General features: G+C 39.1%; 71 protein-coding genes and 2 other annotated features (1 of these 73 running past the window's edge). Of the genes, 70 read left to right on the forward strand and 1 reads right to left on the reverse strand.

Features of this window, described 5'->3' with window-relative positions:
* Positions 1 to 282: 282 nt before the first annotated feature.
* From ctsR to tuf, 31 genes are all read left to right on the forward strand, one after another.
* Positions 283 to 744, forward strand: coding sequence for a transcriptional regulator CtsR (gene ctsR / locus AC1Q8N_RS27355; RefSeq protein WP_001244556.1), 462 nt, complete (start codon positions 283 to 285; stop codon positions 742 to 744).
* A gap of 173 nt (positions 745 to 917) precedes the next feature.
* A complete protein-coding gene (gene mcsA / locus AC1Q8N_RS27360; RefSeq protein ID WP_000128404.1) occupies positions 918 to 1466 on the forward strand; it encodes a protein-arginine kinase activator protein McsA in 549 nt (182 codons plus the stop codon).
* Positions 1467 to 1470: 4 nt separating this feature from the next.
* Entirely contained in the window at positions 1471 to 2535 is a 1065-nt protein-coding gene (gene mcsB, locus AC1Q8N_RS27365) for a protein-arginine kinase McsB (RefSeq protein WP_048543022.1), read from the forward strand.
* Positions 2536 to 2557: 22 nt separating this feature from the next.
* A complete protein-coding gene (gene clpC / locus AC1Q8N_RS27370; RefSeq protein ID WP_000971181.1) occupies positions 2558 to 4993 on the forward strand; it encodes an ATP-dependent protease ATP-binding subunit ClpC in 2436 nt (811 codons plus the stop codon).
* A gap of 96 nt (positions 4994 to 5089) precedes the next feature.
* Positions 5090 to 6466 carry a DNA repair protein RadA gene (radA, locus tag AC1Q8N_RS27375; RefSeq protein ID WP_048543024.1) on the forward strand — a complete coding sequence of 459 codons (1377 nt, stop codon included), beginning with the start codon at positions 5090 to 5092 and terminating at the stop codon, positions 6464 to 6466.
* A 3-nt stretch (positions 6467 to 6469) separates the two neighbouring features.
* Positions 6470 to 7543, forward strand: coding sequence for a DNA integrity scanning diadenylate cyclase DisA (gene disA / locus AC1Q8N_RS27380; protein WP_000392165.1), 1074 nt, complete (start codon positions 6470 to 6472; stop codon positions 7541 to 7543).
* Between the two features lie 163 nt (positions 7544 to 7706).
* Complete coding sequence (locus AC1Q8N_RS27385) at positions 7707 to 8810, forward strand: PIN/TRAM domain-containing protein (protein ID WP_000919686.1); 1104 nt, start codon at positions 7707 to 7709, stop codon at positions 8808 to 8810.
* Positions 8811 to 8826: 16 nt separating this feature from the next.
* Complete coding sequence (gene ispD / locus AC1Q8N_RS27390) at positions 8827 to 9507, forward strand: 2-C-methyl-D-erythritol 4-phosphate cytidylyltransferase (RefSeq protein WP_048543026.1); 681 nt, start codon at positions 8827 to 8829, stop codon at positions 9505 to 9507.
* 115 nt (positions 9508 to 9622) lie between these two features.
* The gene (gene ispF / locus AC1Q8N_RS27395) at positions 9623 to 10099 is read left to right on the forward strand and encodes a 2-C-methyl-D-erythritol 2,4-cyclodiphosphate synthase (protein WP_000488386.1); all 477 of its coding nucleotides are present in this window, start codon (positions 9623 to 9625) and stop codon (positions 10097 to 10099) included.
* A gap of 89 nt (positions 10100 to 10188) precedes the next feature.
* Positions 10189 to 11646, forward strand: a complete 1458-nt coding sequence (gene gltX / locus AC1Q8N_RS27400) for a glutamate--tRNA ligase (protein ID WP_000415158.1) — start codon at positions 10189 to 10191, stop codon at positions 11644 to 11646.
* A 47-nt stretch (positions 11647 to 11693) separates the two neighbouring features.
* Positions 11694 to 11940, forward strand: a binding site (T-box leader).
* 137 nt (positions 11941 to 12077) lie between these two features.
* Positions 12078 to 12743 (forward strand): serine O-acetyltransferase, encoded by a 666-nt coding sequence (cysE, locus tag AC1Q8N_RS27405; protein ID WP_000476500.1) that lies wholly within the window; start codon positions 12078 to 12080, stop codon positions 12741 to 12743.
* Entirely contained in the window at positions 12724 to 14121 is a 1398-nt protein-coding gene (gene cysS / locus AC1Q8N_RS27410; protein WP_000152265.1) for a cysteine--tRNA ligase, read from the forward strand. The genes cysE and cysS overlap by 20 nt, the downstream gene beginning before the upstream one ends.
* A gap of 2 nt (positions 14122 to 14123) precedes the next feature.
* Positions 14124 to 14531: a Mini-ribonuclease 3 gene (locus AC1Q8N_RS27415; RefSeq protein WP_000564263.1), complete on the forward strand. Its 408-nt coding sequence runs from the start codon at positions 14124 to 14126 to the stop codon at positions 14529 to 14531.
* Positions 14528 to 15271 carry a 23S rRNA (guanosine(2251)-2'-O)-methyltransferase RlmB gene (gene rlmB / locus AC1Q8N_RS27420; protein ID WP_000093757.1) on the forward strand — a complete coding sequence of 248 codons (744 nt, stop codon included), beginning with the start codon at positions 14528 to 14530 and terminating at the stop codon, positions 15269 to 15271. Before AC1Q8N_RS27415 ends, rlmB begins: the two co-directional genes overlap by 4 nt.
* A gap of 3 nt (positions 15272 to 15274) precedes the next feature.
* Positions 15275 to 15787, forward strand: a complete 513-nt coding sequence (locus AC1Q8N_RS27425; protein WP_000997888.1) for an NYN domain-containing protein — start codon at positions 15275 to 15277, stop codon at positions 15785 to 15787.
* A gap of 67 nt (positions 15788 to 15854) precedes the next feature.
* Positions 15855 to 16514, forward strand: coding sequence for an RNA polymerase factor sigma-70 (locus tag AC1Q8N_RS27430; protein WP_000387198.1), 660 nt, complete (start codon positions 15855 to 15857; stop codon positions 16512 to 16514).
* A gap of 128 nt (positions 16515 to 16642) precedes the next feature.
* The gene (rpmG, locus tag AC1Q8N_RS27435; protein ID WP_002070160.1) at positions 16643 to 16789 is read left to right on the forward strand and encodes a 50S ribosomal protein L33; all 147 of its coding nucleotides are present in this window, start codon (positions 16643 to 16645) and stop codon (positions 16787 to 16789) included.
* Positions 16790 to 16821: 32 nt separating this feature from the next.
* Entirely contained in the window at positions 16822 to 17001 is a 180-nt protein-coding gene (gene secE / locus AC1Q8N_RS27440) for a preprotein translocase subunit SecE (RefSeq protein WP_001241321.1), read from the forward strand.
* A 131-nt stretch (positions 17002 to 17132) separates the two neighbouring features.
* Entirely contained in the window at positions 17133 to 17666 is a 534-nt protein-coding gene (gene nusG, locus AC1Q8N_RS27445; protein ID WP_000415794.1) for a transcription termination/antitermination protein NusG, read from the forward strand.
* A 167-nt stretch (positions 17667 to 17833) separates the two neighbouring features.
* Positions 17834 to 18259: a 50S ribosomal protein L11 gene (rplK, locus tag AC1Q8N_RS27450; RefSeq protein ID WP_001085872.1), complete on the forward strand. Its 426-nt coding sequence runs from the start codon at positions 17834 to 17836 to the stop codon at positions 18257 to 18259.
* Between the two features lie 176 nt (positions 18260 to 18435).
* Positions 18436 to 19128: a 50S ribosomal protein L1 gene (gene rplA, locus AC1Q8N_RS27455; protein WP_002096939.1), complete on the forward strand. Its 693-nt coding sequence runs from the start codon at positions 18436 to 18438 to the stop codon at positions 19126 to 19128.
* 49 nt (positions 19129 to 19177) lie between these two features.
* Positions 19178 to 19322: a sequence feature (ribosomal protein L10 leader region), on the forward strand.
* A gap of 39 nt (positions 19323 to 19361) precedes the next feature.
* Positions 19362 to 19862 (forward strand): 50S ribosomal protein L10, encoded by a 501-nt coding sequence (gene rplJ / locus AC1Q8N_RS27460; protein ID WP_000048721.1) that lies wholly within the window; start codon positions 19362 to 19364, stop codon positions 19860 to 19862.
* A 67-nt stretch (positions 19863 to 19929) separates the two neighbouring features.
* Positions 19930 to 20289 carry a 50S ribosomal protein L7/L12 gene (gene rplL / locus AC1Q8N_RS27465; RefSeq protein WP_000159737.1) on the forward strand — a complete coding sequence of 120 codons (360 nt, stop codon included), beginning with the start codon at positions 19930 to 19932 and terminating at the stop codon, positions 20287 to 20289.
* Positions 20290 to 20365: 76 nt separating this feature from the next.
* Positions 20366 to 20965, forward strand: a complete 600-nt coding sequence (locus AC1Q8N_RS27470) for a class I SAM-dependent methyltransferase (protein WP_048543031.1) — start codon at positions 20366 to 20368, stop codon at positions 20963 to 20965.
* Between the two features lie 291 nt (positions 20966 to 21256).
* Positions 21257 to 24790, forward strand: a complete 3534-nt coding sequence (rpoB, locus tag AC1Q8N_RS27475; RefSeq protein WP_000147550.1) for a DNA-directed RNA polymerase subunit beta — start codon at positions 21257 to 21259, stop codon at positions 24788 to 24790.
* Between the two features lie 37 nt (positions 24791 to 24827).
* A complete protein-coding gene (rpoC, locus tag AC1Q8N_RS27480; RefSeq protein ID WP_493521496.1) occupies positions 24828 to 28439 on the forward strand; it encodes a DNA-directed RNA polymerase subunit beta' in 3612 nt (1203 codons plus the stop codon).
* A gap of 113 nt (positions 28440 to 28552) precedes the next feature.
* Positions 28553 to 28801, forward strand: a complete 249-nt coding sequence (locus AC1Q8N_RS27485) for a 50S ribosomal protein L7ae-like protein (protein ID WP_000121828.1) — start codon at positions 28553 to 28555, stop codon at positions 28799 to 28801.
* A gap of 114 nt (positions 28802 to 28915) precedes the next feature.
* Positions 28916 to 29338, forward strand: coding sequence for a 30S ribosomal protein S12 (gene rpsL, locus AC1Q8N_RS27490; protein ID WP_001142341.1), 423 nt, complete (start codon positions 28916 to 28918; stop codon positions 29336 to 29338).
* Positions 29339 to 29367: 29 nt separating this feature from the next.
* Positions 29368 to 29838 (forward strand): 30S ribosomal protein S7, encoded by a 471-nt coding sequence (gene rpsG / locus AC1Q8N_RS27495; RefSeq protein ID WP_001137489.1) that lies wholly within the window; start codon positions 29368 to 29370, stop codon positions 29836 to 29838.
* Between the two features lie 208 nt (positions 29839 to 30046).
* The gene (gene fusA, locus AC1Q8N_RS27500; RefSeq protein WP_000196381.1) at positions 30047 to 32125 is read left to right on the forward strand and encodes an elongation factor G; all 2079 of its coding nucleotides are present in this window, start codon (positions 30047 to 30049) and stop codon (positions 32123 to 32125) included.
* 117 nt (positions 32126 to 32242) lie between these two features.
* Positions 32243 to 33430, forward strand: a complete 1188-nt coding sequence (gene tuf / locus AC1Q8N_RS27505) for an elongation factor Tu (RefSeq protein ID WP_001029617.1) — start codon at positions 32243 to 32245, stop codon at positions 33428 to 33430.
* A 153-nt stretch (positions 33431 to 33583) separates the two neighbouring features.
* On the opposite strand, the gene AC1Q8N_RS27510 is transcribed toward tuf, so the two are convergent.
* Positions 33584 to 33760: a hypothetical protein gene (locus AC1Q8N_RS27510; protein WP_179865305.1), complete on the reverse strand. Its 177-nt coding sequence runs from the start codon at positions 33758 to 33760 to the stop codon at positions 33584 to 33586.
* Positions 33761 to 33829: 69 nt separating this feature from the next.
* Between AC1Q8N_RS27510 and rpsJ the strand changes: the two genes are divergently transcribed.
* From rpsJ to AC1Q8N_RS27705, 39 genes are all read left to right on the forward strand, one after another.
* On the forward strand, positions 33830 to 34138 hold the full coding sequence (gene rpsJ / locus AC1Q8N_RS27515) for a 30S ribosomal protein S10 (protein WP_001040595.1): 309 nt from the start codon (positions 33830 to 33832) through the stop codon (positions 34136 to 34138).
* 34 nt (positions 34139 to 34172) lie between these two features.
* Positions 34173 to 34805, forward strand: a complete 633-nt coding sequence (rplC, locus tag AC1Q8N_RS27520) for a 50S ribosomal protein L3 (protein WP_000160209.1) — start codon at positions 34173 to 34175, stop codon at positions 34803 to 34805.
* Between the two features lie 25 nt (positions 34806 to 34830).
* On the forward strand, positions 34831 to 35454 hold the full coding sequence (gene rplD / locus AC1Q8N_RS27525; RefSeq protein WP_001127258.1) for a 50S ribosomal protein L4: 624 nt from the start codon (positions 34831 to 34833) through the stop codon (positions 35452 to 35454).
* Positions 35454 to 35744: a 50S ribosomal protein L23 gene (gene rplW / locus AC1Q8N_RS27530; RefSeq protein WP_001205558.1), complete on the forward strand. Its 291-nt coding sequence runs from the start codon at positions 35454 to 35456 to the stop codon at positions 35742 to 35744. Before rplD ends, rplW begins: the two co-directional genes overlap by 1 nt.
* Positions 35745 to 35772: 28 nt before the next feature.
* On the forward strand, positions 35773 to 36603 hold the full coding sequence (gene rplB / locus AC1Q8N_RS27535; protein ID WP_000511583.1) for a 50S ribosomal protein L2: 831 nt from the start codon (positions 35773 to 35775) through the stop codon (positions 36601 to 36603).
* 60 nt (positions 36604 to 36663) lie between these two features.
* Complete coding sequence (gene rpsS / locus AC1Q8N_RS27540; RefSeq protein ID WP_000124454.1) at positions 36664 to 36942, forward strand: 30S ribosomal protein S19; 279 nt, start codon at positions 36664 to 36666, stop codon at positions 36940 to 36942.
* A gap of 17 nt (positions 36943 to 36959) precedes the next feature.
* Entirely contained in the window at positions 36960 to 37301 is a 342-nt protein-coding gene (rplV, locus tag AC1Q8N_RS27545) for a 50S ribosomal protein L22 (RefSeq protein WP_001148024.1), read from the forward strand.
* A 3-nt stretch (positions 37302 to 37304) separates the two neighbouring features.
* Positions 37305 to 37964, forward strand: coding sequence for a 30S ribosomal protein S3 (gene rpsC / locus AC1Q8N_RS27550; protein ID WP_000529958.1), 660 nt, complete (start codon positions 37305 to 37307; stop codon positions 37962 to 37964).
* Position 37965: 1 nt separating this feature from the next.
* Positions 37966 to 38400 (forward strand): 50S ribosomal protein L16, encoded by a 435-nt coding sequence (gene rplP, locus AC1Q8N_RS27555; protein ID WP_000928969.1) that lies wholly within the window; start codon positions 37966 to 37968, stop codon positions 38398 to 38400.
* Positions 38390 to 38590, forward strand: coding sequence for a 50S ribosomal protein L29 (gene rpmC / locus AC1Q8N_RS27560; protein ID WP_000855718.1), 201 nt, complete (start codon positions 38390 to 38392; stop codon positions 38588 to 38590). Before rplP ends, rpmC begins: the two co-directional genes overlap by 11 nt.
* A 20-nt stretch (positions 38591 to 38610) precedes the next feature.
* A complete protein-coding gene (gene rpsQ, locus AC1Q8N_RS27565; RefSeq protein WP_000004106.1) occupies positions 38611 to 38874 on the forward strand; it encodes a 30S ribosomal protein S17 in 264 nt (87 codons plus the stop codon).
* 43 nt (positions 38875 to 38917) lie between these two features.
* Positions 38918 to 39286 (forward strand): 50S ribosomal protein L14, encoded by a 369-nt coding sequence (gene rplN / locus AC1Q8N_RS27570; protein ID WP_000615912.1) that lies wholly within the window; start codon positions 38918 to 38920, stop codon positions 39284 to 39286.
* A gap of 38 nt (positions 39287 to 39324) precedes the next feature.
* Entirely contained in the window at positions 39325 to 39636 is a 312-nt protein-coding gene (gene rplX, locus AC1Q8N_RS27575) for a 50S ribosomal protein L24 (protein ID WP_000558201.1), read from the forward strand.
* A gap of 26 nt (positions 39637 to 39662) precedes the next feature.
* The gene (gene rplE / locus AC1Q8N_RS27580; RefSeq protein WP_001080829.1) at positions 39663 to 40202 is read left to right on the forward strand and encodes a 50S ribosomal protein L5; all 540 of its coding nucleotides are present in this window, start codon (positions 39663 to 39665) and stop codon (positions 40200 to 40202) included.
* 33 nt (positions 40203 to 40235) lie between these two features.
* Positions 40236 to 40421: a 30S ribosomal protein S14 gene (gene rpsN, locus AC1Q8N_RS27585; RefSeq protein WP_001085700.1), complete on the forward strand. Its 186-nt coding sequence runs from the start codon at positions 40236 to 40238 to the stop codon at positions 40419 to 40421.
* 29 nt (positions 40422 to 40450) lie between these two features.
* The gene (gene rpsH, locus AC1Q8N_RS27590) at positions 40451 to 40849 is read left to right on the forward strand and encodes a 30S ribosomal protein S8 (RefSeq protein ID WP_000245511.1); all 399 of its coding nucleotides are present in this window, start codon (positions 40451 to 40453) and stop codon (positions 40847 to 40849) included.
* A 32-nt stretch (positions 40850 to 40881) separates the two neighbouring features.
* On the forward strand, positions 40882 to 41421 hold the full coding sequence (gene rplF, locus AC1Q8N_RS27595; protein WP_000086550.1) for a 50S ribosomal protein L6: 540 nt from the start codon (positions 40882 to 40884) through the stop codon (positions 41419 to 41421).
* A 31-nt stretch (positions 41422 to 41452) separates the two neighbouring features.
* Positions 41453 to 41815, forward strand: coding sequence for a 50S ribosomal protein L18 (gene rplR, locus AC1Q8N_RS27600; RefSeq protein WP_000628818.1), 363 nt, complete (start codon positions 41453 to 41455; stop codon positions 41813 to 41815).
* A gap of 21 nt (positions 41816 to 41836) precedes the next feature.
* Positions 41837 to 42337, forward strand: a complete 501-nt coding sequence (gene rpsE / locus AC1Q8N_RS27605) for a 30S ribosomal protein S5 (RefSeq protein ID WP_000554646.1) — start codon at positions 41837 to 41839, stop codon at positions 42335 to 42337.
* A gap of 13 nt (positions 42338 to 42350) precedes the next feature.
* The gene (gene rpmD / locus AC1Q8N_RS27610; RefSeq protein WP_001085232.1) at positions 42351 to 42533 is read left to right on the forward strand and encodes a 50S ribosomal protein L30; all 183 of its coding nucleotides are present in this window, start codon (positions 42351 to 42353) and stop codon (positions 42531 to 42533) included.
* Between the two features lie 33 nt (positions 42534 to 42566).
* Entirely contained in the window at positions 42567 to 43007 is a 441-nt protein-coding gene (gene rplO / locus AC1Q8N_RS27615) for a 50S ribosomal protein L15 (protein ID WP_000766083.1), read from the forward strand.
* A complete protein-coding gene (gene secY / locus AC1Q8N_RS27620; RefSeq protein ID WP_000490119.1) occupies positions 43007 to 44308 on the forward strand; it encodes a preprotein translocase subunit SecY in 1302 nt (433 codons plus the stop codon). Before rplO ends, secY begins: the two co-directional genes overlap by 1 nt.
* A gap of 56 nt (positions 44309 to 44364) precedes the next feature.
* Positions 44365 to 45015 (forward strand): adenylate kinase, encoded by a 651-nt coding sequence (locus AC1Q8N_RS27625; RefSeq protein ID WP_001048998.1) that lies wholly within the window; start codon positions 44365 to 44367, stop codon positions 45013 to 45015.
* The gene (gene map, locus AC1Q8N_RS27630; RefSeq protein WP_000582534.1) at positions 45015 to 45761 is read left to right on the forward strand and encodes a type I methionyl aminopeptidase; all 747 of its coding nucleotides are present in this window, start codon (positions 45015 to 45017) and stop codon (positions 45759 to 45761) included. The genes AC1Q8N_RS27625 and map overlap by 1 nt, the downstream gene beginning before the upstream one ends.
* A gap of 68 nt (positions 45762 to 45829) precedes the next feature.
* Positions 45830 to 46048: a translation initiation factor IF-1 gene (gene infA / locus AC1Q8N_RS27635; RefSeq protein WP_001029884.1), complete on the forward strand. Its 219-nt coding sequence runs from the start codon at positions 45830 to 45832 to the stop codon at positions 46046 to 46048.
* A 35-nt stretch (positions 46049 to 46083) separates the two neighbouring features.
* Positions 46084 to 46197, forward strand: a complete 114-nt coding sequence (rpmJ, locus tag AC1Q8N_RS27640; protein WP_000868344.1) for a 50S ribosomal protein L36 — start codon at positions 46084 to 46086, stop codon at positions 46195 to 46197.
* A gap of 21 nt (positions 46198 to 46218) precedes the next feature.
* The gene (rpsM, locus tag AC1Q8N_RS27645; protein WP_000090790.1) at positions 46219 to 46584 is read left to right on the forward strand and encodes a 30S ribosomal protein S13; all 366 of its coding nucleotides are present in this window, start codon (positions 46219 to 46221) and stop codon (positions 46582 to 46584) included.
* Between the two features lie 24 nt (positions 46585 to 46608).
* The gene (gene rpsK, locus AC1Q8N_RS27650) at positions 46609 to 46998 is read left to right on the forward strand and encodes a 30S ribosomal protein S11 (RefSeq protein WP_000101797.1); all 390 of its coding nucleotides are present in this window, start codon (positions 46609 to 46611) and stop codon (positions 46996 to 46998) included.
* A gap of 180 nt (positions 46999 to 47178) precedes the next feature.
* Positions 47179 to 48123: a DNA-directed RNA polymerase subunit alpha gene (locus AC1Q8N_RS27655; RefSeq protein ID WP_000569644.1), complete on the forward strand. Its 945-nt coding sequence runs from the start codon at positions 47179 to 47181 to the stop codon at positions 48121 to 48123.
* A 35-nt stretch (positions 48124 to 48158) separates the two neighbouring features.
* The gene (gene rplQ / locus AC1Q8N_RS27660; protein WP_000331490.1) at positions 48159 to 48521 is read left to right on the forward strand and encodes a 50S ribosomal protein L17; all 363 of its coding nucleotides are present in this window, start codon (positions 48159 to 48161) and stop codon (positions 48519 to 48521) included.
* Between the two features lie 103 nt (positions 48522 to 48624).
* Complete coding sequence (locus AC1Q8N_RS27665; protein WP_000711780.1) at positions 48625 to 49467, forward strand: energy-coupling factor ABC transporter ATP-binding protein; 843 nt, start codon at positions 48625 to 48627, stop codon at positions 49465 to 49467.
* On the forward strand, positions 49443 to 50324 hold the full coding sequence (locus AC1Q8N_RS27670) for an energy-coupling factor ABC transporter ATP-binding protein (RefSeq protein ID WP_000406519.1): 882 nt from the start codon (positions 49443 to 49445) through the stop codon (positions 50322 to 50324). Before AC1Q8N_RS27665 ends, AC1Q8N_RS27670 begins: the two co-directional genes overlap by 25 nt.
* Positions 50312 to 51106 carry an energy-coupling factor transporter transmembrane component T family protein gene (locus AC1Q8N_RS27675; protein ID WP_001186519.1) on the forward strand — a complete coding sequence of 265 codons (795 nt, stop codon included), beginning with the start codon at positions 50312 to 50314 and terminating at the stop codon, positions 51104 to 51106. Before AC1Q8N_RS27670 ends, AC1Q8N_RS27675 begins: the two co-directional genes overlap by 13 nt.
* 14 nt (positions 51107 to 51120) lie before the next feature.
* Positions 51121 to 51864, forward strand: a complete 744-nt coding sequence (truA, locus tag AC1Q8N_RS27680) for a tRNA pseudouridine(38-40) synthase TruA (RefSeq protein ID WP_002096935.1) — start codon at positions 51121 to 51123, stop codon at positions 51862 to 51864.
* Positions 51865 to 52016: 152 nt separating this feature from the next.
* Entirely contained in the window at positions 52017 to 52454 is a 438-nt protein-coding gene (gene rplM, locus AC1Q8N_RS27685) for a 50S ribosomal protein L13 (protein WP_001260795.1), read from the forward strand.
* A gap of 21 nt (positions 52455 to 52475) precedes the next feature.
* Positions 52476 to 52868 (forward strand): 30S ribosomal protein S9, encoded by a 393-nt coding sequence (gene rpsI / locus AC1Q8N_RS27690; RefSeq protein ID WP_000079986.1) that lies wholly within the window; start codon positions 52476 to 52478, stop codon positions 52866 to 52868.
* A gap of 162 nt (positions 52869 to 53030) precedes the next feature.
* Entirely contained in the window at positions 53031 to 53459 is a 429-nt protein-coding gene (locus tag AC1Q8N_RS27695) for a YbaK family protein (RefSeq protein ID WP_001101006.1), read from the forward strand.
* Between the two features lie 66 nt (positions 53460 to 53525).
* On the forward strand, positions 53526 to 54239 hold the full coding sequence (gene cwlD, locus AC1Q8N_RS27700; RefSeq protein WP_000822446.1) for an N-acetylmuramoyl-L-alanine amidase CwlD: 714 nt from the start codon (positions 53526 to 53528) through the stop codon (positions 54237 to 54239).
* A gap of 143 nt (positions 54240 to 54382) precedes the next feature.
* On the forward strand, positions 54383 to 55211 hold the 5' portion of the coding sequence (locus tag AC1Q8N_RS27705) for an Mrp/NBP35 family ATP-binding protein (protein WP_000256609.1). It continues 239 nt past the right edge of the window; only the first 829 of its 1068 coding nucleotides appear in the window; it begins with the start codon at positions 54383 to 54385; its stop codon lies off the right edge, out of view.

Below are 55211 nucleotides of genomic sequence, written 5' to 3' on the forward strand. Positions count from 1 at the left end.
GAACACGGAAGTTAAGCTCTCTAGCGCCGATGGTAGTTGGGACCTTGTCCCTGTGAGAGTAGGACGTCGCCAAGCAACTAAACACGAGTCAAATGACTCGTGTTTTTTCGTGTTTTCTTTTATAATCCATAGTAATTAAAAAATGTGTTTAAATAATTATTATTTTGATTAAATACAGGGGAATGTGGCTAGGATAGTGAATAAGCAAAAGAGTTGCAAATTTTATTAATACGTATATAATTAAAGTCAAAGATAGTCAAAGTCAATAAAGGTGGCGGATAAATGAGAAATATATCTGATATCATTGAGCAATATCTAAAGCAAGTTATTGACTTAAGTAATAATAATGTGATTGAAATCAAAAGAAATGAGATTGCGGATCGATTCGAGTGCGTACCATCTCAAATCAATTATGTAATCAATACCCGTTTTACGATAGAAAGAGGATTTGTAGTAGAAAGTAAACGTGGTGGAGGAGGTTACATTCGCATTATAAAAGTCAAACTGCATGACGATATAGACATGATTGATCAAATGCTTCATATGATTGATCATAGCGTTGCGCAAGGGAATGCAGAGAGTATGATTATACGTTTAATAGAAGAGGGAATCATAACAAATCGTGAAGCTAAACTTATGTTAAGTGTACTAGATCGTTCTGTATTATCAATGGATGTTCCTTCTCGAGATGAACTTAGGGCTCGAATATTATGCGCAATGTTAAGAACACTGAAATATAAATAAATATAGCTTTTGTAAAAGAATAATAACTAAGAGATAAGGCAGTTAAATATTGTAGAGGTTTTGAAAAAAGAACACGCACTTTTATTTAAACAAGTAAAGGAAAGTGAACAATCTAGTAATGTATGAAAAGTACTATCAGATAGATCGTTCCTATTGTAAAGGTGGGGATAGTGATGACTTGTCAAAACTGTAATATAAGACCAGCAACTTTACATTATACAAAAGTAATCAACGAAAAGAAGACGGAAGTTCATCTTTGTGAGCAATGTGCAGAACAAAGTGGCTATACGTCTTTCTTTCAATCACCGCAGTCTAACTTTTCATTCCATGATTTATTTGCTGGGTTATTACACGGTGAATCAACAATGTTTGAAGAAGGACAAAACGGGCTTTCGAATACAAGTATATTAAGGTGTCCAGATTGTAAGATGACATATGAGCAATTTACAAAGGTGGGACGGTTTGGATGTGCTTCTTGTTACGATACATTTAAGGAACATTTAAAGCCATTATTAAAACGTCTGCACGGTGGACATACAGATCATTGTGGAAAAATTCCGGAACGTATAGAAGGAAATCTTCACTTAAAGAAAGAATTAGATGAACTAAAACTCATTCTGAAACAATACGTACAGAAAGAGGAGTTTGAGAAAGCTGCTGAAGTAAGGGATAATATTCGAGGTCTTGAAAATCAGCTTAGTGAGCATAGAGAGGGGGAATAGTTCTATGTCACTGGACAAAATTATGAATGAAGCGATTAGTCCATGGATGAAGGGGGATGGCCCTGATTCTGATATTGTTTTAAGTAGTCGAATTCGTTTGGCTCGTAATTTTAAAAAATATCAATTCTCTACTATGCAAAACGAAGGAGAAGCTAGACAGATTCATGAATTATTTAAAAAGGAATTTATAAATAAAACGGTAGAACCTTTTGGAGATTTTGAACTATTAAAAATGAATGAATTAACGCCTCTTCAAAGGAGAGTATTAGTTGAAAAGCATTTAATTAGTCCTAACCTTGCAGGAACAGAATATGGAGCATGTCTATTATCAGAAAGCGAACATATTAGTGTTATGCTTAATGAAGAAGACCACATTAGGATACAGTGCTTATTTTCAGGGTTACAGTTATCAGAGGCCATTCAAAGTGCCAATCTAATAGATAATTGGATAGAGGAAGAGGTTGAATATGCTTTTGATGAATCACTTGGATATATAACGAGCTGCCCTACTAACGTTGGTACAGGATTGAGGGCTTCCGTAATGATTCACTTACCGGGACTCGTTTTAACGAAAAGAATTAGCCGCATTATACAAGTAATTCAAAAATTAGGGTTAGTAGTAAGAGGAATATACGGTGAAGGTAGCGAAGCGTTAGGTAATATATTTCAAGTGTCAAATCAAATGACGCTAGGAAAATCTGAAGAAGATATTATTGCAGATTTAAAAAGTGTCATTCAACAAATCATACAGCAAGAAAAAATGGCTAGAGAATTAATTGTACAAAATTCAAGTATTGAGCTTGAAGATAAGGTTTATCGCTCTTATGGCATACTAGCAAACAGTCGGTTAATTCAATCTGCAGAAGCGGCCACTTGCTTATCAGATGTACGACTTGGTATTGATTTAGGATATATAAAAGGTGTATCGAGAAATATTTTGACTGAGCTAATGGTTCTTACACAACCAGGCATTTTACAACAATATGCAGGCGGACCTTTAGGACCAGAAGAAAGAGATTATCGAAGAGCAACCTTAATCCGTGAGCGATTACGTATTGAAAAAAACTAAGCGCAAGTAGGAGGCGATTTCTATGATGTTTGGAAGATTTACAGAAAGAGCACAGAAAGTATTAGCTTTATCTCAAGAGGAAGCAATTCGTATTGGGCATAATAATATTGGAACAGAACACATTTTACTTGGGCTTGTACGCGAAGGGGAAGGAATTGCAGCAAAAGCGTTAATTGCTCTTGGGTTAAGTCCAGAGAAGGTTCAAAAAGAGGTAGAAGCGTTAATTGGACGCGGAACAGAAGCTTCTCAAACTGTACATTATACACCGCGTGCTAAAAAGGTTATTGAGTTGTCTATGGATGAAGCTCGTAAATTAGGTCATTCTTACGTTGGAACAGAACATATCTTACTTGGTTTAATCCGTGAAGGTGAAGGTGTAGCAGCACGTGTTTTAAATAACTTAGGCGTTAGCCTAAATAAGGCAAGACAACAAGTATTGCAACTTCTTGGAAGTAATGAAGCAAGTTCAGGTCACCAAGGTGGTTCTTCAACGAATGCAAATACACCGACACTGGATAGCTTAGCACGTGATTTAACAGTTGTTGCACGTGAAAACCGTCTAGATCCTGTTATCGGTCGTGGTAAAGAAATTCAACGTGTAATTGAAGTTTTAAGTCGTAGAACAAAAAACAATCCTGTATTAATTGGAGAACCTGGTGTAGGTAAAACGGCAATTGCAGAAGGATTAGCACAACAAATTGTAAATAATGAAGTTCCTGAAACATTAAGAGATAAGCGTGTTATGACACTAGATATGGGTACAGTTGTAGCTGGAACGAAATATCGTGGTGAATTTGAAGATCGTTTAAAGAAAGTTATGGATGAAATCCGTCAAGCTGGAAACATTATTCTATTTATTGATGAACTTCATACATTAATTGGTGCAGGTGGAGCAGAAGGTGCAATTGATGCATCGAACATTTTAAAACCATCTTTAGCACGCGGAGAGTTACAATGTATCGGGGCGACAACCTTAGATGAATATCGTAAATATATTGAAAAAGACGCGGCTTTAGAAAGACGTTTCCAACCAATTCACGTTGATGAGCCAAGTTTAGACGAATCAACTCAAATCTTGAAAGGTTTACGTGATCGTTACGAAGCGCATCACCGTGTATCTATTACAGATGATGCAATTGATGCAGCTGTAAAGCTTTCAGACCGCTATATTACAGATCGTTTCTTACCAGATAAAGCAATTGATTTAATTGATGAAGCTGCTTCAAAGGTTCGCTTACGCTCTTATACAACACCACCAAATCTAAAAGAGCTTGAAGTAAAACTTGAGGAAATTAGAAAAGAAAAAGATGCAGCTGTGCAAAGTCAAGAATTTGAAAAAGCTGCTTCCTTACGTGATATGGAACAACGCTTACGTGAAAAGTTAGAAGATACGAAGCGTCAATGGAAAGAGCAACAAGGAAAAGAAAACTCAGAAGTGACAGTAGAAGATATTGCAAATGTCGTTTCTACGTGGACTCGTATACCGGTTTCTAAACTTGCACAAACAGAGACTGATAAATTATTAAACTTAGAATCCATTCTTCACAACCGTGTTATTGGTCAAGATGAAGCGGTAGTAGCTGTAGCGAAAGCTGTTCGTCGTGCTAGAGCAGGATTGAAAGATCCGAAACGTCCGATTGGTTCATTTATTTTCTTAGGACCAACAGGTGTAGGTAAAACAGAACTAGCAAGAGCATTAGCAGAATCTATGTTCGGTGATGAGGATGCAATGATTCGCATCGATATGTCTGAGTACATGGAGAAGCATTCGACTTCTCGTTTAGTTGGATCTCCTCCAGGATATGTTGGATATGAAGAAGGTGGACAATTAACAGAAAAGGTTCGCCGTAAGCCATATTCAGTTGTCCTATTAGATGAAGTAGAGAAAGCTCATCCTGATGTGTTTAACATTTTACTACAAGTATTAGAAGATGGTCGCTTAACGGATTCTAAAGGGCGTACAGTTGATTTCCGTAATACAATTGTTATTATGACATCTAACGTTGGTGCAGATGCGTTAAAACGTAATAAACATCTTGGATTTAACGTGCAAGATGAGAGCCGCGATTATTCAGATATGAAAGGTAAAGTAATGGATGAACTGAAAAAGGCATTTCGTCCAGAGTTCTTAAACCGTATTGATGAAATTATCGTGTTCCATATGCTTGAGAAAAAACATATTCAAGAGATTGTAACACTTATGGTGAATCAGTTAGTGAAGCGCTTAAAAGAGCAAGAGATTGAATTGCATTTAACAGAAGGAGCGATTTCAGCCATTGCTGATAAAGGGTTTGACCGAGAATATGGTGCTCGTCCGCTTCGTAGAGCAATTCAGAAACATGTAGAAGATAGACTATCGGAAGAACTTTTAAAAGGTGCTATTGAGAAAGGACAAAAAGTTATCTTTGATGTTGAAGGGGAATCATTTGTCATTCATAGCGCTGAAAAGGTAAAATAAGTATAGACAAACTAAGAGGGCTACGAGATAGCCCTCTTTCTTGTACGAGAAGGATAAACTGTTTATAGATGAAAGTGAAGTGAAATATAAAACGATATGGCTAAAAAGAAAACAAAATTCACATGTCAAGAGTGTGGTTATCAGTCACCAAAATATATGGGGAAATGCCCTGGTTGTGGTCAATGGAATACGCTTGTTGAAGAGATGGAACCGGTTGTATCATCAAGACGGCTTAATTATGCCAATGCAATTCAATCGGAAGTAACAAAACCAAGACGCCTAACAGAAGTAGAAACAAAATCTGAGGCACGTATTGAAACGAAATTCCAAGAGTTTAACCGTGTACTTGGTGGTGGGATTGTAGATGGATCCTTAGTACTTATTGGTGGAGACCCTGGGATCGGGAAATCAACATTGTTATTACAAATTTCATCGCAATTAGCAGATTCTTCATATGATGTACTATACATATCAGGTGAGGAGTCAGCAAAGCAGATTAAACTTCGTGCAGATCGTTTGCATGTAAAGGGTAGTAATCTATTTGTTGTAGCAGAAACTGATCTACAGCGAATTGCAGCGCACATTGAAGAGATGAATCCAGCTTTTGTTGTTATTGACTCTATTCAAACGATACATTTACCTGAAGTGACGTCAGCCCCAGGAAGTGTAGCGCAAGTACGTGAATGTACAGCGGAATTAATGAAACTTGCAAAAACGAAAGGAATTCCTATTTTTATCGTCGGACATGTAACAAAAGAGGGGGCAATTGCAGGACCTCGTATGTTAGAACATATGGTCGATGCAGTTCTTTACTTTGAAGGAGATCGTCATCATACATATCGTATCTTGCGAGCTGTGAAGAATCGTTTTGGTTCCACGAATGAAATGGGTATTTTTGAAATGAAAGAGCTTGGTCTTGCGGAAGTCTTAAACCCTTCTGAAATTTTTCTTGAGGAAAGACCCGTTGGAGTCGCAGGATCAACAGTAGTTGCCTCAATGGAAGGAACAAGACCGGTTTTAGTAGAAATACAAGCATTAATCTCCCCTACTAGTTTTGGAAACCCTCGAAGAATGGCGACGGGAATTGATCATAACCGTGTATCGCTTATTATGGCAGTGCTAGAAAAAAGAACAGGTTTATTATTGCAAAACCAAGACGCATATTTAAAAGTAGCAGGTGGTTTGAAATTAGATGAACCAGCAATTGATTTAGCTGTGGCTTTAAGTATTGCTTCAAGTTTTAGAGATAAATCTACGCCACCAACTGATGCAGTAATAGGAGAAGTAGGATTAACTGGAGAAATAAGAAGAGTATCAAGAATTGAACAACGTGTACAAGAAGCAGCTAAATTAGGATTTCAACGTGCTATTATTCCTAGAAAAAATTTGGGGGGATGGACAATTCCGGATGGGATTGAGGTAGTAGGTGTATCTAATTTAGGGGAAGCGCTTCGTTTGACATTAGGAGGCTAGGCTATGGAAGAAAACAAGCAACGTGTCAAAAGCATGATTAATATTTTACAGCTCGTGGCCCCAGGAACACCACTGCGCGAAGGGATAGATAACGTGCTTCGCGCACAAACAGGGGGACTAATTGTTCTTGGGTATAATGAACAAATTAAAAGTATTGTTGATGGGGGATTTCACATTAATTGTGCATTCTCTCCTGCTAGTTTATACGAATTAGCAAAAATGGATGGGGCACTTATTTTAAATGAAACTGGAAGTAAAATTTTAATTGCAAATGCACAGTTAGTTCCAGAGGCATCTATTGATTCTATTGAAACAGGTATGCGCCACCGGACGGCAGAGCGTGTAGCAAAGCAGACAGGTAGTCTTGTTGTGGCTATTTCACAAAGACGTAACGTAATTACACTATATCAAGGGAATTTACGTTATACACTAAAGGATATAGGTGTTATTTTAACAAAGGCAAACCAAGCTATTCAAACGTTAGAAAAATATAAGGCTGTATGGAATGATGGTATTACGAATTTGGGCATTCTAGAATTTGAAGAAGTCGTTACAATGTCCGAGGTGGTTCATGTGTTACATAGTGTTGAAATGGTACTGCGGATTAAAAATGAAATATTGAGCTATATTCATGAGCTAGGAACGGAAGGTAGGTTAATTCGTTTACAACTTACAGAACTACTAGCTGATTTAGAGGCAGAGGCAGCGTTATTAATTAAAGATTATTATCAAGAAAAAACACAAGACCATCATCAAATTTTGAAAAAGTTACAAGATCTTGCGAATACACAACTTCTAGAGGATAGCGATTTAGTTAAATTGCTTGGCTATCCAGGACAAATGAGTTTAGAAGAAAGTGTGACGCCGAGAGGATACCGAATCACGAGCAAAATTTCGCGCGTTCCGCCACTTATCATTGAAAATTTAATTAATCGATTTAAGACTTTGCAAGGTGTTTGTCGAGCAACTATTAATGAATTGGATGATGTGGAAGGAATTGGAGAAGTCAGGGCGAAGAAAATACGAGAAGGCCTAAAAAGAATCCAAGAGCATCTCTATATGAGTAGACACAATTAAGAATATTACATTGATTCCATAATATAACGACACTAGAACATTTTTGGTATATGATATGGTATATTGGTAAATAAAACTATTTATAAAAAAAAAACACGTCCGCTTTTGCATTCGGCGTTTTGATTAGCGAAACAATGGTTAATAATGAGTAGGAGGTGGTTCGATGTTAAAACGGATTGTACAGCTCTTCTTTCTAGTAATTGGCGGAGCGTTAGGGATTTACTTAATCCCAAAAGTTATTAATGTATTAGACATCGGTGCTGTTCCATTATTGGAAGGATCGTATGTTCGTGCAATTATTGGTGCAATTATTTTATTTTTAACAACATTTTGGCTTGTAGATTATATTGTTCAACTTATTAAGCATATTGAAGAGGCTCTTGTAAAGGCGCCTGTAGCGGATGTTTTATTTGGTACATTAGGATTAATCTCTGGTCTTATTGTTGCATATTTAATTTTAATACCAATTCGTGAATTTACAATTCCAGTTATTAGTACAGTGTTGCAAGTGTTCTTTACTCTTTTACTTGGATATTTAGGATTCCAAGTAGGGTTTAAAAAGAGGAATGAATTACTAGGATTATTTACATTACCACAACGTGGGAAGAAGAAAAATAATAATAGTGAGAATGAAGAAACTGAGGTAGAAGAATCTACAACTCATTGGAAAATTCTCGATACGAGTGTAATTATTGATGGGCGTATTGCTGATATTTGCCAAACAAAGTTTTTAGAAGGAACAATTGTGATCCCACAATTCGTGTTAGAAGAACTTCAGCACATTGCCGATTCTTCTGATGCTTTAAAGCGTAATCGTGGTCGCAGAGGATTAGATATTTTAAATCGTATTCAAAAAGAGATGCCAATTCCGGTAGAAATTTATGAAGGCGATTTCGATGATATTCAAGAAGTGGATAGCAAACTTGTAAAGTTGGCGAAAATCACTGGTGGAACGGTAGTAACGAATGATTTCAACTTAAACAAAGTTTCGGAATTACAAGGGGTAACGGTGTTAAATATTAACGATTTAGCTAATGCAATTAAACCTGTTGTACTCCCAGGTGAAGAACTGAGTGTTTATGTTGTCAAAGATGGAAAAGAACAAAATCAAGGTGTTGCATATTTAGATGATGGCACGATGATTGTAGTAGAAGATGGTAGAGAATATGTAGGTTCACAACTCAATGTGCTCGTTACTAGTGTGTTACAAACATCGGCTGGGCGTATGATTTTCGCCAAACGTAAATTATTAGAAAAAGCATTATAAGTAGAGGATTATTAATATGTATACATTAATTATTCCAGCAGCTGGTCAAGGTAAGCGGATGGGTGCTGGTAAAAACAAGTTGTTTTTACTTATTAATGAAGTACCAATTATTGTGCATACGTTACGTGCTTTTGAAAAAGATAAAGCATGCAAAAGTATTATTATGGCCATTAACGAAGAAGAACGTCCGTATTTTGAAGAATTAATGCAGAAGTATCCAATTGAAAAGCCAGTACAATTTATTCAGGGCGGAGCCGAAAGACAAGATAGTGTATATAACGCCATTCAGCATACTAGTGATGTTGAGTATGTTCTTGTACATGACGGCGCGCGTCCATTTGTAACGAAAAAAGTGATTCAAGATGTATTAACTGCAGCGGAAAAATATGGAGCGTCCATTTGTGCGGTACCAGTGAAAGATACAGTTAAGAAAGTAGAGCAGGGTATCGTTGTCGAAACGGTAGAAAGATCTCAGCTTAAAGCTGTACAAACACCACAAGGGTTCGCTGTTTCTCTTTTGTTAGAAGCTCATAGAAGTGCAAAACAGGGTTGTTTCCTTGGTACAGATGATGCAAGCCTCGTAGAACGTATCGGGAAGCAAGTAGGTGTAGTAGAGGGGAGTTACTATAATATTAAAGTGACGACTCCAGAGGATTTATTAATTGCTGAAAGTTTCCTTCATGTTCAAAAGAAATGACATTGATGATTATAGCGAAAAAAAGCTCGGCAACAGCCGGGCTTTTCTTTATAAGGATAGCAATATAATATAGAATCATAAAGCTCTGTAGTTTAGCTTGAGGAGGATGTAAAAAATGTTTCGAATTGGACAAGGTTTTGATGTGCATGAGTTTGCGGAAGGTAGACCGTTAATTATTGGTGGAATTACAATTCCTCATGAGAAAGGATTAATTGGTCATTCAGATGCAGACGTATTGTTACATACGATTGCGGATGCATGTTTAGGTGCAATTGCAGCTGGGGATATTGGAAAGCATTTCCCTGATACAGATCCTGCTTTTAAAGATGCTGATTCAGCTGTATTGCTGCAAAAAGTTTGGGAATTTGTACGTGAGCAAGGTTACGAGTTAGGGAATCTAGATTGTACAATTATTGCTCAAAAGCCAAAGATGGCACCACATATTGAAAGTATGCGTAAACGTATTAGTGAACTATTAGAAACGTCTATTGACAATATCAATGTAAAAGCAACAACAACAGAAAAATTAGGATTTACAGGTAGAGAAGAAGGAATTGCTTCTCAAGCAGTTGTTTTATTACAGAAAAAATAATGGTTTTTAATTCGTAAGATGGATAATCACATTTTTTTGGTGTACAATTATAGAATGTGTTGACATTAAGAATGGAAGGTGTACCAATTATGGAAAAGCAAGTGAGAGTGCGCTATGCGCCAAGTCCAACAGGACACTTACATATCGGAAATGCGCGTACGGCATTATTTAATTATTTATTTGCTCGTCATCAAGATGGTAAGTTTATTATTCGTATTGAAGATACTGATGTGAAACGTAATGTTGCTGGTGGAGAAGAAAGCCAATTAAAATACTTGAAATGGCTCGGTATGGACTGGGATGAAGGTGTTGATGTTGGTGGTGAATTTGGACCATATCGTCAAACAGAGCGTTTAGATATTTATAAAAAATTATATGAAGATTTATTAGAGCGCGGTTTAGCTTACAAATGTTATATGACAGAAGAAGAGCTAGAAGCAGAGCGTGAAGGTCAAATCTCTCGTGGTGAAACACCGCGTTATGCTGGAAACCACCGTGATTTAACTGAGGAGCAAATGAAGGGATTTGAGGCTGAAGGCCGCATTCCGAGTATTCGTTTCCGTGTACCGGTTGATCGCGACTACACGTTTAAAGATATCGTAAAAGATGAAGTTGCATTCCATTCAAATGATTTCGGTGATTTCGTTATCGTGAAAAAAGATGGAATTCCAACTTATAACTTTGCGGTAGCAGTAGATGATCACTTAATGGAGATTACACATGTACTTCGTGGTGATGATCATATTTCAAATACGCCAAAACAAATGATGATTTACGAAGCTTTCGGTTGGGATATTCCGCAATTTGGTCATATGACTTTAATTGTAAACGAAAGCCGTAAAAAGTTAAGTAAGCGTGATGAATCTATTATTCAATTTATTGAGCAATATAAAGAGCTTGGATATCTTCCAGAAGCAATCTTTAACTTTATTGCACTATTAGGTTGGTCGCCAGTAGGAGAAGAGGAAATCTTCTCTCAAGATGAGTTTATCAAAATGTTCGATGCAGCTCGTTTATCAAAATCGCCTGCATTATTTGATTCTCAAAAACTAAAATGGATGAACAACCAATATATGAAAAAGCAAGACTTAGATATGGTGGTAGAGTTAAGTTTACCGCATCTAGTGAAAGCTGGACGTATAGGTGAAACTTTAAGTGAACAAGAACAAGCTTGGATTCGTGATGTAATTGCGTTATATCATGAACAAATGAGTTTTGGAGCTGAAATTGTAGAGCTTTCTGAAATGTTCTTCAAAGATCATGTTGATTATGAAGAAGAAGGACAAGAAGTATTAAAAGGTGAACAAGTACCAGAAGTACTTCGTGCATTTGCGGGTCAAGTAGAAGCACTAGAAGCGATGGAACCAGCAGCAATTAAGGCGGCTATTAAAGCAGTGCAAAAGGAAACAGGTCATAAAGGTAAAAACTTATTTATGCCAATCCGTGTTGCAACTACTGGTCAAACACATGGCCCAGAGCTTCCTAATGCTATTGCACTTCTTGGAAAAGAAAAAGTTTTAAATCGTCTTCAAAAAGTAATTGGTTAACATTTTCTAGATTTAGAAATATAATAAGTATACTTAAAACCTAATAAGGAAAAGCGACGAGAAGGAGAAGTAGAAAATCAGGCTTTTTACAGAGAGAACCACCTTTAGGCTGGAAGTGGTTTATAAGCGGATTTTTGAAATGCCCCTTCGAGTCTTCTGCTGAACAGCGAATTGTTTTGTGAAACGTCTTAGGGCGTAAAGTAAGCAGAAGCGGTGTAAACCGTTATCATAGATGAGTTTGAGGCTTTCTTTAGCCTAAACAGAGTGGAACCGCGCTTATAAGGCGTCTCTGTCAATATGACAGAGGCGTCTTTTTTATACCGTAAAAGTGGATATGAGTATAAGTTTTATCCCCGTGTATAAAAATTTAGGGGGATAAGTAGGGAGTTAGTTCACTCGAAAAAGCAGCCCATAAAGGGGAGGGAGCGTCGATGTTTAAGAGGCTTCGGGAAGATATTGAAGTCGTTTTTGAACAGGATCCAGCGGCAAGAAGTTATTTTGAAGTCATTTTGACTTACTCTGGATTACATGCAGTTTGGGCCCATCGAATTGCACATGCTTTTTATAAAAAGAATTTCTTCTTTATTGCACGTTGGATCTCACAAGTTAGTCGTTTTTTTACTGGTATTGAGATTCATCCAGGAGCAACAATTGGTCGTCGTTTTTTCATAGACCATGGAATGGGGGTTGTAATTGGAGAAACGTGCGAGATTGGTGATAATGTAACGATCTATCAAGGTGTTACATTAGGTGGTACGGGTAAAGAAAAGGGGAAGAGGCACCCTACAATTCAGGATAATGTATTAATTGCAACAGGTGCTAAAGTACTAGGTTCTATTACAGTTGGAGAGAATTCTAAAATTGGAGCAGGGTCTGTCGTATTAAAAGAAGTGCCTGCACATTCTACAGTTGTAGGTATACCTGGCCGAGTCGTTATTCAAAATGGAGTAAAGATCGGTCAAGAATTAAATCATTCTGACCTTCCAGACCCAATTTTTGATAAGTTAAAGGTCATGGAAGTAGAACTTGATAAATTGAAAAAACAACTTGAAGTAAAGGTAGAAAGGAAGGATAAAAATGACTATTCACATTTATAATACGTTAACGCGTCAAAAGGAAGAGTTTACTCCATTAGAAGAAAATAAGGTAAAGATGTATGTGTGTGGACCTACAGTTTATAACTATATTCACATTGGGAATGCAAGACCACCTATGGTATTTGATACGGTACGCCGTTATTTAGAATATAAAGGGTATGATGTGCAGTATGTATCTAACTTTACTGACGTAGATGATAAATTAATTAAAGCAGCAAATGAATTAGGTGAAGATGTGCCGACAATTGCTGACCGTTTCGTTGAAGCGTATTTTGAAGATGTAACGGCACTAGGTTGCAAACATGCAACAGTTCATCCGCGTGTAACGGAAAATATGGATATCATTATTGAATTTATTCAAGAACTTGTGAATAAAGGATATGCATATGAATCAGAAGGTGATGTGTACTTTAGAACGAAGGAATTTGAAGGATACGGTAAATTATCGCATCAACCAATCGCCGACTTACGTCACGGTGCACGCATTGAAGTAGGAGAAAAGAAACAAGATCCTCTTGATTTTGCTTTATGGAAAGCTGCGAAAGAAGGAGAAATCTTCTGGGAAAGCCCTTGGGGGAAAGGTCGTCCAGGCTGGCATATTGAATGCTCGGCAATGGCGCGTAAATACTTAGGAGATACAATCGATATTCATGCTGGTGGTCAAGACTTGGCATTTCCTCATCATGAGAATGAAATTGCGCAGTCTGAGGCATTAACAGGAAAAACATTTGCACGTTATTGGATGCACAATGGATATATTAATATTAATAATGAGAAGATGTCTAAGTCACTGGGGAACTTCATTTTAGTTCACGATATCATTAAGCAATATGATCCACAGCTAATTAGATTCTTTATGCTATCGGTACATTACCGTCACCCAATTAATTTCAGTGAAGATTTACTACAAAGCACAAATAATGGACTGGAAAGAATTAAAACGGCTTACGGTAATTTAAAACACCGTATGGAAAGTAGTACTGATTTAACAGATCATAATGAGAAATGGTTAGCGGAACTGGAAAAATTCCAGACTGCATTTGAAGAAGCAATGAATGATGACTTCAACACTGCTAATGCAATCACTGAGTTATATAATGTAGCAAATCATGCAAATCAATATTTACTGGAAGAACATACGTCTACAGTTGTAATTGAAGCATACGTAAAACAACTTGAAACATTATTTGATATTTTAGGGTTAGAATTAGCGCAAGAAGAGTTGCTTGATGAAGAAATTGAGGTACTTATTCAAAAGCGCATTGAAGCTCGTAAAAATCGTGATTTTGCGTTATCGGATCAAATTCGCGATGATTTAAAAGACCGTAATATTATTTTAGAAGATACCGCTCAAGGTACAAGATGGAAAAGAGGATAAGAATGATTGATGCAAAGCAATTAAACAGCTTAGCGTTAGCATATATGGGTGATGCGGTATATGAACAATATATCCGCTATCACCTACTTCAAAAAGGGAAAGTTCGTCCTAATCAATTGCATCGATTAGGGACAAGCTTTGTTTCGGCAAAAGCACAGGCGAAAGTTGTTTATCATTTATTAGAGACAGCATTTTTAACAGAGGAAGAAGAGGCGGTACTAAGAAGAGGGCGTAATGCAAATTCAGGTACTGTCCCGAAAAATACTGATGTACAAACATATCGATATAGTACAGCCTTTGAAGCGTTAATTGGCTATCATCACTTATTAAATAATCGTGAAAGATTAGACGAAATTGTATATAAGGCAATTGCTGTTTTAGAAGAAAAGGAAGGGGGCACATCATCATGAGTAGTGAATATATTATCGGACGTAACCCTGTAATTGAAGCGTTACGCTCAGGAAGAGATATTAATAAAATTTGGATCGCGGAAGGTGCTGCCAAAGGACAAATACAAATTGTACTAGCACTAGCGAAAGAAAATAAGATTATTTTACAACATGCACCAAAGAAGAAGTTAGATCAATTAGTTGAGGGGAACCATCAAGGTGTAATTGCTCAAGTGGCTGCATATCAATACGCTGAGCTAGAAGATCTATTTAAAGTGGCAGAGAAGCGTAACGAAGATCCGTTCTTCTTAATTTTAGATGAAATCGAAGACCCGCATAACCTAGGTTCTATTATGCGTACGGCGGATGCAACAGGAGCTCATGGAATTATTATTCCGAAAAGAAGAGCTGTGGGACTTACTGCATCAGTTGCGAAAGCATCGACTGGAGCAATTGAATATATTCCTGTTGCACGTGTAACGAATTTATCTCGTACAATCGATGAATTAAAAGAACGTGGACTTTGGATTGCTGGTACAGATGCAAAAGGGAAAACGGATTACCGTAATTTAGATGGTAAAATGCCAATTGGATTAGTAATTGGAAGTGAAGGAAAAGGTATGAGTCGTATTATTGGTGAAAAATGTGATTTCTTAATTACTTTACCGATGGTCGGTAAAGTTACATCCTTAAATGCTTCAGTAGCCGCAAGTTTGTTAATGTATGAGGTATATCGTAAGCGTCACGAAATTGGTAAATAAAAAATGAACGATATTTTAATCGTTGACGGTTACAACATTATCGGAGCTTGGGGAGACTTGAAGAAACTACGGGATGTAGATTTGCAATCATCAAGAGATGCACTGATTGATAAGATGGCGGATTACCAAGGATACACAGGTACAAAGGTAATGATAGTCTTTGATGCTTATACAGTCCAAGGTATTGAAAAAAAGATGAAACAATCGCGTGTGGAAGTCATATTCACGAGGAAGAATCAAACTGCAGATGAAAAGATAGAGCAGCTTGCGATTGAGCTTAGAAATATAAATACGCAAATATATGTTGCGACTTCTGATTATACGGAACAATGGGTTATATTTGCGCAAGGTGCTCTTCGGAAATCTGCACGTGAATTGGAGTTGGAAGTACAAGCGATGGAGCAACAAGTAAGAAGGCGTACACAAGACACAAAAGAAAAGCAACCCGCCATGCGAAAGATATTTAGTAAAGATATTACAGAAAAATTAGAAAAATTAAGAAGAGGAGAGCGTTGAAGCATTGACGCTCTTTATCTTTTTACTGTATAATATTGCTAAATAAATAGCGGTCGGAGGGATCAAGGTGGAAGCAGGCTTCGTAAGTGTAGGCGACGTTACATTTCGTGATTTAGAGGATGAGGCAATCGTTGAGTTAGTTCGAAAAGGTAATACTGACGCTCTAGAATATTTGATTCACAAATATAAGAACTTTGTTCGCGCGAAATCAAGATCTTATTTCTTAGTGGGTGCCGATCGAGAAGATATTGTTCAAGAAGGTATGATTGGATTGTTTAAAGCGATTCGTGATTATAAAGAGGACAAGCTGTCTTCATTCAAAGCATTTGCTGAACTGTGTATCACTCGGCAAATTATTACCGCTATTAAAACAGCAACAAGGCAAAAACATATTCCGTTAAATTCATATGTGTCTTTAGATAAGCCGATTTATGATGAGGAATCTGATCGGACATTATTAGATGTTATTTCGGAAGCGAAGGTAACGGATCCTGAAGAAATGATTATAAGTCAGGAAGAATATACAGACATAGAATCTAAAATATCTGAATTATTAAGCGATTTAGAAAGAAAAGTGCTTTCTTTATATCTGGATGGTCGTTCTTATCAAGAGATTTCGGAACAGTTAAACAGACATGTGAAATCTATTGATAACGCTTTACAGAGGGTGAAGCGGAAATTGGAACGATATATGGAAATGAGAGAGAGTACCACTTTAAATTCATAACAAATGCTACAGGTGTAAAAAATCACCTGTTTTCTTTTTGGAGAGAGTGCAAAAGGCATGTCATTGACATTGTCTTTTGTTGTATGATACATTTTTAGGGACATAATGTTACAAGGTTGGTGTAACTAATGAGAAAAAAAGTTGTACTCTCATGTGAAGAGTGTAAAAATCGAAACTACTCTACGATGAAAGATACGAGCTCAGTAGAGCGACTTGAAATAAAGAAGTTTTGTAAAACATGCAATCAGCATACAGTTCACAAGGAAACAAAATAAATAATTGAAATAATACACTGGAGGTCCCGTAGATGCGTTTAACGAACTTTTTCGGCGATGTAGGTCGCGAAATGAAAAAAGTAAGTTGGCCTAAAAAAGATGAATTACTCCGTTCAACAGCGACTGTTATCGCTACAGTTGTCTTCTTTGCGATTTTCTTCGCAGTGGTTGATATGGGCATTTCTTCTTTAATTCGGTTAATTCTTGGTTAATTCTTGAATAAGAAGCACTTATCCATGATATAATGTTATTTATAAGAACTGTGTAAAAGCCCGGTGAACGGGTTTTTTCATTTGCGCAAAAAAATGTACGTCAGGGAGGGAAGGACGCTCGTCCTAAATGAATGGAAAAAAGTTGGTATGTTGTCCATACTTATTCTGGATATGAAAATAAAGTAAAAGCAAACCTAGAGAAACGTGTAGAATCAATGGGTATGCAAGATAAAATTTTCCGTGTTGTTGTCCCGGAAGAAGTAGAAGTAGAAATGAAAAACGGTAAAGAAAAATTAATGAAAAGAAAAGTGTTCCCAGGTTATGTATTAGTAGAGTTAATCATGACTGATGACTCTTGGTATGTTGTACGTAACACGCCAGGTGTAACTGGGTTCGTTGGTTCTTCTGGTTCTGGATCTAAACCATCACCTCTATTAGAAGAAGAAGTGGTTACCATTATGAAGCATATGGGAATGGACAACGAAGTGGTTGATTTCGACTTTGAACTTCATGAGACAGTGCGTGTAAATGAGGGGCCATTCGCAGATTATACAGGTGCTATTGAAGAAATTGATGTGGAGAAGAAAAAGGTTAGCGTGCTTGTGGACATGTTTGGTCGCGAGACTCCAGTTGAGCTTGACTTCCATCAAATTGAAAAATTATAAAATGAAACTTGAAATGAATTGTAAAAAGTGATAATATCTTTTAAGTCAGTACGTCTTCGTTATCGGAGACGTTTTTTGAAAGATTTTATCCTTACAGATAAAATATGACGTGGGAGGGCAAATCACTGTCCAATTGACCACATCACGGACTTAAGGAGGTGTGTCTCGTGGCTAAAAAGGTAATTAAAATGGTAAAGCTTCAAATTCCTGCAGGTAAAGCTAACCCAGCTCCACCAGTTGGTCCAGCATTAGGACAAGCAGGTGTTAACATCATGGGCTTCTGTAAAGAGTTTAACGCTCGTACAGCTGATCAAGCTGGTCTTATCATCCCTGTTGAAATTACGGTATTTGAGGACCGTTCATTCACTTTCATTACTAAAACTCCTCCTGCTGCTGTTCTTCTTAAGAAAGTAGCTGGTATTGAGTCTGGTTCTGGTGAACCAAACCGTAATAAAGTGGCAACTGTTAAGCGTGATAAAGTACGCGAAATCGCTGAAACTAAAATGCCTGACCTAAACGCTGCTAGTGTAGAAGCTGCAATGCGTATGGTTGAAGGTACTGCACGCAGTATGGGCATCGTTATCGAAGACTAATTCGATTTGTTTTTAAAAAAGGTTGCGGGTCTGGAATTCCAATTCGCAACCTTTATTATCGTAAATGATTATCGTTTTTAAATAAATGGATGGCGCGCATCCTCAGGTTATACCTGAAAATAAGCGTAAACGTGGGAGGTTATTCCGCTAAAACCACATTCGAGGAGGAAATAAAAATGGCTAAAAGAGGTAAAAAGTACGTAGAAGCTGCAAAGCTTGTTGATCGTGCAACTGCTTACTCTGCAACAGAAGCAGTAGAATTAGTAAAGAAAACAAACACAGCTAAATTTGATGCGACTGTAGAAGTTGCATTCCGTTTAGGTGTTGACCCTAAGAAAGCTGACCAACAAATCCGTGGTGCAGTTGTTCTTCCACACGGTACTGGTAAAGTACAACGTGTATTAGTATTCGCTAAAGGTGAAAAGGCTAAAGAAGCTGAAGCTGCTGGAGCTGACTTCGTAGGCGATGCTGATTACATCGGTAAAATCCAACAAGGTTGGTTCGATTTCGATGTAGTAGTAGCAACTCCTGACATGATGGGTGAAGTTGGTAAACTTGGTCGCGTATTAGGACCTAAAGGTTTAATGCCAAACCCTAAAACTGGAACAGTTACTTTCGATGTAACTAAAGCTGTTAACGAAATCAAAGCTGGTAAAGTTGAATACCGCGTTGATAAAGCTGGTAACATCCACGTTCCAATCGGTAAAGTATCTTTCGAAGATGCTAAATTAGTAGAAAACTTCGGAACAATTGCTGACACTTTACAAAAAGTTAAGCCAGCTGCTGCAAAAGGTACTTACATGAAGAACGTAACAGTTGCTTCTACAATGGGACCTGGCGTACGTGTAGACGTTTCTACATTAGCGTAAAATTTGGAAGTTGACTTCATAAAGAAGTTTTTATATAATCATTTATGTTGTGAATTTAATTAGTGTACCGTAGACAGTAGGTGTCAATAGACTTAATTTCCTACCTAGGTGTTAATATACGAAACGGAATTTTTTTTCTGTGACTATATGCCTCCATGTCTACAAGTTGGGCATGGAGGTTTTTAGTGCACTTTCGGTACATCTTCTATATAATCTACAGGAGGTGTAATAACATGAGCAAAGTAATCGAAACTAAACAACAAGTTGTAACTGAAATCGCGGACAAACTTCGCGAAAGTAAATCTACAATCGTTGTTGACTACCGTGGTTTAACAGTTTCTGAAGTAACAGAATTACGTAAGAACTTACGTGAAGCTGGCGTTGAGTTCAAAGTTTACAAAAACTCTTTAACTCGTCGTGCTGCAGAGTCTGCTGAAATGGCTGAGTTAAACGAATTCTTAACAGGACCAAACGCAATCGCGTTCAGTAACGAGGATGTAGTTGCTCCTGCGAAAGTATTAAACGACTTCGCTACAAAACATGAAGCTTTAGAAATTAAAGCTGGTGTAATCGAAGGTAAACTTGTAACACTTGATGAGGTTAAAGCTATCGCTACTCTTCCATCACGTGAAGGCTTACTTTCTATGCTTCTTAGCGTTCTTCAAGCTCCAATCCGTAACCTTGCACTTGCTACTAAAGCAGTTGCAGAACAAAAGGAAGAGCAAGGCGCTTAATTTTTTAAAAGATAATTACTTGTTATCTATAAAACAATACAAACCTATTTAAGGGAGGATATTTACAATGACTAAAGAACAAATCATTGAAGCAGTTAAATCTATGACTGTATTAGAACTTAACGACTTAGTAAAAGCTATCGAGGAAGAATTCGGCGTAACTGCTGCTGCTCCTGTAGCTGTAGCTGGTGGCGCTGGTGAAGCTGCTGCTGAGAAAACTGAATTTGACGTAGTACTTGCAAGTGCTGGCGCTCAAAAAATCAAAGTTATCAAAGCTGTACGTGAAATCACTGGTCTTGGCTTAAAAGAAGCTAAAGAATTAGTTGACAACACTCCAAAAGCAATCAAAGAAGGCGTTTCTAAAGAGGAAGCTGAAGAAATGAAAGCTAAACTTGAAGAAGTTGGCGCTGCTGTAGAAGTTAAGTAATTAACTTTTGATGCTTTAAAAAAAGCTCGCTCTCATGCGAGCTTTTTTTTTAACTGTAAAGAAAAGAGGTGGCCATATGGCAGACCATTATTTTTCTAACGACCCTTCTAGTAAAAGTGATCGTAAACGATGGGAATTTACACTTCGTGGATCTCAATTTACTTTCTTATCTGACCGTGGGGTGTTCTCGAAAAACGAAGTGGACTTTGGTTCTCGTCTTTTAATTGAAGCGTTTCAAGTGCCAGATATTAAAGGTGATATATTAGACGTAGGTTGTGGATATGGACCAATTGGTTTATCGTTGGCGAAAGAGTTTCAAGACCGTAAAGTTCACATGGTGGATGTGAATGAAAGGGCGCTTGAGCTTGCGAAAGAAAATGCCGCTAACAATAGAATTGGAAATGTACGCATTTTTCAAAGTAGCGTCTATGAAAATGTAGATGGTATGTATGCTGCTATTCTATCTAATCCTCCAATTCGTGCAGGTAAAGATATCGTGCATGAGATTTTAGAAAAGGCTGTAGAGTATTTAGTTCCAGGTGGAGAGTTGTGGATTGTTATTCAAAAGAAGCAAGGTGCACCATCTGCACTGAAGAAACTAGAGGAAGTATTTTCTGAAGTCGAAGTTGTAGAAAAGAAAAAAGGATATTATATCATAAAATCAAAAAAACGTTGACGGTTATTTTTGGCTATGTTAACATTATACAATGCCAATATATGATTTTCTGCGTTGAGAAAGATGTATATTTTTGTTTCTCTTGGAAAAGATAGTAAAATCAGCAGATTATGAAACAGAATGATGGTTTTCTTATAGAAGCCATTTTTCTTTTTTGAGCAGGTAGAAAGACTCAACGTATTTATCTTTAAGAGAAAAAAACTACGCTAATAGCAGTAGTTGTATTTATTTGTGATTTTGCACAAATTTTTTTGTGCATTTATAATACTCATGATTTGAGGGGTGAAGCAGTTGACAGGTCAACTAGTTCAATACGGACGCCACCGCCAACGAAGAAGTTATGCCCGTATTAGTGAAGTATTAGAGTTACCAAATCTTATCGAAATTCAAACCTCTTCTTATCAGTGGTTTCTTGATGAGGGTTTGCGAGAAATGTTCCAGGACATTTCTCCGATCGAAGACTTTACGGGAAATCTATCGCTTGAATTTATCGACTACAGCTTAGGTGAACCTAAATACTCTGTAGACGAATGCAAAGAGCGTGATGTGACGTATGCAGCACCACTTCGTGTAAAAGTGCGTCTAATCAACAAGGAAACTGGTGAAGTAAAAGAACAAGATGTGTTCATGGGAGATTTCCCACTCATGACAGAGACTGGAACATTCGTAATTAACGGTGCAGAACGTGTTATCGTTTCCCAGTTAGTTCGCTCTCCAAGCGTATACTATAGTGGCAAAGTGGATAAAAACGGAAAACGTGGTTTTACTGCTACTGTAATTCCAAACCGCGGAGCTTGGTTAGAGTATGAGACAGATGCTAAGGATGTTGTATATGTGCGTATTGACCGTACGCGTAAACTTCCTGTAACTGTTTTGTTACGCGCATTAGGGTTTGGCTCTGATCAAGAAATCACCGAGCTTTTAGGTGATAACGAATACTTAAGCAACACATTAGAAAAAGACAACACAGATAGCACAGAAAAAGCATTGCTTGAAATTTATGAGCGTCTACGTCCTGGTGAACCACCAACAGTAGAAAATGCTAAGAGCTTACTTGTGTCTCGTTTCTTCGATCCAAAGCGCTACGATTTAGCAAATGTAGGTCGCTATAAGATCAACAAGAAATTACACATTAAAAACAGATTGTTTAATCAACGTTTAGCTGAAACATTAGTGGATCCAGAAACTGGTGAAATTTTAGCGGCGGAAGGAACAATCTTAGATCGTCGTACACTTGATCGCATTTTACCTTACTTAGAGAAAAACATTGGATTCAAAACAGCGAAACCAATGGGTGGAGTGGTAGAAGGCGATGTTGAGCTGCAATCTATTAAGATTTATGCTCCTGAGTCAGAAGGCGAACGCGTAATTAATGTAATTGGTAATGCAAATATTACTCGTGATGTAAAACACATCACACCAGGTGATATCCTTGCTTCTATCAGTTACTTCTTCAACCTACTATACAAAGTGGGGGATACAGATGATATCGACCATTTAGGAAACCGTCGTCTGCGTTCTGTTGGAGAACTATTACAAAATCAATTCCGTATCGGGCTTTCTCGTATGGAACGTGTTGTTCGTGAGAGAATGTCGATTCAAGATACAAATGCAATTACACCGCAAGCGTTAATTAACATTCGCCCGGTTATTGCATCTATTAAAGAGTTCTTCGGAAGTTCTCAGTTATCTCAGTTCATGGATCAAACAAATCCATTAGCAGAGTTAACTCACAAACGAAGACTATCTGCATTAGGACCCGGTGGTTTAACGCGTGAGCGCGCAGGCTTTGAAGTACGTGACGTTCACTACTCTCACTATGGTCGTATGTGTCCGATTGAAACACCAGAGGGACCAAACATCGGTTTGATTAACTCATTATCATCGTTCGCGAAAGTAAATGAGTTTGGTTTCATTGAAACACCATACCGTCGTGTTGATCCAGAATCTGGTCTTGTAACAGGGCAGGTTGATTACTTAACAGCAGATGAAGAAGATAATTATGTTGTAGCCCAAGCGAATATGAAATTATCTGAAGAAGGAGAATTCCTTAGCGAAGATATCGTAGCTCGTTTTCGTGGTGAAAACATTGTCACAAATAAAGAACGCATCGACTACATGGATGTATCTCCAAAACAAGTAGTTTCGGCAGCGACAGCTTGTATTCCGTTCTTAGAAAACGATGACTCTAACCGCGCACTTATGGGAGCGAACATGCAACGTCAGGCGGTTCCGTTAATGAATCCGGAATCTCCGATTGTAGGTACAGGTATGGAGTACGTATCAGCAAAAGACTCAGGTGCTGCAGTAATCTGTAAACATCCTGGTGTTGTTGAACGCGTAGAAGCACGTGAAGTTTGGGTACGTCGCTATGTAGAAGTTGATGGTCAAACAGTAAAAGGCGACTTAGATCGCTACAAAATGCAAAAATTCATTCGTTCTAACCAAGGAACTTGCTACAACCAACGTCCAATCGTAAGTGTTGGAAATGAAGTTGTAAAAGGCGAGATTCTTGCGGATGGTCCTTCTATGGAATTAGGTGAACTAGCACTTGGACGTAACGTGCTTGTTGGCTTCATGACTTGGGACGGTTATAACTACGAGGATGCGATCATTATGAGTGAGCGCCTTGTAAAAGATGATGTGTACACTTCTATTCATATTGAAGAATATGAGTCAGAAGCTCGTGATACGAAGCTTGGACCAGAAGAAATTACACGTGACATTCCAAACGTTGGGGAAGATGCATTACGCAACCTTGACGAGCGCGGTATCATTCGCGTTGGTGCGGAAGTAAAAGATGGAGATTTACTTGTTGGTAAAGTAACACCTAAAGGTGTAACAGAATTAACAGCTGAAGAACGTCTATTACATGCTATCTTTGGAGAAAAAGCACGTGAAGTACGTGATACATCACTACGTGTACCACACGGTGGTGGCGGTATTATCTTAGACGTAAAAGTATTCAACCGTGAAGATGGCGATGAATTGCCACCAGGCGTGAATCAACTTGTACGTGCATATATCGTTCAAAAACGTAAAATCTCTGAAGGTGACAAGATGGCCGGACGTCACGGTAACAAAGGTGTTATCTCTCGTATTTTACCAGAAGAAGATATGCCTTACTTACCAGACGGTACGCCAATCGATATCATGTTAAACCCATTAGGGGTACCATCTCGTATGAATATCGGTCAGGTATTAGAGCTTCATCTTGGTATGGCAGCAAGATACCTTGGTATTCACATTGCAACACCAGTATTCGATGGTGCTCGTGAGGAAGATGTTTGGGGCACGATTGAAGAAGCTGGTATGGCAAATGACGCGAAAACAATCCTGTATGACGGACGTACTGGTGAACCATTCGATAACCGCGTATCTGTTGGTGTCATGTATATGATCAAACTTGCGCACATGGTTGACGATAAACTTCATGCTCGTTCTACTGGACCATACTCACTTGTAACGCAGCAGCCTCTTGGAGGTAAAGCTCAGTTCGGTGGACAGCGTTTCGGTGAGATGGAGGTTTGGGCACTTGAAGCTTACGGTGCTGCTTATACTCTTCAAGAAATCTTAACAGTGAAGTCTGATGATGTTGTTGGACGTGTTAAGACGTATGAAGCAATTGTTAAAGGCGAAAATGTTCCAGAACCGGGCGTTCCTGAATCATTCAAAGTATTGATTAAAGAGCTGCAAAGTTTAGGTATGGACGTTAAAATGATGTCTAGCGACGATAAAGAAATTGAAATGCGTGATACAGAAGATGACGATGATCATCAATCAGCAGATAAATTGAATGTCGAAGTTGAGACAACTAAAGAATAATTGGGATAACCTGTAGACTAAAAGGGAGGTAGGCCCCTTGATAGATGTAAATAACTTTGAATATATGAAGATTGGACTTGCTTCACCTGACAAGATTCGTTCTTGGTCATACGGTGAAGTTAAGAAACCAGAAACAATTAACTATCGTACGTTAAAGCCTGAAAAAGATGGCTTGTTCTGTGAACGTATTTTCGGACCACAAAAGGACTGGGAATGTCATTGCGGAAAATACAAACGTGTACGTTATAAAGGTGTAGTTTGTGATCGATGTGGCGTTGAAGTAACGCGTGCAAAAGTTCGTCGTGAACGTATGGGTCATATCGAATTAGCTGCTCCTGTATCTCATATTTGGTATTTCAAAGGTATCCCGAGCCGCATGGGACTTGTCTTAGACATGTCCCCTCGCGCGCTTGAAGAAGTAATTTATTTCGCTTCTTATGTTGTAACAGAAAGTGGAGATACACCACTTGATAAGAAGCAATTACTTTCTGAAAAAGAATACCGTGCATATCGTGATAGATATGGTAGCACATTCCAAGCTGCTATGGGTGCGGAAGCGATTAAAAAGCTACTACAAGACATCGATTTAGATAAAGAAGTAGACTTCTTAAAAGAAGAATTAAAAACAGCGCAAGGACAACGCCGTACTCGTGCTATTAAACGTCTAGAAGTATTAGAAGCATTCCGTAACTCTGGAAATCACCCATCTTGGATGATCCTAGATGTTCTTCCAGTTATCCCGCCAGAACTACGCCCAATGGTACAGTTGGATGGTGGACGTTTTGCTACTTCTGACTTAAACGACTTATACCGTCGTGTAATTAACCGTAATAATCGTTTAAAACGTCTATTGGACTTAGGTGCACCAAGCATCATCGTCCAAAACGAAAAACGTATGTTACAAGAAGCTGTAGACGCATTAATCGATAATGGTCGCCGTGGCCGTCCAGTTACTGGACCAGGTAACCGTCCATTAAAATCACTATCTCACATGCTTAAAGGTAAACAAGGACGTTTCCGTCAAAACTTATTAGGTAAACGTGTTGACTACTCTGGCCGTTCTGTAATCGTTGTAGGACCGAACTTAAAGATGTACCAATGTGGATTACCGAAAGAAATGGCGCTTGAATTGTTTAAGCCTTTCGTTATGAAAGAGTTAGTTGGAAAAGGTTTAGCACACAACATTAAGAGTGCTAAACGTAAAATTGAGCGTGTACAACCTGAAGTTTGGGACGTTTTAGAATCTGTGATCAAAGAGCATCCAGTACTTCTAAACCGCGCACCAACACTTCACCGTCTTGGTATCCAGGCGTTTGAACCTACATTAGTAGAAGGTCGCGCAATTCGTCTTCACCCACTTGTATGTACTGCATACAACGCGGACTTTGACGGTGACCAAATGGCAGTTCACGTACCGTTATCATCAGAGGCACAAGCAGAAGCTCGTATTCTTATGTTAGCGGCACAAAACATCTTGAATCCAAAAGACGGAAAACCAGTTGTTACTCCATCTCAGGATATGGTATTAGGTAACTACTACTTAACACTTGAGCGTGAAGGCGCAATCGGTGAAGGTATGGTCTTCAAAGATGCAAACGAAGCAATACTTGCATACCAAAATGGATATGTACATCTGCACACACGTGTTGCAGTTGCTGCAAGTTCGGTAAATAATGTAACGTTTACTGAAGAGCAAAAGAGTAAGCTTCTATTAACAACAGTTGGTAAATTAATATTTAACGAAATCTTACCAGAGTCGTTCCCTTATATTAATGAACCAACAAACTCAAACCTTGAAAAAGAAACACCAGCGGAATATTTCGTTGAAAAAGGTGCGAACATTAAAGAAATTATTGCTAGTCGCGAAGAAGTGGCGCCATTTAGCAAGAAGATCCTTGGTAACATCATTGCGGAAGTATTCAAGCGTTTCCAAATTACGGAAACATCTCGCATGCTTGACCGCATGAAAAACTTAGGATTTAAGTACTCTACAAAAGCTGGTATTACAGTTGGGGTATCTGACATTCTTGTATTAGGCGAAAAAGATGAAATTCTCCATGAAGCACAAGCAAAAGTGGATAATGTAATTAAACAATTCCGTCGCGGTTTAATCACGGAAGAAGAACGTTACGATCGCGTTATCTCTATTTGGAGTAATGCAAAAGATGTTATCCAAGGAAAACTGATGAAATCCTTGAATAAACGCAACCCAATCTTCATGATGAGTGATTCCGGTGCCCGTGGTAACGCATCGAACTTTACTCAGCTTGCTGGTATGCGTGGTCTGATGGCCAATCCATCTGGTCGTATTATCGAACTTCCAATTAAATCAAGTTTCCGTGAAGGTTTAACAGTACTTGAGTACTTCATCTCTACGCATGGTGCGCGTAAAGGTCTTGCCGATACAGCACTTAAAACTGCCGATTCTGGTTACTTAACACGTCGTCTTGTAGACGTTGCACAAGATGTAATTGTCCGTGAAGATGATTGTGGAACAGATCGTGGTCTATTAATTGGTGCGATTAAAGAGGGTAATGAAGTAATTGAGTCATTATATGATCGTCTTGTTGGACGTTTTGCAAGAAAGACTGTAAAACATCCTGAAACAGGTGAAGTATTAGTTAGTGAAAACCAACTAATTACTGAAGATATCGCGCATATCGTTGAAAACTCGGGTGTTGAAACTGTAAACATTCGTTCAGCGTTCACGTGTAACACTCGCCACGGTGTATGTAAGAAGTGTTATGGTCGAAACTTAGCAACTGGTACAGACGTAGAAGTAGGAGAAGCGGTAGGTATTATCGCAGCTCAATCTATCGGTGAGCCAGGTACACAGTTAACGATGCGTACGTTCCATACAGGTGGGGTTGCCGGAGATGATATCACTCAAGGTTTACCTCGTATCCAAGAGATCTTCGAAGCTCGTAACCCGAAAGGTCAGGCAGTTATCAGTGAAATCGATGGTGTTATCGCAGCGATTAACGATGTTAAAGATCGCCAAGAAGTAGTTGTACAGGGTGAAGTTGAAGCTCGTACGTATGCTATTCCTTACGGTGCACGTCTGAAAGTAACTCTAGGACAGCCAATTAGCCACGGTAAAGAGTTAACAGAAGGTTCTATTGATCCGAAAGAATTACTAAAAGTAACGGACATTACGGCGGTTCAAGAATACTTACTACGTGAAGTTCAAAAAGTATACCGTATGCAAGGGGTAGAAATTGGTGACAAACACGTAGAAGTAATGGTACGTCAAATGTTACGTAAAGTTCGTGTAAGTGATGCGGGTGAAACAGATGTATTACCAGGAACACTACTAGATATCCATCAGTTTACTGATGCGAATGCGAAGGTGTTACTGAAAGGTAAACAACCAGCAACGGCTAGACCTGTTCTACTTGGTATTACAAAAGCTTCACTTGAAACTGATTCATTCTTATCTGCAGCATCGTTCCAAGAAACGACACGTGTCTTAACTGATGCAGCGATTAAGGGTAAACGCGATGAGCTTCTAGGATTGAAAGAAAATGTTATTATCGGTAAACTTGTTCCTGCTGGAACAGGTATGAATCGTTATCGCAAAGTGGATCTTGTAAAAACAACACAAGGTGACATGAATGTAGAAAACGATGAAATTTATGTGGAACAGTAAAATTTTCCGTCGTAAATTTTGTATAAAAACAGTTAATCCTAGTTGACATTGTATGAGTCAAAATGTTACTATAATCAAGGTTGCTCCTGAACGATGCTTTGGAGGATATTTATATGTCTTATCAAAAAGTGTCAAATGCTGAAAATGTAGTCGTTGGTCATAAACGCACATTGGAGGCAATCAAAAATGGTATAGTTAAAGAAGTTGTTATTGCGGAAGATGCTGATATGCGGTTAACCCATATGATCATTCGTACCGCCTTGCAACATAACATACCCATAACCAAAGTTGAATCAGTTCGTAAGCTTGGAAAAGTTTCGGGGATTCAAGTGGGAGCTTCAGCAATAGGAATAATAAGTTAAAACTGTTTTTGTGAGGAGAGAGCATTTGCTCTTCCTTGCAAAAACTTTGTTTTCAACTAATAATGAACCACCTGGATATGTGGTCATACAAACATGCGAAGGGAGGATAATCAAATGCCTACTATTAACCAATTAGTGAGAAATGGTCGTACTGATAAAGTATGGAAATCTAAATCACCTGCGTTAAACAAAGGGTTCAACTCTTTAAAGAAAAAATCAACTGATATCTCTGCACCTCAAAAACGTGGTGTATGTACTCGTGTTGGTACAATGACTCCAAAGAAACCTAACTCAGCGTTACGTAAATACGCTCGTGTACGTTTAACAAACGGTATCGAGGTTACAGCTTACATCCCAGGTATCGGTCATAACCTACAAGAGCATAGCGTAGTATTAATTCGCGGTGGTCGAGTAAAGGATTTACCAGGGGTACGTTACCACATCGTTCGTGGTGCGCTTGATACAGCTGGTGTTGACAAACGTATGCAAGGACGTTCTAAATATGGTACTAAGCGACCAAAACCTGCTAAAAAATAATAAACTTATAATGAAAGGAGGAACTCAATATGCCTCGTAAAGGACCTGTTGCGAAACGTGACGTGTTACCAGATCCAATGTACAAGTCTAAGCTAGTAACACGCCTTATCAACAAAATGATGGTTGACGGTAAAAAAGGTAAATCTCAAACAATTCTTTATAACGCTTTCGATATCGTTCGTGAACGTTCAGATAAAGACCCTATGGAAGTATTCGAGCAAGCTCTTAAGAACATCATGCCTGTTCTTGAAGTACGTGCTCGTCGTGTTGGTGGTGCTAACTACCAAGTTCCAGTTGAGGTTCGTCCAGAACGCCGTACAACTTTAGGTCTTCGCTGGTTAGTAAACTATGCTCGTCTTCGTGGTGAAAAAACTATGGAAGAGCGTCTAGCTTACGAAATCTTAGATGCAGCTAACAATGCTGGTGCATCTGTTAAGAAACGTGAAGACACTCATAAAATGGCAGAAGCTAACAAAGCATTTGCTCATTACCGTTGGTAGGATTCAACGTAAAATAAATGTAAGCATAAACCGCTTTATTTGTCGCTTATGGAAGTGTGGAGAGGGAGAATGCCTCTCCCTTTCGTTGGGCGCTCGTTTTACATAATGAGGGTACTGGACATACTGACATGTGTAACAATATAAAGTGGCTTTTTTGCTACTTAAAATAAAAAAATCCAATCCATATATGGAAGGAGCAAGACACCAAATGACAAGAGAGTTCTCTTTAGAAAACACTCGTAATATTGGTATCATGGCTCACATCGATGCTGGTAAAACAACAGCAACTGAGCGTATTCTGTATTATACAGGACGTATTCATAAAATCGGTGAAACTCATGAAGGTGCATCTCAGATGGACTGGATGGAGCAAGAGCAAGAGCGTGGTATCACAATTACTTCTGCTGCAACTACAGCTCAATGGAAAGGTCACCGTGTAAACATCATTGACACTCCAGGACACGTAGACTTCACAGTAGAAGTAGAACGTTCTTTACGCGTACTTGATGGTGCGGTAGCAGTACTTGATGCACAATCTGGTGTAGAACCACAAACAGAAACTGTTTGGCGTCAGGCTACTACTTACGGTGTACCTCGTATCGTATTCGTTAACAAAATGGATAAGATTGGTGCGGATTTCTTATACTCTGTAGGAACAATCCACGATCGTTTACAAGCAAACGCACACCCAATTCAGTTACCAATCGGTGCTGAAGATGAGTTCAATGGTATCATTGACCTTGTTGAAGAATGTGCTTACATGTACGGTAACGATTTAGGAACAGACATCGAGCGTGTTGAAATTCCTGAAGAGCATAAAGAATTAGCTGCAGAATACCGTGGAAAACTTATTGAAGCGGTAGCTGAGCTTGATGAAGAAATGATGATGAAGTACCTAGAAGGTGAAGAAATCACTGTAGAAGAGCTTAAAGCTGGTATCCGTAAGGCTACAACTTCTGTAGAATTCTTCCCAGTAATCTGTGGTTCTGCATTCAAAAATAAAGGTGTTCAAATTCTGTTAGACGCAGTTATCGACTACCTACCATCTCCATTAGACGTACCAGCTATTAAAGGTACTCTTCCGGATACAGATGAAGAAATCGAACGTAAGTCTAGCGATGAAGAACCATTCGCAGCTTTAGCATTCAAAATCATGACTGACCCTTATGTTGGTAAGTTAACGTTCTTCCGTGTGTATTCTGGTGTGTTAAACTCTGGATCATACGTGAAAAACTCAACTAAAGGTAAGCGTGAGCGTGTAGGTCGTATCCTACAAATGCACGCTAACAGCCGTGAAGAGATTTCAACAGTTTACGCTGGTGATATCGCTGCTGCTGTAGGTTTAAAAGATACTACTACAGGTGATACTCTTTGTGATGAGAAGAGTCTTGTTATCCTTGAGTCTATGGAATTCCCAGAGCCAGTTATCTCTGTAGCTATCGAACCAAAATCTAAAGCTGACCAAGATAAAATGGGTACAGCATTATCTAAGCTTTCTGAAGAAGATCCAACATTCCGTGCTCACACTGACCAAGAAACTGGCCAAACAATCATCGCTGGTATGGGTGAACTTCACCTTGATATCATCGTTGACCGTATGCGCCGTGAATTCAAAGTGGAAGCAAACGTTGGTGCTCCTCAGGTAGCATACCGTGAGACTTTCCGCGCTGCTGCGAAAGTTGAAGGTAAGTTCGCTCGTCAATCTGGTGGTCGTGGACAATTCGGTCACGTTTGGATTGAGTTTGAACCTAATGAAGAAGGTAAAGGTTTTGAATTCCAAAACAAAATCGTCGGCGGTGTAGTTCCACGTGAATACATCCCAGCTGTTGGAGCGGGTCTTGAAGACTCACTTAAAAATGGTGTACTAGCTGGTTATCCACTAGTTGACATCAAAGCTGCGTTAGTTGACGGATCTTACCATGATGTCGATTCATCTGAGATGGCGTTCAAAATCGCTGCATCTATGGCACTTAAAGCTGCGGTTTCTAAATGTAGCCCAGTAATTCTTGAGCCAATGATGAAAGTTGAAGTTGTAATTCCTGAAGAGTACATGGGTGACATTATGGGCGACGTAACATCTCGTCGTGGACGTGTAGAAGGTATGGAAGCTCGCGGTAACGCACAAGTTGTTCGCGCTATGGTTCCACTTTCTGAAATGTTCGGTTATGCAACGGCATTACGTTCTAACACTCAAGGACGCGGAACATTCTCAATGACATTTGATCATTATGAAGAAGTACCGAAGTCTGTTTCTGAAGAAATTATTAAAAAAAATAAAGGTGAATAATTGATTTTTATCGATTGTTCAAGTATAACTACTTATGTAAGCTTAGAAAGTGGGACGTAAGTTTCACTTTCTAGTCTAAATATAAAATAACCTATATAAACTAAGGAGGAATTTAGAATGGCTAAAGCTAAATTCGAACGTTCTAAACCCCATGTTAACATCGGTACAATCGGCCACGTTGACCATGGTAAAACTACATTAACTGCTGCGATCACTACAGTTCTTGCAAAAGCTGGTGGTGCTGAAGCACGCGGATACGATCAAATCGACGCTGCTCCAGAAGAAAGAGAGCGCGGAATCACAATCTCAACTGCACACGTTGAGTACGAAACTGAAACTCGTCACTATGCACACGTTGACTGCCCAGGTCACGCTGACTATGTTAAAAACATGATCACTGGTGCTGCTCAAATGGACGGCGGTATCTTAGTAGTATCTGCTGCTGATGGCCCAATGCCTCAAACACGTGAGCACATCCTTCTTTCTCGTCAAGTAGGTGTTCCTTACATCGTTGTATTCTTAAACAAATGCGACATGGTAGACGACGAAGAATTATTAGAATTAGTAGAAATGGAAGTTCGCGACCTATTATCTGAATACGGATTCCCAGGCGACGATATTCCTGTAATCAAAGGTTCTGCTCTTAAAGCTCTTCAAGGAGAAGCTGATTGGGAAGCAAAAATCATTGAATTAATGACTGAAGTTGATGCTTACATCCCAACTCCAGAACGTGAAACTGACAAACCATTCTTAATGCCTATCGAGGATGTATTCTCTATCACAGGTCGTGGTACAGTTGCAACTGGTCGTGTAGAGCGCGGAATCGTTAAAGTTGGTGACGTAGTAGAAATCATCGGTCTTGCTGAAGAAAATGCTTCTACAACTGTAACTGGTGTAGAGATGTTCCGTAAACTTCTTGACCAAGCTCAAGCTGGAGACAACATCGGTGCTTTACTTCGTGGGGTTGCTCGTGAAGACATCCAACGTGGACAAGTTCTTGCTAAAACTGGCTCTGTAAAAGCTCACGCTAAATTCAAAGCTGAAGTTTTCGTATTATCTAAAGAAGAAGGTGGACGTCACACTCCATTCTTCGCTAACTACCGTCCTCAGTTCTACTTCCGTACAACTGACGTAACTGGTATCATCCAATTACCAGAAGGTACTGAAATGGTAATGCCTGGTGACAACATCGAAATGACTATCGAACTTATCGCTCCAATCGCTATCGAAGAGGGAACTAAATTCTCTATTCGTGAAGGTGGACGTACAGTAGGTTACGGTGTAGTTGCTACTATCGTTGAGTAATCTTAACTGATATAAAAAAACCAAGGGATTTTCCCTTGGTTTTTTTGTTTGTATTTATATAATGAATGAAATGATTTTTTTATATTTTGACGAGTTTCTTCTATAGTAATACAAAATCAATAAAACCAAAATCCAGAAACTGTAAAATGGATTCTATGAGATGAAAACTTGAAATTCTTTAAAGTGCCATGTATAATAGCAAAAGTAGAGAAAAGCAGATGCAAACAAAAAGATGCTTGCATCTAGACGAATAACATTGTATAATAGACAATGTTGGTCTTTGACTGCGATGAAGTGGAAGGTTGCTGACACACCCGGCCGCTTTGCCATGGCATGGTGTGGGGAAATTTCCATGGAGAAGGTCTATTTTAGAAATAGGCGAACGAAGGAGGGAAAATAATGGCAAAAGAAAAAATTCGTATCCGTTTAAAAGCTTATGATCACCGTATTCTTGATCAATCAGCTGAGAAAATTGTAGAAACAGCTAAGCGTTCTGGGGCAACAGTTTCTGGTCCGATCCCATTACCAACTGAGAAGACTATTTACACAATTCTTCGTGCTGTTCATAAGTACAAAGATTCTCGTGAGCAATTCGAAATGCGCACACACAAACGTTTAATCGATATCGTGAGTCCTACTCCACAAACAGTAGATTCATTAATGCGTTTAGACTTACCGTCTGGTGTAGATATCGAAATCAAACTATAATTCATATAACTTAAAAATGTAGGAGGTGTAACTCATGACCAAAGGAATCTTAGGAAGAAAGATCGGTATGACTCAAGTATTTGCTGAGAACGGTGAGTTAATCCCAGTAACAGTTATCGCTGCTAATCCAAACGTTGTTCTTCAAAAGAAAACAACTGAAACTGATGGCTACAATGCAATCCAGTTAGGATTTGAAGATAAACGTGAAAAGTTAACTAACAAACCTGAACAAGGCCACACTGCTAAAGCATCTACAACTCCTAAGCGCTTCATTCGCGAAATCCGCGATGCAGACGTGGACGGATTAGAGGTTGGTCAAGAGGTAAAAGTTGAAGTTTTCGCTGCAGGTGAAATCGTTGACGTAACAGGAATTTCTAAAGGTAAAGGTTTCCAAGGTGTTATCAAACGCCACGGACAATCTCGCGGACCTATGTCTCATGGTTCTCGCTATCACCGTCGTCCAGGTTCAATGGGCCCAGTTGCTCCGAACCGTGTATTCAAAGGCAAAAAACTTGCTGGACGTATGGGTGGAGACCAAGTTACTATCCAAAACTTAGAAATCGTTCAAGTTGACACTGAGCGCAACTTATTACTAGTAAAAGGTAACGTTCCAGGTGCTAAGAAATCTCTTGTAGTTGTTCAAGGCGCTGTGAAGGTTAGCAAATAATTCACAATAGGAAGGAGGAATTCCAATGCCAAAAGTTACTGTATATAACCAAACTGGTTCACAGGTTGGTGAAATCGAATTAGCTGAAGCTATTTTCGGTATCGAACCAAATGAAGCTGTACTTTTCGAAGCTGTAATGATGCAACGTGCATCTTTACGTCAAGGTACACACAAAGTAAAAACTCGTTCTGAAGTTCGTGGTGGTGGTCGTAAACCATGGCGTCAAAAAGGAACTGGACGTGCTCGTCAAGGGTCTATCCGCTCTCCTCAATGGCGTGGTGGTGGTACGGTATTCGGACCTACACCAAGAAGCTATGCGTACAAACTTCCTAAGAAGGTTCGTCGTTTAGCAATCAAATCTGCATTAGCTACTAAAGTAGTTGAGAACAACATTGTAGTTCTTGAAGACCTAGTGTTAAATGCACCAAAAACAAAAGACATGCTAGCAGTACTTAAAGGATTAACTGTTGAGAAGAAAGCTCTTATCGTAACTGCTGATGCAAACGAATCTGTAGAGTTATCTGCTCGCAATATCCCTGGAGTAACAGTAATCACTGCTGATGGCGTAAACGTTTTAGACGTGCTTCATCATGATAAGCTAATCATGACAAAAGCGGCAGTGGAAAAAGTAGAGGAGGTGCTTGCATAATGAGAGATCCTCGTGATATCATTAAGCGCCCAGTTATCACTGAACGTTCTATGGAAATGATGGCTGAAAAAAAATACACGTTCGATGTGGACGTTAAATCTAATAAAACAGAAGTTAAAGATGCTCTTGAAGCGATCTTTGGTGTTAAAGTAGAAAAAGTGAACATCATGAACTACAAGCCGAAAGCAAAACGCGTTGGTCGTCACGCTGGTTTTACTAGCCGTCGTCGTAAAGCAATCGTTAAGCTAACTGCTGACAGCAAAGAAATCGAAATCTTCCAAGGTGTTTAATTCTTACTAAAGAAGGAGGGAAATTGAGATGGGAATTAAAAAGTATAATCCAACTACTAACGGTCGTCGTAATATGACTACGAATGATTTCGCTGAAATCACGACTGACAGACCAGAAAAGTCATTACTTGCTCCTTTAAGCAAGAAGGCTGGTCGTAATAACCAAGGTAAAATTACTGTACGTCATCAAGGTGGCGGACATAAGCGTCAATACCGTATCATCGACTTTAAGCGTAACAAAGATGGAATTCCAGGACGCGTTGCTACGATCGAATACGATCCAAACCGCTCTGCGAATATCGCATTAATTAACTACGTTGACGGTGAAAAACGTTACATTCTTGCTCCTAAATCTTTAGAAGTAGGTATGGAAGTTATGTCTGGCCCAGAAGCTGACATCAAAATCGGTAACGCATTACCATTAATCAACATTCCAGTAGGTACTGTTGTTCATAATATCGAGCTTAAGCCTGGTCGTGGCGGACAATTAGTTCGTTCTGCTGGTACTTCTGCTCAAGTACTTGGTAAAGAAGGTAAATACGTACTTGTACGTTTAACTTCTGGTGAAGTACGTCTTGTATTATCTGCTTGTCGCGCTTCAATCGGTCAAGTAGGTAACGAACAGCACGAACTTATCAAAATCGGTAAAGCAGGTCGCTCTCGCTGGTTAGGTAAACGCCCAACAGTTCGTGGTTCTGTAATGAACCCGGTTGATCACCCACACGGTGGTGGTGAAGGACGTTCTCCAATCGGACGTAAGTCTCCAATGTCTCCATGGGGTAAACCAACTCTTGGATTCAAGACTCGTAAGAAAAACAAAGCGTCTGACAAATTCATCGTTCGTCGTCGTAAAAAATAATGGGATTGTAGTACGGTTCATTTCTAGAACCGTACGCCAATCACGAAGGGAGGCACCAAAATGGCTCGTAGCTTAAAAAAAGGACCATTTGTCGATGATCACTTAATGAGCAAAATGGAAAAATTAGTTGCATCTGAGCAAAAACAAGTTGTTAAAACTTGGTCTCGCCGTTCAACAATCTTCCCTCAGTTCATCGGACACACAATCGCTGTATATGATGGTCGTAAACACGTACCTGTGTACATCACTGAGGATATGGTTGGCCATAAGTTAGGTGAATTCGCACCAACTCGTACGTATAAAGGTCACCTTGCTGACGATAAGAAAACTAGAAGATAATGAGAGGAGGCACTTCAATGCAAGCTAAAGCAGTAGCGAGAACAGTTCGTATTGCTCCTCGTAAAGTTCGTTTAGTAGTAGACTTAATCCGAGGTAAGCAAGTGGGTGAAGCGATTGCTATCCTTAACCACACACCAAAAACTGCTTCTCCAGTTGTAGAGAAAGTTTTAAAATCTGCAATCGCAAATGCAGAGCACAATTATGAGATGGATATTAACAACCTAGTTGTTGAAAAAGTTTTCGTTGACGAAGGTCCAACGTTGAAACGTTTCCGTCCACGTGCAATGGGTCGTGCAAGCCAAATTAACAAACGCACAAGCCACATTACAGTTGTGGTATCAGAAAAGAAGGAGGGATAATCGATGGGTCAAAAGGTTAATCCAATTGGTCTTCGTGTCGGCGTTATCCGTGACTGGGAATCTCGTTGGTTCGCAGAGAAAGATTATGCTACATTACTACATGAAGACATCAAAATCCGTGAGTACATTACTGTACGCTTAAAAGATTCTGCTGTTGCTAAAGTAGAAATCGAACGTGCAGCAAATCGTGTAAATGTTACAATTCACACTGCAAAACCTGGTATGGTAATTGGTAAAGGTGGTACTGAAGTTGAAGCACTTCGTAAAGCTCTTAACCAATTAACAGGCAAGCGTGTACACATCAACATTTTAGAAGTTAAGAGAGCTGATCTTAACGCTAAATTAGTAGGCGAAAACATCGCTCGTCAATTAGAAAACCGTGTATCATTCCGTCGTGCACAAAAGCAAGTTATTCAACGTGCTATGCGTGCAGGTGCTAAAGGTATTAAAACACAGGTTTCTGGTCGTCTTGGCGGAGCTGATATCGCTCGTGCAGAATCTTACAGTGAAGGAACTGTTCCACTTCATACACTTCGCGCTGATATTGACTATGCAGCAGTTGAAGCTGATACAACATACGGTAAATTAGGCGTAAAAGTATGGATCTACCGTGGAGAAGTCCTTCCTACAAAAAAGAAAGCTTCTGAGGAAGGAGGAAAATAATATGTTAATGCCAAAACGCGTAAAATATCGTAGAGAGCATCGTGGTAAAATGCGTGGTCGTGCAAAAGGTGGAACTGAAATTGCTTTCGGTGAATTCGGTTTACAAGCACAAGCTGCTTCATGGATTACAAACCGTCAAATCGAAGCTGCTCGTCGTGCAATGACTCGTTACATGAAACGTGGCGGTAAAGTATGGATTAAAATTTTCCCTTCTAAACCTTACACTGCAAAACCTCTAGAAGTACGTATGGGTTCCGGTAAAGGGGCACCAGAAGGCTGGGTAGCAGTAGTAAAACCTGGGAAAATTATGTTCGAAATCGCGGGTGTATCTGAAGAGGTAGCACGCGAAGCATTACGTCTTGCAGCTCACAAGTTACCTGTGAAATGTAAATTCGTAAAACGTGAAGAAAATGGTGGTGAATCTAATGAAAACTAATGATATTCGTGAATTAACCACTGCCGAAATCGAAACAAAAGTTAAAGCTTTAAAGGAAGAATTGTTCAATCTTCGCTTCCAACTTGCTACAGGACAATTAGAGAATCCAACTCGCATTCGTGAAGTGCGTAAAGCAATTGCTCGTATGAAAACTGTAGTTCGTGAAAGAGAGATCGGAATTAATCGATAAATTGAGGGGAGGTTTGCATAGTGAGCGAACGTAACCAACGCAAAGTTTATACTGGTCGTGTTGTGTCTGACAAAATGGACAAAACGATTACAGTTTTAGTTGAAACTTACAAAACTCATTCCTTGTACGGAAAACGTGTTAAGTATTCTAAGAAGTACAAAGCCCATGATGAGCAAAACCAAGCGAAACTTGGCGATATCGTTAAAATCATGGAAACTCGCCCGCTTTCTGCTACTAAGCGTTTCCGTTTAGTTGAAATCGTTGAAGAAGCGGTTATTATCTAAATAGACGAATCGGAATTTTTAGTCCGAAGGGAGGTTTCATAACATGATCCAACAAGAATCTCGTTTGAAAGTTGCTGACAACTCTGGTGCACGTGAACTTTTAACAATTAAAGTATTAGGCGGCTCTGGTCGTAAATATGCTAACATTGGTGACATTATCGTTGCTACGGTAAAACAAGCAACACCAGGTGGCGTTGTTAAAAAAGGTGACGTTGTTAAAGCAGTAGTGGTACGTACGAAGAGCGGAGCTCGTCGTCCGGACGGTTCTTATATCAAATTTGATGAAAACGCAGCGGTTATCATCAAAGACGATAAGAGCCCACGTGGTACTCGTATCTTCGGACCAGTAGCTCGTGAATTACGTGATAGCAACTTCATGAAGATCGTTTCTTTAGCTCCAGAAGTTCTATAATTTAAGGTATTGCCTTGCTAAGGAGGTGCAGAATTAAGATGCATGTAAAAAAAGGTGATAAAGTACAGGTAATCACTGGAAAAGACAAAGGAAAACAAGGCGTTATCCTTGTGGCTTTCCCAAAGCAAAACCGTGTTATCGTTGAGGGTGTTAACATCGTTAAAAAACACTCTAAGCCATCTCAATTAAATCCACAAGGTGGAATTATTACTAAAGAAGCACCTATTCACGTTTCTAACGTTATGGTTTTAGATCCGAAAACAGGTGAACCTACTCGCGTAGGCTTCAAAGTAGAAGATGGTAAAAAAGTTCGTATTGCAAAAAAATCTGGTGAATTATTAGATAAATAATTTTCTTAAGAAAGGAGGTCACTTCATTGAATCGCCTTAAAGAGAAGTTCCAAAAGGAAATTACTCCTGCTCTAGTGAGCAAGTTTAACTATAAATCTGTGATGGAAGTACCGAAAATCGAAAAGATCGTAATCAACACTGGTGTTGGTGACGCGGTATCTAACTCAAAAGCTTTAGACAATGCAGTAGAAGAATTAACACAAATCGCAGGTCAAAAACCTGTTGTAACTCGTGCTAAAAAATCAATCGCTGGTTTCCGTCTTCGTGAAGGTATGCCAATCGGTGCGAAAGTAACTTTACGCGGCGAGCAAATGTATGAGTTCTTCGACAAATTAGTATCAGTTTCTTTACCACGTGTACGTGATTTCCGTGGTGTTTCTAAGAAATCATTCGATGGTCGTGGGAACTACACATTAGGTGTTAAAGAGCAACTTATCTTCCCTGAGATTGATTATGATAAAGTAAGCAAAGTCCGCGGTATGGACATCGTAATCGTTACTACAGCGAAAACTGATGAAGAAGCTCGTGAACTTTTAACACAATTCGGTATGCCATTCCAAAAATAATGGAAACCAACGCTAAGTAGAGGAGGCGAAAACGTGGCTAAAAAATCTATGATAGCGAAACAAAAGCGTACTCCTAAGTTTAAAGTACAAGAGTATACACGTTGCGAACGCTGCGGTCGTCCGCATTCTGTATACCGCAAATTTAAGCTTTGCCGTATTTGTTTCCGTGAACTTGCATATAAAGGTCAAATTCCTGGTGTTAAAAAAGCTAGTTGGTAAAACCCACAAATGGGAAGGAGGTAAAACACATGGTGATGACAGATCCAATTGCAGACATGCTTACTCGCATCCGTAATGCGAACATGGTACGTCATGAGAAATTAGAGGTTCCTGCTTCTAAAATCAAAAAAGAGATCGCTGAACTTTTAAAACGTGAAGGTTTCATTCGTGATGTAGAATACATCGAGGATAACAAACAAGGTATCCTTCGTATTTTCCTGAAATATGGTGCAAACAATGAACGTGTAATCACTGGATTAAAACGTATCAGTAAACCTGGCTTACGCGTTTACGCTAAAGCTGATGAAGTACCACGTGTACTTAACGGATTAGGTATCGCTCTTGTTTCTACATCTAAGGGAGTAATGACAGACAAAGACGCTCGTCAATTACAAACTGGTGGAGAAGTAGTAGCATACGTTTGGTAATATATATTTAAAACGAACGGAGGTGTGACCACATGTCTCGTATTGGTAAAAAGATTCTTGAAATCCCTGCAGGTGTTACTATTACAATTGCAGAAGACAATACTGTAGCAGTAAAAGGCCCTAAAGGTGAATTAACTCGTAAATTCAATGCTGATATGTCTATCAAAATTGAAGAAAATACACTAACAGTTGAGCGTCCATCTGAACAGAAGGAACACCGTGCATTACACGGTACAACTCGTGCTTTAATCGGAAACATGGTTGAAGGTGTAACTACAGGTTTCGCACGCGGACTTGAATTAGTCGGTGTTGGTTACCGTGCTCAAAAACAAGGAGATAAACTTGTATTAAGCGTAGGTTATTCTCATCCAGTAGAAATGACTCCGGAAGCAGGTCTTGAAGTTGAAGTACCTGTACCAACTAAAATCGTAATCAAAGGTATCGACAAGCAACGTGTTGGCGAATTTGCTGCTAACATCCGTGCTGTACGTGCTCCTGAGCCTTATAAAGGTAAAGGTATTCGTTACGAAGGCGAAGTTGTTCGTCGTAAAGAAGGTAAAACTGCTAAGTAAACCCGTTAGGTGAGAGAAAGGAGTGACAAGAATGATCACTAAAGCTGATAAAAATGCGACTCGTAAGAAAAGACATGCACGTGTACGTGCTAAACTTACTGGTACTGCAGAACGTCCACGTTTAAACGTGTTCCGTTCTAACCAACATATTTACGCTCAAGTTATTGATGATGTAAATGGTGTAACGTTAGTAAGTGCATCTACTCTTGATAAAGACCTTGCTCTTAACGGTACTAGCAATACTGAAGCTGCTACGAAAGTAGGAGAATCAGTTGCTAAGCGTGCTGTAGAGAAAGGCGTTAAAGAAGTAGTATTCGATCGCGGTGGTTACTTATACCATGGCCGTGTTAAAGCTCTAGCTGAGGCTGCTCGTGAGGCTGGATTACAATTTTAATGGTCAAAGGAGGGAAAATTGATGCATCGCATTGACCCAAGTAAATTAGAACTTGAAGAACGTGTAGTTACGATAAATCGTGTCGCGAAAGTTGTTAAGGGTGGTCGTCGTTTCCGCTTTGCTGCACTAGTTGTAGTTGGCGATAAAAACGGTCATGTTGGATTCGGTACTGGTAAAGCACAAGAGGTACCAGACGCAATCCGCAAAGCTATCGAAGACGCTAAGAAAAACTTAATCGCTGTACCATTAGTTGGTACAACAATTCCACACACAATCAACGGTCATTTTGGAGCTGGTGAAGTATTCTTAAAACCTGCTGCTGAAGGTACTGGTGTTATTGCTGGTGGACCTGTTCGTGCGGTACTTGAATTAGCTGGTGTACAAGATATTCTTTCGAAATCTCTTGGTTCTAACACACCAATCAACATGATTCGCGCTACTGTGAACGGATTAAGCGAACTTAAGCGTGCTGAAGATGTTGCAAAATTACGCGGTAAATCTGTAGAAGAGCTACTAGGTTAAGGAGGGAAAACAAATGGCGAAAAAGTTAGAAATTACCCTCACTCGTAGTGTAATTGGTCGTCCACAAGATCAACGTGCGACGGTAGAAGCTTTAGGTCTTAAAAAGTTGAATTCAACTGTAGTTAAGGAAGAAACTCCTGCTATTCTTGGTATGATCAACAAAGTTTCTCACCTTATAACTGTAACAGAAGCTTAAGGATAACTCATTAATATAAGGAGGTGCCTGGGAATGAAACTTCATGAATTAAAACCTGCAGAAGGTTCTCGTAAAGTACGTAACCGTGTCGGTCGTGGTATCGGTTCTGGTAACGGTAAAACTGCTGGTAAAGGTCATAAAGGACAAAACGCACGTTCTGGTGGCGGTGTTCGTCTTGGCTTCGAAGGTGGTCAAACTCCATTATTCCGTCGTTTACCAAAACGCGGCTTCACAAACATTAACCGTAAAGAGTTTACTATTGTAAACTTATCAACGTTAAATCGTTTTGAAGATGGTACAGAAGTAACACCTGAATTATTGCTGGAAACTGGCGTTATCAGCAAGTTAAACGACGGTGTTAAAATTCTTGCAAGCGGCGCAGTAGAGAAAAAATTAACTGTTAAAGCGCACAAGTTCTCTTCAAGTGCTAAAGAAGCAATTGAAGCAGCTGGCGGATCAGTTGAGGTGATCTAATGTTTCGTACAATCTCCAACTTTATGCGCGTTGCTGAGATAAGACGTAAAATATTATTCACTTTAGCGATGTTAATCGTATTCAGGATTGGCACGTTTATCCCAGTGCCATTTACAAATGGAGACGTACTGAAAGCACAAGATCAATTAAATGCCTTAGGTATCCTAAATACATTTGGCGGTGGCGCCTTGAAAAACTTCTCCATCTTCGCGATGGGAATCATGCCGTATATTACAGCATCCATCATCGTGCAATTATTGCAGATGGATGTTGTTCCTAAATTTTCGGAATGGTCGAAGCAAGGTGAAATGGGCCGTCGTAAACTAACGCAATTCACGCGTTACTTTACAATTGTTCTTGCGTTTATTCAGGGGTTTGGTATGTCAATCGGTTTTAACGGTATGGTAGGTGGGCAATTAATTTTGAATCCTGGTTGGAGCACTTATTTATACATTGCTACGGTACTGACTGCTGGTACTGCATTTTTAATGTGGTTAGGTGAACAGATTACAGCTAAAGGTGTAGGTAATGGTATTTCCATCCTTATCTTTGGCGGTATTGCCGCAGCGATCCCAAGTGTTATATCTCAAGTGTATCAACAACAGTTTCAAAATATCGGAGATCAATTGTTCATGAGTATCGTTAAAGTTGCATTGATCTTACTAGCTGTGCTAGCGGTTATTGTTGGTGTTATTTTCATTCAACAGGCTGTTAGAAAGATCCCAATTCAATATGCGAAGCGTGTAACAGGAGGGAATGGGAATCATGCTGGAGCACAAAACACACATTTACCGCTTAAGGTAAATAGTGCGGGTGTTATTCCAGTCATTTTTGCTGTTTCATTCTTAATTACGCCTCCAACTATTGCACAGTTCTTCCCGAATCATGATGTATCGCAGTGGATCATTGCAAACTTTAACTATTCTCACCCAGTGGGAATGATCATATATGTTGCGCTCATTGTAGCCTTCACATATTTCTATGCGTTTGTTCAGGTTAATCCAGAGCAAATGTCAGAGAATCTAAACAAACAAGGTGGATATGTTCCAGGTATTCGTCCGGGTAAGAATACGGAACAATATCTAACAAAAATCTTGTATCGTTTGACCTTTGTAGGATCAATTTTCCTAGCAGCGATTGCAATCTTACCAGTTATCTTTACGAAATTGGGAAATCTTCCTCCATCTGCACAGATTGGTGGAACGAGTATGTTAATCGTTGTCGGCGTTGCTTTAGAAACAATGAAGCAGCTAGAAAGTCAACTGGTAAAACGCCATTACAAAGGGTTTATCAAGCAATGAGTAAGTGGGAAGAATTGTCTTCCCTACATGCTCATGTACTCTGAGGGGGAACAAGGATGAACTTAATTTTAATGGGGCTTCCTGGTGCTGGTAAAGGTACACAAGCCGAACAGATTGTTGCCAAGTATAACATCCCTCACATTTCAACAGGAGATATGTTCCGTGCAGCTATGAAGGCTGAAACTGAAATGGGTCTACAAGCAAAATCTTTTATTGATAAAGGTGCACTTGTTCCAGATGAAGTTACAATCGGAATCGTTCGTGAACGTTTAAGTCAAGAAGACTGCGTAAGAGGTTTCTTACTAGACGGTTTCCCACGAACTGTTGCACAAGCATCAGCTCTTGAAGAGATTATGAAAGATCTTGGTAAAAAAATCGACTATGTTTTAAACATTAATGTGGATTCAGGGTTGTTATTAACACGCCTTACAGGCCGTCGCATTTGTAAAGAGTGCGGTGCGACTTACCACTTAGAATTCAATCCACCAGCAAAAGCTGATGTGTGCGATAAATGTGGTGGCGAATTATATCAACGCTCTGATGACAATGAAGAAACTGTGGCAAATCGTTTAGATGTAAATATTAAGCAAACAAAACCTTTGCTTGATTTCTACGAGGAGCTTGGTTACTTACAAAGCATTAATGGTGAGCAAGATATCAATAAAGTATTTGCTGATATCGATGTTCTCATCGGAGGCTTAGCGTAATGATCATCTGCAAAACTCCTCGCGAGATAGAAATCATGCGAGAAGCTGGCAGGATCGTTGCTTTAACTCATCAAGAGTTGAAACAGCATATTACTCCAGGAATTACAACGAAAGAGCTCGATCAAATAGCGGAAAAGACGATTCAAAAATATGGTGCTACGCCATCTTTTAAAGGATACAACGGATTTCCGGGGAGCATATGTGCTTCTGTAAATGAAGAGCTTGTACACGGAATTCCAGGGAAGCGCAAGCTCGAAGAGGGCGATATCATCAGTATCGATATTGGTGCGAAATACAATGGGTACCATGGAGATTCTGCATGGACGTATCCAGTTGGAAACATTTCTGAATCTGTTCAAAAGCTACTTGATGTCACAGAAAAATCGTTGTATCTTGGTCTAGAACAAGTAAAACCAGGCGAAAGATTATCAAATATCTCACATGCGGTTCAAACCCATGCTGAAGAGAATGGGTTCTCGATCGTTAGGGAGTATGTTGGTCACGGAATCGGGCAAGACTTACATGAGGACCCTCAAATCCCGCACTATGGTCCACCAAATAGAGGCCCTAGATTAAAGCCGGGAATGGTCATCTGTGTTGAGCCGATGGTGAATCAAGGAAGACGATATGTAAAAACACTATCTGATGACTGGACAGTGGTAACGGTAGATGGTAAATGGTGTGCACACTTTGAGCACACGATTGCTCTTACAGAAGCAGGATACGAAATCCTTACCACTTTATAAGTAGCTGGCTCTCCGGGATTTCAGAGCAGTGTAAAATGTTACTGATTTGAAGAAGGGAGAACTATTGAATGGCTAAAGATGATGTAATTGAAGTCGAAGGTACCGTTCTTGAAACGTTGCCAAATGCTATGTTCAAAGTAGAATTAGAGAATGGGCATGTCGTATTGGCTCACGTTTCTGGTAAAATCCGTATGAACTTCATTCGTATTTTACCAGGAGACAAAGTTACGGTAGAATTATCTCCGTACGATTTAAATCGTGGTCGTATTACGTACCGTTTTAAATAATATAGCACTCCGTAATCTTTAAGGAGGTTCGAGACATGAAAGTAAGACCGTCAGTTAAACCAATCTGCGAAAAATGTAAAGTTATTCGTAGACGTGGAAAAGTAATGGTTATTTGTGAAAACCCTAAACATAAACAAAAACAAGGTTAATCAGAAGGAGGTGCATTCAGAATGGCACGTATCGCAGGTGTAGATATTCCTCGAGACAAACGCGTTGTTATTTCTTTAACTTACGTATTCGGCATTGGTCGCACAACTGCTGAAAAAATTCTAACTGAAGCTGGTATTTCTTCAGAAACACGAGTTCGTGATTTAACGGAAGACGAACTAGGACGTATCCGTGATATCATCGATCGTATTAAAGTTGAGGGAGACCTTCGTCGTGAAGTATCTCTTAACATTAAACGTCTAATGGAGATCGGTTCTTACCGTGGTCTTCGTCACCGTCGTGGTTTACCAGTTCGTGGTCAAAACTCTAAAAACAATGCTCGTACACGTAAAGGTCCACGTCGTACAGTAGCAAATAAAAAGAAATAATAAGTAAAGGAGGTTGAACTAACAATGGCACGTAAAACAAACACTCGTAAAAAACGTGTGAAAAAGAATATTGAAGCTGGTATAGCTCATATTCGTTCTACTTTCAACAACACAATCGTAACACTTACAGATACTCATGGTAACGCACTTTCTTGGTCTAGTGCTGGTGCACTTGGTTTCCGTGGATCTCGTAAGTCTACTCCATTCGCTGCGCAAATGGCTGCTGAAGCTGCTGCTAAAGTTGCAATGGAGCACGGTTTAAAAACTTTAGAGGTTACTGTTAAAGGTCCTGGTGCTGGCCGTGAAGCTGCAATTCGTGCTCTTCAAGCTGCAGGTCTAGAAGTAACAGCAATTAGAGATGTTACTCCAGTTCCTCATAATGGATGTCGTCCACCAAAACGTCGTCGTGTGTAATTTTTCTGTATAGAATTTTCCCTTTTGTCTATAATGGATATGATGCATTATCGAGAAATTTCGTACAGAAACATCGCTTGTTGTGCACAATCGGGAACTGCCTAAGGGGGACTTTCGGTTAGACAGGGGGTATCCCTTTGTTTAACCGGGGTTTCGACGTTTTGAAGGAGGGTTTAGTTAATGATTGAAATCGAAAAGCCGAAAATCGAAACGGTTGAACTTAACGAAGATGCTAAATATGGTAAATTCGTAATTGAACCGCTTGAGCGTGGATATGGTACTACTTTGGGTAACTCCTTACGTCGTATTCTTTTATCCTCACTCCCTGGTGCCGCTGTTACTGCTATCCAAATCGATGGCGTATTACATGAATTTTCAACAGTTGAGGGCGTAGTAGAAGACGTTACGACGATCATCTTAAACTTGAAAAAGTTAGCTCTTAAAATCTACTCTGAAGAAGAGAAGACGTTGGAAATTGATGTGCAGGGCGAAGGTATTGTCACAGCTGCTGATATTACTCACGATAGTGATGTAGAAATCTTAAATCCAGATTTACACATTGCAACGTTAGCAAAAAATGCGCATTTCCGCATGCGTTTAACTGCAAAGCGTGGCCGTGGGTATACGCCAGCTGATGCAAATAAAAGCGAAGATCAACCAATAGGAGTAATTCCTATTGATTCTATTTATACTCCAGTATCACGTGTGACTTACCAAGTGGAAAAGACACGTGTCGGACAAGTGGCTAATTATGATAAGCTTACGCTTGATGTATGGACGGATGGAAGCATCGGGCCAAAAGAAGCTATCTCTTTAGGTGCCAAAATCTTAACTGAGCATTTAAATATCTTTGTTGGTTTAACTGATGAAGCACAAAATGCTGAGATTATGGTCGAGAAGGAAGAAGATCAAAAAGAGAAAGTTCTTGAGATGACTATCGAAGAACTAGATCTTTCTGTTCGTTCTTATAATTGCCTAAAACGTGCAGGAATTAATACTGTACAAGAGCTTGCGAACAAAACAGAAGAAGATATGATGAAAGTTCGTAACTTAGGACGTAAATCCTTAGAAGAAGTTAAACATAAACTTGAGGAATTAGGTTTAGGTTTACGTAAAGACGACTGAGGATTTAAACCCATCAACAAAGGAGGGAACTACGAATGGCATACAGAAAATTAGGCCGTACAAGTGCGCAACGTAAAGCTATGTTACGTGATTTAGCTACTGATTTAATTATCAACGAGCGCATCCAAACGACAGAAACTCGTGCAAAAGAACTTCGTTCTGTAGTGGAAAAAATGATCACTTTAGGTAAACGCGGAGATCTTCACGCTCGTCGTCAAGCAGCAGCTTTCATTCGCAATGAAGTAGCTAACGCTGAGACTGGTCAAGATGCACTTCAAAAATTATTCGCTGATGTAGCTCCACGCTATGCTGAGCGCCAAGGCGGATACACTCGTATTGCAAAAATTGGTCCACGTCGCGGAGACGCAGCACCAATGGTAATTATCGAGTTAGTATAATGATAATTAAAAGGGCAGGACAGTTCTTTTCAAGAAACTGGTCATGGCCCTTTTTTTTAAATATAAAAATAGGCTAACTTGGCGAAGGAAAGGGTGCCTTGTATTGAAAAAAGAGAAACTTCGGACAGAGAATATATCATTTCAATATCCTGGGGCAGCCACTTATGCATTAAAAGATGTTTCATTTTCCTTGTATGAGGGAGAATGGGTATCTGTTATTGGACAAAACGGTTCAGGGAAGTCTACACTTGCAAAATTATTGAATGGTTTGTTTTTGCCGGAAGCAGGGACTATTACAGTAAATGATACAATGGTTTTATCAGAGGAAACGGTATGGGATGTTCGAAAACAAATTGGGATGGTATTTCAAAATCCAGATAATCAATTTGTTGGAACGACAGTGCAAGACGACGTTGTTTTTGGCTTAGAGAATATCGGAATGCCAAGAGAGAAAATGGTAGAAAGATTAGATCAGGCTCTCAAACTTGTCCGTATGGAAGATTTTCTTAATGATGAACCTCATTCGTTATCTGGTGGGCAAAAGCAGCGAGTGGCAATAGCAGGCGTTTTAGCACTTCAGCCATCTATTTTGATATTAGATGAAGCAACGTCAATGCTAGATCCTCAAGGGAGACGTGAAGTAGTAGAAACGGTTAGACAACTTGTTAATCAAAAAGGTATTACCGTGTTATCAATTACGCACGATTTAGAAGAAGCGGCGCAATCAGACCGTGTCATTATTTTAAATAAGGGAGAAATATTAGAGGAAGGGACTCCAAAGCAAATATTCAAGTCCTCTCATATGCTCCAAGAAATTGGATTAGATGTACCATTTTCAGTGAAAATAGCAGAATTATTAAAAAGAAATGAAATTCTCTTGCAAAATACGCATCTTACAATGGAAAGCTTGGTGAACGAACTTTGGAGATTACATTCCAAAAAGTAGAACATCGTTATCAATATAAAACTCCATTTGAAAGACGCGCGCTTTATGATGTAGACGTGTCGTTTCCAAGTGGGGGCTATTATGCCATTATCGGTCATACTGGTTCAGGTAAGTCGACGATGATTCAACATTTAAATGGTTTATTGCAGCCGACGAATGGCACAGTTCAAATTGGTGAACATTTCATTTCGGCAGGAAAGAAAGAAAAAAAGCTAAAGCCACTACGTAAAAAGGTAGGGGTTGTCTTTCAATTCCCAGAACATCAGTTGTTTGAAGAGACTGTGGAGAAGGATATTTGTTTCGGCCCTACTAATTTTGGGGTATCTGTAGAAGAAGCGAAGCAAAAGGCAAGAGAGGCAATTGAACTTGTAGGGTTAGAGCCAGAACTGTTAACACGTTCACCGTTTGAGTTAAGTGGTGGGCAAATGAGGCGTGTTGCGATAGCGGGTGTATTGGCGATGGAACCCGAAGTGCTTGTATTAGATGAACCTACAGCAGGACTAGATCCAAAAGGGCAGAATGAACTTATGGAGATGTTTTATAAGCTGCATAAGGAAAAAGGTCTTACAGTTATCCTAGTAACACATAATATGGAGGATGCTGCTAAGTATGCGGAGCAGATTGTAGTCATGCATAAAGGAACGGTCTTTTTGCAAGGAAGTGCAGAGGAAGTATTTTCACATGCTGATGAACTAGAGAAAATTGGCGTGGATCTTCCTATGTCTTTAAAGTATAAACGTGCAATTGAAGAGAAGTTTGGCATTTCAATCCCAAAGGCTACCTTATCTTTAGAGGATCTTACTCATGAAGTTGTGCAGGTGTTACGAAAAGGTGGTCATGAATCATGCAGCAGTTGATTATTGGAAGATATATTCCAGGGAAGTCTCTTATTCATCAACTTGATCCACGTACGAAGCTGCTGATTGTCTTTTTATATGTATTTGTTGTTTTCTTAGCAAATAATGCGATTTCATATGGATTTTTATTTTTATATGCACTCATTGCTTTATTTTTTGCAAAAGTGCCGATTCGTTATGTACTTTCGGGCTTAAAACCAATTCTATGGATTTTTCTTTTTACATTTTTCCTGCATATTTTTACAAATAAAGAAGGGGAAGTACTATTCCAGCTTGGTTGGTTTTCGATACATGAAAAAGGATTAGAGCAAGGGATATACATTTCTATACGATTCTTCGTTATTATTTTAATGACGACATTATTAACGTTAACGACAACACCTATTGAGATTACAGATGGTTTGGAGACGTTATTAAAGCCGTTGAAACGTATAAAAGTTCCTGTTCATGAAATCGCATTAATGATGTCAATTTCTCTTCGTTTTATTCCGACATTAATGGATGAAACAAGTAAAATAATGAAGGCACAAGCTTCACGTGGTATTGATTTCGCAGGAGGACCGATAAAAGATAGGATAAAAGCTATTATCTCACTACTCGTTCCTCTATTTATCAGTGCTTTTAAGCGTGCTGAGGACTTAGCAATTGCTATGGAAGCACGTGGGTATCAAAATGGCGAAGGACGTACTAAATTTAGGCAACTACGCTGGAAAACAAGCGATACAGTAACGATTATAAGCTTACTTTGTTTAGCTTGTATTTTGGCATGGGTGCGATCGTAATGGAGAATAGAGAAATGGATAGAATAAAATGTACGGTTGCATATGATGGCATGCATTTTTGTGGTTATCAAATTCAGCCGCAGCATCGTACTGTTCAACAAGAGATTGAGAAAGCTTTGCAGAAATTGCATAAAGGAGAACTTGTTCGTGTTCAGGCATCGGGCAGAACGGATTCTACTGTTCACGCTAAAGGACAAGTCATACACTTTGATACACCGTTGTCTCTTGAAGAGTGGCAATGGAGTAATGCATTAAACACAATGTTGCCAGATGATATTGTTATCAGACAGGTAGAGAAAAAAACAGAAGAATTTCATGCGCGTTACGGTGTCGAGAGAAAAGAATATCGTTATCGTGTATTATTATCAAAGACTGCGGATGTATTCCGTAGAAATTACGTATATCAATATCCATATCCGCTCGAAATAAGCTCTATAAGAAAAGCGATTCCTTATTTTATTGGAACGCATGATTTCACTTCTTTTTGTTCGGCAAAAACTGACAAAAAAGATAAAGTGCGAACGATTTATGAAATTGAGTTAATTGAGCAAGGCGATGAATTAATTTTTCGTTTTGTAGGTAATGGATTTTTATATAATATGGTCAGAATTATTGTTGGTACGTTACTTAGCGTAGGGCAAGGAAAGCTTGATCCTGATAGTATTCCAGAGATTTTAGCGAAACAAAATCGTCAGTTTGCTGGAAAGATGGCTCCAGGTCATGGACTTTACTTATGGCAGGTAAACTATAACAACTAATCCTGGTGTAACATTTGCTTGACATTAGAAACTCAAAAGTATATCATAACATATGGTATTGTTTCTAAAACCACGATTAGCCCCGGAAGGAAATCGTGTTTAAGATAAACAATAGATTTTTTCTATGGAAAAGATAACGAGGAGGGAAACACATGCGTACGACTTTTATGGCAAAAGCTAACGAAGTTGAGCGTAAATGGTATGTGGTTGATGCTGAAGGTCAAACTTTAGGTCGCCTATCTACTGAAGTAGCATCTATTTTACGCGGTAAAAACAAACCTACATTTACACCACACGTTGACACGGGTGATCATGTAATTATTATTAACGCTGAAAAAATTCATTTAACAGGTAATAAATTAAACGATAAAATTTACTACCGTCACACTAACCACCCAGGTGGACTTAAACAAAGAACAGCTCTAGAAATGCGTACAAACTACCCTGTACAAATGTTAGAGCTTGCAATTAAAGGGATGCTTCCAAAAGGACGTTTAGGACGTCAAGTATCTAAGAAATTAAACGTGTATGCTGGAGCAGAGCATCCACACCAAGCACAAAAACCAGAAGTTTACGAACTTCGCGGATAATCAATTAAAGGAGGGCTTACTTTGGCACAGGTTCAATACTATGGCACTGGACGTCGTAAGAGTTCAGTAGCGCGCGTACGCCTAGTTCCAGGCGAAGGACGCGTTATCATTAACGGTCGTGATTTTGAAAACTATATCCCATTTGCTGCATTACGTGAAGTAGTGAAACAACCTCTAGTTGCAACAGAAACTTTAGGTAACTACGATGTACTTGTAAACGTAAATGGTGGTGGATACACTGGTCAAGCTGGTGCTATTCGTCACGGTATTTCTCGCGCTTTATTAAAAGCTGATCCAGAATACCGTCTAACACTAAAACGTGCAGGTCTATTAACTCGTGACGCACGTATGAAAGAGCGTAAAAAATACGGTCTTAAAGGCGCACGTCGTGCACCTCAGTTCTCAAAACGTTAATTTTTGCGAACTACAAACCCCAACCATTTTGGTTGGGGTTTTTTTATGTTTCATTCCTCTTTTGTAATTTTTGTAGTTTGGAATATTTTAGTGCTATTCTCTCGCGTATGCTTCTTCTTTAGAAGTTTAGACTAATACGTATTAGGGAGGTTTATAAGTACTATGAATGTCATTGTCAGCTTACAAGAAAAACAAAAAGAAAAGCAGTTGAAATATGAACGGAAGATGCTGCGAGAATTATCATTAAAAACATTACGTTCAAATATTAGGGATGCCTTTCAGATGCAGGAACTTCATCGTCAGTATGAAGATTACTGTATTGAATTAGGGATAGAATCGTATTTATTAGGAGCGAGATACAGTAAGTTTGGTTATTATGGTGAATCATTCTTTGATGTAAAATATAGAGCCTTAGAAGAAGAGCAACAATTAACGGAAACACTATTTCAATTTTTAACGAGCATGACTATGCGGGAAATTAAGTTACAAGATGAGGAATTACTTTTTGAATCTTGCCAGCAGTTTATAGGCTTATGGTGGCAGGAAGGATATGAAAAAGGTGAAAGAAGATATCGATTAAAGCTTCATTAAGACAAGCATAAACTTTCCTCTTCTCCCATATAAGTAATTAGAGGGACTAGCTGGAGGAGGAAAGGTATGAAGAGAATTCGAATTATCTCTTTTGCACTCGCTGCGGTTGTTTTGTTTTTTTTAGTTAAACAAGAATTTCAAATTACAAAATCGTGGCGAGCTTGGAATTTACCCTTATCGGGGAAAGTGATTGTATTGGATGCTGGGCATGGTGGGCCAGACGGAGGGGCTGTTGGTGGAAAAGATATTATAGAAAAAGATATTACGCTTGAGATTACAAAGAAGGTACAAGATTATTTACAAGAACAAGGTGCACTAGTTATTTTAACACGTGAGGGAGATTATGATTTAGCTCAGAAAGATACAAAATCATATAGTAGACGTAAAGCAGAGGATTTAAAAAAGCGTGTAGAGATTATTAATAAGCCTGATGTAGACTTTTTTGCGAGTATTCATTTAAATGCTTTAACTAGCAGTGGATCGAAAGGCGCACAAACGTTCTACTATCGTTCTTCGGTTGAAAATGAACGTGCTGCGAAATTTATACAAGCTGAATTGAGAACGAGTTTAGAGAATACGAATCGTTCTGCTAAAACAATTTCTCATGTGTATTTATTAAAGTATGCGAAAACACCAGGTGCTTTAATTGAAGCTGGCTTTTTATCGAATGTAAACGAAAGGTATATGTTAAATTCGGAGAAATATCAGCAAAAGGTAGCGGCTGCAGTATATCGTGGTATATTACGTTATTTCACGGAAAAAGGGAATCCTCCAGAATAAGGAGGATTTTTTGAGTTTCTCTCGTTAACGAAGTTTTCCGAAAATATGTTATACTGGAAATGTAAACGCATTTATTTCAAAAATAAAGAGAGATAAATTTAATTAACATTACGTTATTTTTCATACAGGGGGCTGGGCTAACAATGGTAACGAAAGAGCAAGTAGTGGAAGCGTTAGAAGGGATTGTAGATCCGTTTTTACATAAAACGTTAAAAGAAACAGGTGCAATTAAAGAGGTAACAGTTAAGCCTGAGAAGGAACATGTAAGTGTTAAAATTGCAATTGTAAAAACCGGAACAGCGGAACAAATGCAATTGCAATCTGGAATTGTAAAGTTAGTAAAAGAACTAGGAGCAGCAACAGTAGGGCTTCGCTTTGCAGAATTTACAGAAGAGGAATTAGCTCAGTTTGCACCGGAACAGGAAGAAGAGCAAACTGAATCTTTATTGTCACCAAATTCAAAAACAACATTTTTAGCAGTGGCGAGTGGAAAAGGTGGAGTCGGAAAATCAACAGTTTCTGTTAACCTTGCTATTGCTTTAGCTCGTCTAGGTAAAAAGGTTGGTATCATTGATGCTGATATTTATGGTTTTAGCGTACCGGATATGATGGGGATAGAAAAACGTCCTGTTGTAAGAGGAGATAGAATCATTCCAGTGGAGCGTCTAGGTGTAAAGGTAATTTCAATGGGATTCTTTGTAGAAGATAATGCACCGGTTATTTGGAGAGGCCCTATGCTTGGGAAAATGTTAAATCACTTCTTTACAGAAGTAGAGTGGGGCGATTTAGACTATTTAGTTTTAGATTTACCACCGGGTACAGGTGATGTTGCGCTAGACTTACACTCAATGTTGCCAGCTTGTAAAGAGATTATTGTAACAACGCCACATCCAACAGCGGCATTTGTGGCAGCGCGTGCTGGAGCTATGGCTTTACGTACAGAACATAGTATTCTTGGTGTTGTTGAAAATA

Source organism: Bacillus sp. GW823-FHT06B01 (genome assembly GCF_058952315.1).

What these genes read in the sequence shown, in the direction of transcription:
- ctsR (WP_001244556.1), top strand. Translation starts at nt 283, where the DNA reads ATGAGAAATATATCTGATATCATTGAGCAATATCTAAAGCAAGTTATT.
- mcsA (WP_000128404.1), top strand. Translation starts at nt 918, where the DNA reads ATGACTTGTCAAAACTGTAATATAAGACCAGCAACTTTACATTATACA.
- mcsB (WP_048543022.1), top strand. Translation starts at nt 1,471, where the DNA reads ATGTCACTGGACAAAATTATGAATGAAGCGATTAGTCCATGGATGAAG.
- clpC (WP_000971181.1), top strand. Translation starts at nt 2,558, where the DNA reads ATGATGTTTGGAAGATTTACAGAAAGAGCACAGAAAGTATTAGCTTTA.
- radA (WP_048543024.1), top strand. Translation starts at nt 5,090, where the DNA reads ATGGCTAAAAAGAAAACAAAATTCACATGTCAAGAGTGTGGTTATCAG.
- disA (WP_000392165.1), top strand. Translation starts at nt 6,470, where the DNA reads ATGGAAGAAAACAAGCAACGTGTCAAAAGCATGATTAATATTTTACAG.
- AC1Q8N_RS27385 (WP_000919686.1), top strand. Translation starts at nt 7,707, where the DNA reads ATGTTAAAACGGATTGTACAGCTCTTCTTTCTAGTAATTGGCGGAGCG.
- ispD (WP_048543026.1), top strand. Translation starts at nt 8,827, where the DNA reads ATGTATACATTAATTATTCCAGCAGCTGGTCAAGGTAAGCGGATGGGT.
- ispF (WP_000488386.1), top strand. Translation starts at nt 9,623, where the DNA reads ATGTTTCGAATTGGACAAGGTTTTGATGTGCATGAGTTTGCGGAAGGT.
- gltX (WP_000415158.1), top strand. Translation starts at nt 10,189, where the DNA reads ATGGAAAAGCAAGTGAGAGTGCGCTATGCGCCAAGTCCAACAGGACAC.
- cysE (WP_000476500.1), top strand. Translation starts at nt 12,078, where the DNA reads ATGTTTAAGAGGCTTCGGGAAGATATTGAAGTCGTTTTTGAACAGGAT.
- cysS (WP_000152265.1), top strand. Translation starts at nt 12,724, where the DNA reads ATGACTATTCACATTTATAATACGTTAACGCGTCAAAAGGAAGAGTTT.
- AC1Q8N_RS27415 (WP_000564263.1), top strand. Translation starts at nt 14,124, where the DNA reads ATGATTGATGCAAAGCAATTAAACAGCTTAGCGTTAGCATATATGGGT.
- rlmB (WP_000093757.1), top strand. Translation starts at nt 14,528, where the DNA reads ATGAGTAGTGAATATATTATCGGACGTAACCCTGTAATTGAAGCGTTA.
- AC1Q8N_RS27425 (WP_000997888.1), top strand. Translation starts at nt 15,275, where the DNA reads ATGAACGATATTTTAATCGTTGACGGTTACAACATTATCGGAGCTTGG.
- rpmG (WP_002070160.1), top strand. Translation starts at nt 16,643, where the DNA reads ATGAGAAAAAAAGTTGTACTCTCATGTGAAGAGTGTAAAAATCGAAAC.
- secE (WP_001241321.1), top strand. Translation starts at nt 16,822, where the DNA reads ATGCGTTTAACGAACTTTTTCGGCGATGTAGGTCGCGAAATGAAAAAA.
- nusG (WP_000415794.1), top strand. Translation starts at nt 17,133, where the DNA reads ATGGAAAAAAGTTGGTATGTTGTCCATACTTATTCTGGATATGAAAAT.
- rplA (WP_002096939.1), top strand. Translation starts at nt 18,436, where the DNA reads ATGGCTAAAAGAGGTAAAAAGTACGTAGAAGCTGCAAAGCTTGTTGAT.
- rplJ (WP_000048721.1), top strand. Translation starts at nt 19,362, where the DNA reads ATGAGCAAAGTAATCGAAACTAAACAACAAGTTGTAACTGAAATCGCG.
- rplL (WP_000159737.1), top strand. Translation starts at nt 19,930, where the DNA reads ATGACTAAAGAACAAATCATTGAAGCAGTTAAATCTATGACTGTATTA.
- AC1Q8N_RS27470 (WP_048543031.1), top strand. Translation starts at nt 20,366, where the DNA reads ATGGCAGACCATTATTTTTCTAACGACCCTTCTAGTAAAAGTGATCGT.
- AC1Q8N_RS27485 (WP_000121828.1), top strand. Translation starts at nt 28,553, where the DNA reads ATGTCTTATCAAAAAGTGTCAAATGCTGAAAATGTAGTCGTTGGTCAT.
- rpsL (WP_001142341.1), top strand. Translation starts at nt 28,916, where the DNA reads ATGCCTACTATTAACCAATTAGTGAGAAATGGTCGTACTGATAAAGTA.
- rpsG (WP_001137489.1), top strand. Translation starts at nt 29,368, where the DNA reads ATGCCTCGTAAAGGACCTGTTGCGAAACGTGACGTGTTACCAGATCCA.
- fusA (WP_000196381.1), top strand. Translation starts at nt 30,047, where the DNA reads ATGACAAGAGAGTTCTCTTTAGAAAACACTCGTAATATTGGTATCATG.
- tuf (WP_001029617.1), top strand. Translation starts at nt 32,243, where the DNA reads ATGGCTAAAGCTAAATTCGAACGTTCTAAACCCCATGTTAACATCGGT.
- AC1Q8N_RS27510 (WP_179865305.1), bottom strand. Translation starts at nt 33,760, where the DNA reads ATGGCAAAGCGGCCGGGTGTGTCAGCAACCTTCCACTTCATCGCAGTC.
- rpsJ (WP_001040595.1), top strand. Translation starts at nt 33,830, where the DNA reads ATGGCAAAAGAAAAAATTCGTATCCGTTTAAAAGCTTATGATCACCGT.
- rplC (WP_000160209.1), top strand. Translation starts at nt 34,173, where the DNA reads ATGACCAAAGGAATCTTAGGAAGAAAGATCGGTATGACTCAAGTATTT.
- rplD (WP_001127258.1), top strand. Translation starts at nt 34,831, where the DNA reads ATGCCAAAAGTTACTGTATATAACCAAACTGGTTCACAGGTTGGTGAA.
- rplW (WP_001205558.1), top strand. Translation starts at nt 35,454, where the DNA reads ATGAGAGATCCTCGTGATATCATTAAGCGCCCAGTTATCACTGAACGT.
- rplB (WP_000511583.1), top strand. Translation starts at nt 35,773, where the DNA reads ATGGGAATTAAAAAGTATAATCCAACTACTAACGGTCGTCGTAATATG.
- rpsS (WP_000124454.1), top strand. Translation starts at nt 36,664, where the DNA reads ATGGCTCGTAGCTTAAAAAAAGGACCATTTGTCGATGATCACTTAATG.
- rplV (WP_001148024.1), top strand. Translation starts at nt 36,960, where the DNA reads ATGCAAGCTAAAGCAGTAGCGAGAACAGTTCGTATTGCTCCTCGTAAA.
- rpsC (WP_000529958.1), top strand. Translation starts at nt 37,305, where the DNA reads ATGGGTCAAAAGGTTAATCCAATTGGTCTTCGTGTCGGCGTTATCCGT.
- rplP (WP_000928969.1), top strand. Translation starts at nt 37,966, where the DNA reads ATGTTAATGCCAAAACGCGTAAAATATCGTAGAGAGCATCGTGGTAAA.
- rpmC (WP_000855718.1), top strand. Translation starts at nt 38,390, where the DNA reads ATGAAAACTAATGATATTCGTGAATTAACCACTGCCGAAATCGAAACA.
- rplN (WP_000615912.1), top strand. Translation starts at nt 38,918, where the DNA reads ATGATCCAACAAGAATCTCGTTTGAAAGTTGCTGACAACTCTGGTGCA.
- rplX (WP_000558201.1), top strand. Translation starts at nt 39,325, where the DNA reads ATGCATGTAAAAAAAGGTGATAAAGTACAGGTAATCACTGGAAAAGAC.
- rpsH (WP_000245511.1), top strand. Translation starts at nt 40,451, where the DNA reads ATGGTGATGACAGATCCAATTGCAGACATGCTTACTCGCATCCGTAAT.
- rplF (WP_000086550.1), top strand. Translation starts at nt 40,882, where the DNA reads ATGTCTCGTATTGGTAAAAAGATTCTTGAAATCCCTGCAGGTGTTACT.
- rplR (WP_000628818.1), top strand. Translation starts at nt 41,453, where the DNA reads ATGATCACTAAAGCTGATAAAAATGCGACTCGTAAGAAAAGACATGCA.
- rpsE (WP_000554646.1), top strand. Translation starts at nt 41,837, where the DNA reads ATGCATCGCATTGACCCAAGTAAATTAGAACTTGAAGAACGTGTAGTT.
- rpmD (WP_001085232.1), top strand. Translation starts at nt 42,351, where the DNA reads ATGGCGAAAAAGTTAGAAATTACCCTCACTCGTAGTGTAATTGGTCGT.
- rplO (WP_000766083.1), top strand. Translation starts at nt 42,567, where the DNA reads ATGAAACTTCATGAATTAAAACCTGCAGAAGGTTCTCGTAAAGTACGT.
- secY (WP_000490119.1), top strand. Translation starts at nt 43,007, where the DNA reads ATGTTTCGTACAATCTCCAACTTTATGCGCGTTGCTGAGATAAGACGT.
- AC1Q8N_RS27625 (WP_001048998.1), top strand. Translation starts at nt 44,365, where the DNA reads ATGAACTTAATTTTAATGGGGCTTCCTGGTGCTGGTAAAGGTACACAA.
- map (WP_000582534.1), top strand. Translation starts at nt 45,015, where the DNA reads ATGATCATCTGCAAAACTCCTCGCGAGATAGAAATCATGCGAGAAGCT.
- infA (WP_001029884.1), top strand. Translation starts at nt 45,830, where the DNA reads ATGGCTAAAGATGATGTAATTGAAGTCGAAGGTACCGTTCTTGAAACG.
- rpmJ (WP_000868344.1), top strand. Translation starts at nt 46,084, where the DNA reads ATGAAAGTAAGACCGTCAGTTAAACCAATCTGCGAAAAATGTAAAGTT.
- rpsM (WP_000090790.1), top strand. Translation starts at nt 46,219, where the DNA reads ATGGCACGTATCGCAGGTGTAGATATTCCTCGAGACAAACGCGTTGTT.
- rpsK (WP_000101797.1), top strand. Translation starts at nt 46,609, where the DNA reads ATGGCACGTAAAACAAACACTCGTAAAAAACGTGTGAAAAAGAATATT.
- AC1Q8N_RS27655 (WP_000569644.1), top strand. Translation starts at nt 47,179, where the DNA reads ATGATTGAAATCGAAAAGCCGAAAATCGAAACGGTTGAACTTAACGAA.
- rplQ (WP_000331490.1), top strand. Translation starts at nt 48,159, where the DNA reads ATGGCATACAGAAAATTAGGCCGTACAAGTGCGCAACGTAAAGCTATG.
- AC1Q8N_RS27675 (WP_001186519.1), top strand. Translation starts at nt 50,312, where the DNA reads ATGCAGCAGTTGATTATTGGAAGATATATTCCAGGGAAGTCTCTTATT.
- truA (WP_002096935.1), top strand. Translation starts at nt 51,121, where the DNA reads ATGGATAGAATAAAATGTACGGTTGCATATGATGGCATGCATTTTTGT.
- rplM (WP_001260795.1), top strand. Translation starts at nt 52,017, where the DNA reads ATGCGTACGACTTTTATGGCAAAAGCTAACGAAGTTGAGCGTAAATGG.
- AC1Q8N_RS27695 (WP_001101006.1), top strand. Translation starts at nt 53,031, where the DNA reads ATGAATGTCATTGTCAGCTTACAAGAAAAACAAAAAGAAAAGCAGTTG.
- cwlD (WP_000822446.1), top strand. Translation starts at nt 53,526, where the DNA reads ATGAAGAGAATTCGAATTATCTCTTTTGCACTCGCTGCGGTTGTTTTG.